33 protein-coding genes (1 of these 33 only partly in view) are annotated in these 57671 nt (G+C 48.8%); 13 read left to right on the top strand and 20 right to left on the bottom strand.

Features of this window, described 5'->3' with window-relative positions:
- Nucleotides 1–1216, top strand: the 3' portion of a protein-coding gene (locus tag Pan241w_RS03485; protein ID WP_145211022.1) for a hypothetical protein. The gene continues 281 nt to the left of window position 1, outside the view; 1216 of the gene's 1497 nt are visible here — the last part of the coding sequence; its start codon lies beyond the left edge, outside the window; its stop codon occupies nt 1214–1216.
- A gap of 424 nt (nt 1217–1640) precedes the next feature.
- Nucleotides 1641–2150: a hypothetical protein gene (locus Pan241w_RS03480; protein ID WP_145211019.1), complete on the top strand. Its 510-nt coding sequence runs from the start codon at nt 1641–1643 to the stop codon at nt 2148–2150.
- On the opposite strand, the gene Pan241w_RS03475 is transcribed toward Pan241w_RS03480, so the two are convergent.
- On the bottom strand, nt 2106–3644 hold the full coding sequence (locus Pan241w_RS03475; RefSeq protein WP_145211016.1) for a tripartite tricarboxylate transporter permease: 1539 nt from the start codon (nt 3642–3644) through the stop codon (nt 2106–2108). The two genes, Pan241w_RS03480 and Pan241w_RS03475, sit on opposite strands and share 45 nt — an antisense overlap.
- A 59-nt stretch (nt 3645–3703) precedes the next feature.
- Nucleotides 3704–5080: a tripartite tricarboxylate transporter substrate-binding protein gene (locus Pan241w_RS03470; protein ID WP_145211013.1), complete on the bottom strand. Its 1377-nt coding sequence runs from the start codon at nt 5078–5080 to the stop codon at nt 3704–3706.
- Nucleotides 5081–5503: 423 nt separating this feature from the next.
- Between Pan241w_RS03470 and Pan241w_RS03465 the strand changes: the two genes are divergently transcribed.
- The 3 genes from Pan241w_RS03465 (at nt 5504) to Pan241w_RS03455 (ending at nt 10077) form a co-directional block, all read left to right on the top strand.
- Nucleotides 5504–7882 carry a DUF1592 domain-containing protein gene (locus tag Pan241w_RS03465; RefSeq protein ID WP_145211010.1) on the top strand — a complete coding sequence of 793 codons (2379 nt, stop codon included), beginning with the start codon at nt 5504–5506 and terminating at the stop codon, nt 7880–7882.
- On the top strand, nt 7879–9225 hold the full coding sequence (locus Pan241w_RS03460; protein WP_145211007.1) for a DUF1552 domain-containing protein: 1347 nt from the start codon (nt 7879–7881) through the stop codon (nt 9223–9225). The genes Pan241w_RS03465 and Pan241w_RS03460 overlap by 4 nt, the downstream gene beginning before the upstream one ends.
- 174 nt (nt 9226–9399) lie before the next feature.
- Entirely contained in the window at nt 9400–10077 is a 678-nt protein-coding gene (locus tag Pan241w_RS03455; protein WP_198000305.1) for a hypothetical protein, read from the top strand.
- A 740-nt stretch (nt 10078–10817) separates the two neighbouring features.
- Here the strand turns inward: Pan241w_RS03455 and hisB are convergent.
- The 3 genes from hisB to ychF all read right to left on the bottom strand — a co-directional run bounded on the left by hisB (nt 10818) and on the right by ychF (nt 13933).
- Complete coding sequence (hisB, locus tag Pan241w_RS03450) at nt 10818–11405, bottom strand: imidazoleglycerol-phosphate dehydratase HisB (protein ID WP_145211004.1); 588 nt, start codon at nt 11403–11405, stop codon at nt 10818–10820.
- 194 nt (nt 11406–11599) lie between these two features.
- Complete coding sequence (hisC, locus tag Pan241w_RS03445; RefSeq protein ID WP_145211001.1) at nt 11600–12664, bottom strand: histidinol-phosphate transaminase; 1065 nt, start codon at nt 12662–12664, stop codon at nt 11600–11602.
- Nucleotides 12665–12841: 177 nt separating this feature from the next.
- Nucleotides 12842–13933, bottom strand: coding sequence for a redox-regulated ATPase YchF (ychF, locus tag Pan241w_RS03440; RefSeq protein WP_145210998.1), 1092 nt, complete (start codon nt 13931–13933; stop codon nt 12842–12844).
- Nucleotides 13934–14275: 342 nt separating this feature from the next.
- Here ychF and Pan241w_RS03435 point away from each other — a divergent pair, with 342 nt between their 5' ends.
- A complete protein-coding gene (locus tag Pan241w_RS03435; RefSeq protein ID WP_145210995.1) occupies nt 14276–16069 on the top strand; it encodes an arylsulfatase in 1794 nt (597 codons plus the stop codon).
- A 26-nt stretch (nt 16070–16095) separates the two neighbouring features.
- Here Pan241w_RS03435 and Pan241w_RS03430 read toward each other — a convergent pair whose 3' ends face one another.
- On the bottom strand, nt 16096–16917 hold the full coding sequence (locus Pan241w_RS03430; protein WP_145210992.1) for a glycosyltransferase family 2 protein: 822 nt from the start codon (nt 16915–16917) through the stop codon (nt 16096–16098).
- Nucleotides 16918–16924: 7 nt separating this feature from the next.
- Nucleotides 16925–17683 (bottom strand): glycosyltransferase family 2 protein, encoded by a 759-nt coding sequence (locus Pan241w_RS03425; protein ID WP_145210989.1) that lies wholly within the window; start codon nt 17681–17683, stop codon nt 16925–16927.
- A gap of 217 nt (nt 17684–17900) precedes the next feature.
- On the opposite strand from Pan241w_RS03425, the gene Pan241w_RS03420 reads away from it, so the two are divergent.
- The gene (locus Pan241w_RS03420; RefSeq protein ID WP_145210986.1) at nt 17901–18656 is read left to right on the top strand and encodes a BUD32 family EKC/KEOPS complex subunit; all 756 of its coding nucleotides are present in this window, start codon (nt 17901–17903) and stop codon (nt 18654–18656) included.
- A gap of 103 nt (nt 18657–18759) precedes the next feature.
- Nucleotides 18760–20022: a glycosyltransferase family 87 protein gene (locus Pan241w_RS03415; protein WP_145210983.1), complete on the top strand. Its 1263-nt coding sequence runs from the start codon at nt 18760–18762 to the stop codon at nt 20020–20022.
- Between the two features lie 7 nt (nt 20023–20029).
- Here the strand turns inward: Pan241w_RS03415 and waaF are convergent, their stop codons facing one another.
- The 3 genes from waaF to Pan241w_RS03400 form a co-directional block, all read right to left on the bottom strand.
- Complete coding sequence (gene waaF, locus Pan241w_RS03410) at nt 20030–21094, bottom strand: lipopolysaccharide heptosyltransferase II (protein ID WP_145210980.1); 1065 nt, start codon at nt 21092–21094, stop codon at nt 20030–20032.
- Nucleotides 21091–22635, bottom strand: coding sequence for a PfkB family carbohydrate kinase (locus tag Pan241w_RS03405; protein WP_145210977.1), 1545 nt, complete (start codon nt 22633–22635; stop codon nt 21091–21093). Before Pan241w_RS03405 ends, waaF begins: the two co-directional genes overlap by 4 nt.
- A 228-nt stretch (nt 22636–22863) precedes the next feature.
- The gene (locus Pan241w_RS03400) at nt 22864–24252 is read right to left on the bottom strand and encodes an alkaline phosphatase family protein (protein ID WP_145210974.1); all 1389 of its coding nucleotides are present in this window, start codon (nt 24250–24252) and stop codon (nt 22864–22866) included.
- 675 nt (nt 24253–24927) lie between these two features.
- On the opposite strand from Pan241w_RS03400, the gene Pan241w_RS03395 reads away from it, so the two are divergent.
- Nucleotides 24928–43902: a Calx-beta domain-containing protein gene (locus Pan241w_RS03395; protein WP_198000304.1), complete on the top strand. Its 18975-nt coding sequence runs from the start codon at nt 24928–24930 to the stop codon at nt 43900–43902.
- Between the two features lie 58 nt (nt 43903–43960).
- Here Pan241w_RS03395 and ald read toward each other — a convergent pair whose 3' ends face one another.
- Nucleotides 43961–45070: an alanine dehydrogenase gene (gene ald, locus Pan241w_RS03390; protein ID WP_145210968.1), complete on the bottom strand. Its 1110-nt coding sequence runs from the start codon at nt 45068–45070 to the stop codon at nt 43961–43963.
- Between the two features lie 168 nt (nt 45071–45238).
- Here ald and nadC point away from each other — a divergent pair, with 168 nt between their 5' ends.
- Nucleotides 45239–46129, top strand: coding sequence for a carboxylating nicotinate-nucleotide diphosphorylase (nadC, locus tag Pan241w_RS03385; protein WP_145210965.1), 891 nt, complete (start codon nt 45239–45241; stop codon nt 46127–46129).
- Nucleotides 46130–46181: 52 nt separating this feature from the next.
- Nucleotides 46182–48509, top strand: coding sequence for an ArnT family glycosyltransferase (locus Pan241w_RS03380; RefSeq protein WP_145210963.1), 2328 nt, complete (start codon nt 46182–46184; stop codon nt 48507–48509).
- A 13-nt stretch (nt 48510–48522) separates the two neighbouring features.
- On the opposite strand, the gene Pan241w_RS03375 is transcribed toward Pan241w_RS03380, so the two are convergent.
- Nucleotides 48523–48735, bottom strand: coding sequence for a hypothetical protein (locus Pan241w_RS03375; protein ID WP_145210960.1), 213 nt, complete (start codon nt 48733–48735; stop codon nt 48523–48525).
- Nucleotides 48736–49050: 315 nt separating this feature from the next.
- On the opposite strand from Pan241w_RS03375, the gene trpB reads away from it, so the two are divergent.
- Together trpB and trpA are read left to right on the top strand one after the other, a co-directional pair.
- The gene (gene trpB, locus Pan241w_RS03370) at nt 49051–50256 is read left to right on the top strand and encodes a tryptophan synthase subunit beta (protein WP_145210956.1); all 1206 of its coding nucleotides are present in this window, start codon (nt 49051–49053) and stop codon (nt 50254–50256) included.
- A gap of 69 nt (nt 50257–50325) precedes the next feature.
- Nucleotides 50326–51147, top strand: a complete 822-nt coding sequence (trpA, locus tag Pan241w_RS03365) for a tryptophan synthase subunit alpha (protein ID WP_145210953.1) — start codon at nt 50326–50328, stop codon at nt 51145–51147.
- 18 nt (nt 51148–51165) lie between these two features.
- On the opposite strand, the gene Pan241w_RS03360 is transcribed toward trpA, so the two are convergent.
- From Pan241w_RS03360 to Pan241w_RS03325, 8 genes are all read right to left on the bottom strand, one after another.
- Nucleotides 51166–51612 carry an ASCH domain-containing protein gene (locus tag Pan241w_RS03360; protein ID WP_198000303.1) on the bottom strand — a complete coding sequence of 149 codons (447 nt, stop codon included), beginning with the start codon at nt 51610–51612 and terminating at the stop codon, nt 51166–51168.
- A 7-nt stretch (nt 51613–51619) separates the two neighbouring features.
- Nucleotides 51620–53014 carry an MBL fold metallo-hydrolase RNA specificity domain-containing protein gene (locus Pan241w_RS03355; RefSeq protein WP_145210947.1) on the bottom strand — a complete coding sequence of 465 codons (1395 nt, stop codon included), beginning with the start codon at nt 53012–53014 and terminating at the stop codon, nt 51620–51622.
- Nucleotides 53015–53111: 97 nt separating this feature from the next.
- Nucleotides 53112–54077, bottom strand: coding sequence for a glycosyltransferase family 2 protein (locus Pan241w_RS03350; protein WP_198000537.1), 966 nt, complete (start codon nt 54075–54077; stop codon nt 53112–53114).
- A 164-nt stretch (nt 54078–54241) separates the two neighbouring features.
- Nucleotides 54242–54643, bottom strand: a complete 402-nt coding sequence (locus Pan241w_RS03345; RefSeq protein WP_145209663.1) for a transposase — start codon at nt 54641–54643, stop codon at nt 54242–54244.
- Nucleotides 54640–55086: a transposase gene (locus tag Pan241w_RS03340; protein ID WP_145209666.1), complete on the bottom strand. Its 447-nt coding sequence runs from the start codon at nt 55084–55086 to the stop codon at nt 54640–54642. The genes Pan241w_RS03345 and Pan241w_RS03340 overlap by 4 nt, the downstream gene beginning before the upstream one ends.
- A 14-nt stretch (nt 55087–55100) precedes the next feature.
- Nucleotides 55101–56126: a lysylphosphatidylglycerol synthase transmembrane domain-containing protein gene (locus Pan241w_RS03335; RefSeq protein WP_145210941.1), complete on the bottom strand. Its 1026-nt coding sequence runs from the start codon at nt 56124–56126 to the stop codon at nt 55101–55103.
- A 56-nt stretch (nt 56127–56182) separates the two neighbouring features.
- On the bottom strand, nt 56183–56596 hold the full coding sequence (locus Pan241w_RS03330; RefSeq protein ID WP_145210938.1) for a hypothetical protein: 414 nt from the start codon (nt 56594–56596) through the stop codon (nt 56183–56185).
- Nucleotides 56597–56661: 65 nt separating this feature from the next.
- Nucleotides 56662–57546 carry an alpha/beta fold hydrolase gene (locus tag Pan241w_RS03325; protein ID WP_232107344.1) on the bottom strand — a complete coding sequence of 295 codons (885 nt, stop codon included), beginning with the start codon at nt 57544–57546 and terminating at the stop codon, nt 56662–56664.
- Nucleotides 57547–57671 lie beyond the last annotated feature (125 nt).

Here is a 57671-nt window from a genome sequence, read left to right as displayed (position 1 = left end):
CTCGTTTTCGATGATTGTGTATTTCGTGGTGATGATCAATCTGATTCCGCAGCAACCGAAGCCGGCGAACAATGATCAGGCCGCGTTTCTGACGCAGGCCAAAACGGTTCAGGAATCCGGGGGCGCGACGGTTTTGATGCGTCAGCTGTTTGCGGGAGACTACAAGGAAGCCAACCAGCACCCGCTCTACGTCGCGTTGCTCTCATTCTTTCCTGACTATGAAGCGGGCAAACGCCTGTCGGCGATGTTCGGTTTATTGGCTCTGTTGATTTTCTCAATCGGAATCGCGCGGCAGTATGGAAATCTGACAGGAGGGCTGACGGGGTTTTTACTCAGTGTGAATGTCGCCTATTGCCAATTGACGGGGCGGGTCGTCTGTGAAGGGCTGCTGTTATTTTTTGTCGCCTGCCTGTGGCTGATTGTGTTACGACTGCCCGATCTCAGAGCGGCTCTCAAAATTCCTTATGTGCCTTTGATTGGGTTGGGGCTGATGCTGGGACTGGCGTGGCTCACGAAAGGAACGGCGCTATTGTTGCTGCTGGGGCTCTTACTCTGGCTCTGTTCGTATGCAGTGAACTGGAGTGGGCTCTGTTCGCGATTCAAAAAACAAAGTCACACGAATACTGAAAGTGCCGCCGCACCAACGCAGACTCAAACAACAACCGCTTCGTTGAAAACGATTCTGGTCAGCGTCTGCCTGCTGGTGGCGAGTTTCGCGGTAATCGCCTCGCCGTTGCTGGTGCGAAATGCGCGCGTGTATGGCAGCCCGACGTTTAATGCGAATTCGTATCTGATGTTTCAGGATGAATTCACGGAGCCGCATGCCCTGGCAAAGCAAGGTTCACTCAGTCAGGCCGCCCGGAACTATTTGCAGACTCACTCGGTAGCCACCATCGTCAAACGCGAAGTGAAAGGGCTCTTGTGGCAGGTCTTCATTTTCCTGCGCAGTCTGGGGCCGCTCCCGTTTGAAGAAGGGCGATTGTTCTTTGGCCTGTTGGCGGTGCCGTTTCTGCTGGTGGGACTGTTGTCGGAAACGGGGCCGGCACGACGCTTGTATTTGATCTGGATGCTGCTGTTCTGGCTGGCGTTTGCCTGGTATCTGCCGATCGCCGCCGGAGAACGGTTCCTGATGCCGTTGTTACTGCCAACGCTGGCGTTTGTCAGCCTGGGTCTTGTGCGGGCCGGCCAGGTGATTCTGCAACGGCGGGCTGCCTGACGGTTTGCACCCGTGAGTGCGTGATGTTCATCTCGGCGAATCCACGTCTCTCAGGTACGATTTTTTACTGTCATCCTGTGTGGGATTTCCCCGGGTCCGTTCCGCGCGTGAATAGGAATGGAATCCTGGAACCAGCACTGTCGGACAAGCCGACAGTGGCACACACTAGTGGCACACACCAGTGGAACAGGACATTGGACTTTTGGACTCGTCATGTTTTTTTCTACACCGAAAAGACACGAAAGGGTGGGTTCGGATGCAATCCGGCCTGAGCACAGCAAGCAGGAGATTCCAGAGATAACGAAGAAATACCGGGAAACTTGCCTCACCCAATCAAACTCATCGTGTGCCACTGACCGTCTTGTCCGGCAGTGCAAACCATTTACCAATTCTAAGTGATAGAAATGCAGGAGAGACTGACAGCATGATCAAAGAAGAGAAACAATGGGATGAAAACGTGATAAACATGTTTGTTTTCCTGCATTTCATTCTGTTTGTTGTTCGCATACCACAGATCATCGCGAACGGCGTGAGGCTGTCAATCCGCTTTGGTGCCGAATTGTGTCAGACTGTGGTTCATGCAGTGCGGAGCGGTGTTGGTTCTGTGCGGAATGTGGTCCGAAGTGTGTCGACCCGCATAAAAAAAGCAGGTGTTATGCGGTTAGTTCAGAGCGTTGTGCAGGTGTGTGAATTAAAAAACGCCCTGTTTTTGATGATGGAAAAGTCAGCAGTCGTCAACATTGGGAACTGCACGGTTCAGTTCTCTCGCGCGCGACGCGCAACTGCAGAGTTTCACGAAGGGCACCGCGGTGTCAAGCTGATTTCCATGCTGAAAATTGCGAAGTCAGATACGAAAAGTTCACTGAAAAAATGGAACTGTCAGAAATATTTAATTGGCGACCTGTTCTTTTTTCCTCAAGAGAGGCATCAATAATGGATAGAGCCAGAGTGCGATACAGAAAATGCCGAGGCCTGCGGAAATCGGACGATTGAAGAAGGAAAGGAAACTGTCATCCTTGGTCAGGTTCTGTACGAAGGATTGTTCTAACTGGCTGCCGAGGATGATGCCGAGTACCACGGGTCCGAGCGGGATCGCGAAGACTTCAAGAAAGAATCCTAAGATGCCCATGCCGAGCATGACCCAGACATCGAAGTAACTGCCGTTAATGGAATAGGAGCCCACGACACAGAACATCAGAATCAAAGGCATCAAAATACGGCGGGGAACGCGTACGAGTTGGGCGCCGCTGCGAATTGCCAGAAAGCCGAGCGGGATGAGCAACAGATTCGCGACAATAAAGGTGAGATAGATGCCATGCACGAGCACAAGTTGATCGGGGTTTTCAAAGATCGCGGGGCCGGGAGTAATATTTTTCATGAGCAGCACACCAATCACAATCGCCGTAACCGAGTCGCCGGGAATTCCCAGAACCAGAGCGGGAATCCAGGCACCCGCGAGTGCGGAATTATTCGCACTGGTGGCATCGCCGACGGCGTCGAGCGATCCTTTGCCGTATTCTTCGGGGGTCTTGGAGAATTTTTTGGAGACCGCGTATGAGATCCAGGCAGCAATGTCGGCACCGGCGCCGGGAATCATGCCGATGGTAGAGCCAATGCAGCTGGAACGAAACCAGCTGAATTTGCGTTTCCAGAGCTGGGGTAGAACGCCGCCGAAGACGGGCTTTAAATGTTTCCACAGAGAATGGTCGTCTTCCTTGATATGTGCTGATTCCAGTTTTTCGGCTACTTCGTCGGTTTTGGAGGTCAGGCAATTTCGAAAGACTTCTGAAAGGCCGAACAGACCAATCATGGCAGGAATGAAATTGATGCCGGTAAAGAGTTCATCAAAGCCAAATGTAAACCGGGGAACGCTGTGGACTTCACTCAGGCCGACGGTGGAAAACATCAGCCCGATCATCAGTGCCAGGGCACCTTTGAGTCGCGAGCCTGTGGAAACGATGGCCGCACAGCTCAAGCCCAGTACATACAACCAGAAGTATTCGTACGTCGTAAACTGAAACGCAATTTTTGCCAGGAGAGGCGCCGCGAGAATGAGAATCAGAGCACCGAACAGGCCGCCCGCCACGCTGAAGACCAGCGAGACTCCCAGAGAGGTTTCATGCAGACCTTGCCGGGTGAGGGAATACGCATCGTCGGTATATGCTGCCGACGACGGAGTCCCCGGTATGCGGACCAGCGTTGTCGGTATATCGCCGGCAAAAATACTGCAGGCTTCAAGAGTCACGATCGTAGCGATCGCGGTGAGATTGTCCAGATAAAATGTGAGCGGGATTAACAGAGCGACCGCCATGGTCGCCGTCAATCCGGGAATGGAACCAACAAACAAGCCGTAGACGGCTGAGAGGAAAATCACCAGCAGCACCTCGGGAGATGCCAGATTCTGTAACGCGGTAATGAATGATTCCATGTTGTTACTTCAATGCGTTTGACGACAGACGGAATAAGAAGGGAGACGTGTGTAGTGGCTTACCAGCCCAATAAACCTCGCGGCAGCGGGACACGCAGGAGCTGGGCGAACAGGGTATATATGCCGGGAACGAAACAGACGACGATCAACGCGCTCATCCACCAGCGAGTGCCAAATTTCCACAACAGCAGGAACAGAATGGCGCCGGCTGTCAGAATGAAACCCAGTTTTTCTGCAAACAATAAGTAGGCCACGATTCCAAGGAGGACGAGAATGGTATTTACAATTCCCTGAGAGGTGACGGTCTCACTGGAAACATCCGGCGCCAGGGCGTGGACTTTTTTCTGGACGGCCAGACAGACTAAAATGAAACAACTGGCAACAGCGAGCATCGCCGGAAAGACGAGCGGCCCGGTGCCTCGAGAAGACATCTGCCTGAAGGCGTCGCTTGTTAAAAGTTTTCCCAGTGTTTGATCATTCGATTTCAGAAAGCCGGCGAATTCATCATCAGCGCGGTAGCGGGTACTTAACCCGGCGGCCTGCATGAATTCGGGAAACGTTTTGTCTTGCACGACGGCTTCGCCGCTGGTGATTTTTTTCATCGCGCTGGATATTTTCTCAACAATGGGCTGAGGTGTATCCAACGGAAGTGCCAGGCCGTTCCAGCCTGAGATCGACCAGTCCATGCCTTGCGACTTAAAGGTGGGGACATCTTTGAATTCCGCCAATGGTTCTTCGGTCATCACGCCCAGGCAACGAACCTGCCCCGATTCAAACAGTGTTTTCGCTTCGGGCAGACTGCAGCAGACCAGATCGACTCCGCCACTGGCCAGTTCCTGTAAAGAGGGCCCTGCGCCGTTCATGGGAATCCATTTGATATCGTCGGCATTCAACCCGCTGAAATCGAGCCAGCCCGCCAGAGCCAGGTGCCAGATCCCGCCACTGGCGGTTCCGGTCGCGGTTAATTTTCCGGGGTTCTGTTTAACGTAGTCCTGAAGTTCCTGCATGCTGTGAAAAGGAGAATCGTCTTTGACAAAAACGGCCGCCGCTCCATCAACGAGCGAGATAATCGGAACCGCATCCTGATACGTCAGCGAGGTCAGGTCTTGCCAGTGCAGCATGTTTAATTCGCCGGTGATTACCGCCAGCGTGTAGCCGTCGGGACGGGCATTCAAGCCACGACTGTGACCGGTGACTCCTCGCCCGCCTGTTGCATTGATCACATTGACGGGAACCCCGAGTTCCTGTTCGAGAAAGACCGCGACCTGCCGGGAGGTACGATCCGTTGCTCCGCCAACCGACCAGGGACAGATGATGGTGATGGGACGATCGGGATAATCGTCTACCGATTCGGAGGCACAGCCGCTGAATAACATCAGACAGAGCAGGAGCGGCCAATATCGAACTGTCGTGTTAGTGAGCGCGTTTTGATTCATCAGTTCAGTACCGAAAATGCTTTCCTATATTTTTTCTGTAAAAAACCGGCTTTCAAAGCGGGCTTCTGTATAAAGGATGCAGAGAGAGAAACAGCCTGTCAACGACCAGCTAATACGGGTTAGAGGGAATCAGCAAGTTCCATTGAATTAGTTAACAACCAAAAAAATTGAAACTCTGCAGGAGTCTATCGGGTAGAATTCAGGAGAGCGGGCGTTTGCATCATAAATCTGCCTCTTCACAAGAGATCCGGTGATGTCTGATCTTGCAAAATGGTCAGACAGGAGGTTAGGCTATATGCAAAGAATCCTGCCAAATAACTACCTGCCTCAGTTTGATCGTGTGCAATCGTCGCGCTCACTGCTTTCGAATTTGAACCACACGAAAGCAATCAGCCTGAGAACCCACCCGAAGGTTTGACTAGAATGCGAATGATCGAGACCACTTTCCATTTCTTGCCACGAACACTTTCCCGGGGAATTTTCTATTCTCTGGGCTGTCTGCTGTTATTGACCAACCCCGCTTTGACGAACGCAGAGCTGTCGAGTGTTGAGAAATCGGAAAAACAGTTTCAATCAAATGTCAAACAATTTATCACGAAATACTGTCTCGACTGCCATACGGGTGATGAAGCAGAAGCCGGCCTGTCGCTGGAGAAATACAATACCCGATCCAGCATTCTGGAACAGCGGGAAGCCTGGGGAAAAATTGTCAAACGCATTCAGATTCAATCGATGCCCCCGAAAGACGCCGGAACTCTGCCGACCGATAAAGAACGGGAAGATGTTCTGGCCTGGTTTGACGATGCCTTATACGGAGTCGACTGTTCGGGCGATGTAAACCCTGGTCGGGTTACGATCCGGCGATTGAATCGTAATGAATACAACAACACAATCCGCGACCTGGTCGGCATTGATTTTCAGCCTGCGAAAAACTTTCCCTCCGATGATGTCGGTTACGGTTTTGACAACATTGGTGATGTCCTGTCATTGCCGCCACTGTTGATGGAAAAGTATCTGGATGCTGCGGAACAGATTTCAGAGAAGGCCATTTTTGCAAACACTCCTGAGAGTTATCCCTGGACGAAGATCCCGGAGAAAAGCTTTAAGAAAGAGGGGGCCGTCAATATCAGTAAACGCAGCGCCGGTTTTCACTCGCGCGGCACGATCCTGGGAACGATCAATCTGAAACAGGCGGGCCAATATGAATTTCGGATTGTTGCCGGCCAAACTCCGGCGGGTAAAGATCCAGCGAAGATGGAAGTCAAGCTGGATGGAAAACTACTGAAAACATTTGATGTCAAAGCAAACAGAAGCGTTCCCAAAACCTTTACTTTCCCCAAGGCGATTTCACTGCCGAAAGGGAAGCACGTCCTTTCGATCTCCTTTTTGAACGACTTTTACGATCCCAAAGGACCGCCGAAAAAACGAGACCGCAACCTGTATGTGTTCGACGTAGCATATAAAGGACCACTGGGCCAGCTTCCCTCTGATCTTCCGAAATCACACAATGAAATCATCACCTGTACTCCCGACAGTCGGCGATCAGTTCGTTATTGTGCAGAGAAGATTTTACGAGACTTTGGGACACGGGCTTTCCGTCGCCCCGTCAGCCGTGATGAAGTCAAACCTGTCGTCGAGCTGGTCGAAGCGACGGTGAAATCAGGCAGAACGTTCGAGCAGGGAATCCAGGTGGGAGTCCAGGCGATTCTGGTCTCGCCTCACTTCCTGTTCCGCATTGAAGGCATTCAGAATCCTGGCGGCAGCGGTGACGTGCAGAATGTCGCCCAGTACGAAATTGCATCGCGGCTGTCTTACTTTTTGTGGAGCAGCATGCCGGACGAAAGACTGTTCAGTCTGGCAGCACAAGGGCGGCTCACCGATCCACGCACCTTGCAGGTAGAAGTCAAACGCATGCTGGCAGATCCCAAGTCGGAAGCATTCGTCGAGAACTTTGCCGGTCAGTGGCTGAATCTGCGTAACCTGGAAGAGTTGACTCCCGATCCTCGCAAGTTCCGCGGCTTCAGTACGCAGTTGAAAGAAGACATGCGACATGAAACGGAAGAATTCTTTGCTCACATCATGAAAGAAGATCGGAGCGTGATCGAATTCATCAACGCCGATTACACTTTTATGAATGAACGGCTGGCAAAATTTTATGGTAACAAAGAAGTCAAAGGGGAAGAATTTCAGAAGGTCAAACTCGATAAGACGAGACGGGCAGGACTGATTACCCAGGCCAGTATCCTGACACTGACTTCGAACCCTGGACGGACTTCTCCGGTAAAACGGGGAAAATGGATTATGGAAAATATTCTGGGAACGCCCCCCCCTACACCTCCACCGAATGTGCCTGAGCTGGAAGAATCAGCCAGTGCGAAGCCCAATGCAACATTACGGGAGCAGCTGGCGTTACACCGAAAAATTCCTGGTTGTGCTGCTTGTCATGATCAAATGGACCCCCTGGGGCTGGGATTTGAAAATTTCGATGCCATCGGGCGCTGGAGAGATAAAGAAGGCCGGAATAAAATTGATTCATCGGGTCTGTTGCCCAGTGGTGAGTCTTTCAACGGACCGATCGAATTAATTACAATTCTGGAACAGCAGAAACAGGGATTCTGCCGATCTTTAACAGAGAAGATGCTGACTTATGCCATTGGTCGTGGAGTAGAGTTCTACGACAAATGTGCCATTGATGAAATCACCGCGAACTTTACCGCCAAGGGATATCGCTTTTCGGCGCTCGTCACCGAAATCGTACTCAGCGATCCTTTCCTGAAAACGTCAAAGAGGTCCTCAAAATGACACAGCTTCTGAAACGTCGTACCTTTCTCAAAGGAATCGGAACCACAATGGCGCTGCCATTGCTGGAGATCATGCAGCCCCATTCCAGTCTGGTCTCGGCTGCAGCCGCCACCGCCGGAAAAGCTCCTGTGAGAACCGCGTTCATCTTTTTCCCCAATGGAGTCATTGGCCCTTCGTGGATGCCAAAGACCACCGGAAGCGGCTATGAATTACCCAAATCCCTGAGGCCGCTTGAAAGTCTGAAATCGGACATCAACGTGATCTCGGGATTGGCTCAAATCAATGGACGTGCTCTAGGCGACGGTGCCGGCGATCATGCTCGCAGTGCTGGGGTGTATCTCACCAGCTCCCACCCGACCAAAACCAGTGGTGCCGACATCAAAGCCGGCATCTCGGTCGACCAGGTGGCTGCACAACAGGTCGGACACCAGACTCGACTTCCATCTCTGGAGCTGGGTCTGGTTCGCGGACGTAATGCAGGCCAATGTGACTCCGGTTACAGTTGTGCTTACTCATCCAATATTTCCTGGCGAACACCTTCGACTCCGACGGCAAAAGAAATTGTACCGAAACTGGCATTCGAACGTTTGTTCGGTGGTGGTGCGGAACGAGAAAAACAGCGTGCCCGTCATATGAAAGATCGCCAGAGTATTCTGGATCTGGTCAAGCATGACGCCGATCAGCTGAAAAAACAGCTTGGCAAAAGTGACAAACGCAAGATCGACGAATATTTTTCCAGTGTCCGTGAGATTGAACAGCGAATCGAACGCAGTACGCAACACGAAAAAATTAAGCCACCTGAAATGCAACTGCCCGCTGGTATTCCCAGTGATCTGGAGGAACATATCCATCTGATGTATGACCTGCTGGTTCTCGCATTCCAGACGGATACAACACGCATTGCAACCTTCATGGTTGGCAATGCCGGCAGTAACCGCACCTACCCGATGGTGGGCGTGAATTCGGGACATCACGAATTGTCTCACCACCGCAACGATGAAAAGAAAATGGCCGATATTCAGAAGATTGATGAATATCTGACGAGCCAGTTTGCTTACTTCCTGAATCGCCTGCAATCAACGCCGGAAGGGAACAGTAATCTACTGGACAATTCCATGATCTGTTACGGTAGTGCACTCGGCGATGGAAATCGTCATACACACCATGATCTGCCGATCATACTGGCGGGTAAAGGTGGCGGTACGATTAAGACCGGCTACCATCATCAATTACCAAGCGAAACGCCACTGAGCAATCTGTTTGTCTCAATGCTTGATCGTGCAGGTGCTCCCGTGCAATCGTTTGGTGACAGCACAGGTCGTCTGACAGTCATCGACTCGTAGTACGACTGACGCGATTCAATATATTTACTTTGTTCAGGCTGCTCACTCGATCCAGTGGGCAGCCTGTTTGCGTTTCAGATTCGTATAGACACATATTTCGCTCTGTCTTAACATGCGCCTCAATTCGCACAGCTTACACAGACAACCCCACATTCACCAGAACATGCACCTGGTATGGAAACCTCTCTGCATCGTCAATTGAAATCGTATTATGCACCGAATGCAGATTGCGAGGAAATCACCCTGGGTTCCTACCGCATTGATGCCGTCGACGGTGATCGCCTGATCGAAATTCAGCACGGCTCGCTGGGAGCAATCCGGGACAAAGTCAGATGTCTGTTGAAAGACCATGACGTGCACGTCGTCAAGCCAATTGCCATTCGCAAGTATCTGGTCAAGCGGAAGAAAAAAAACGGCGAACCGATCTCGGCTCGTTTCAGCCCCAGCCGGGGATCGGTGTTTGATCTGTTTGAAGATCTGGTTCACTTTACGAATGTGTTTCCGCATCCACGGCTGACGCTGGAAGTAGCGCTGACAATTCAGGAAGAGCATCGGATCGCCCGCAAGCCACGACGCTGGAGGGGAAAAGATTATCGGGTCGAGGATCGGGTATTGCGTTCGGTTGAAGAGCAAATTGAACTCACTACGGCGTCAGACCTCTTGAACCTGATTCCGGGAAAACTTCCTTCTCCCTTTCATACAAAGCATCTGGCAGAAGCAGCCGGCGTCCAGCGGTGGCTGGCACAGAAGATGGCGTACTGCCTGCGCAACACGGGTGCGATTACTTTGGTGGGAAAAGAAAAAAACGCGTTGCTGTATGAAATCGCGGCCGAAGAGCAGGCCGCTGCGTAATAGAAAAAAGGAAACTCCCGAAAAGATTAATTGTGAGCTTCAATCACAATAGATTTGACTACCAACCAACTTTCTCAAAATCCGTATAGAGCCATCAAGTCCTAGGCTGCCGCTGACACTTATAGGCCATTAAATTCGGCAGTCAAAACAACCCAAGTTGTCATCCGTATTGACACAAGCGGTTTTTTCCGGGAGTTCCCCTATCTGACTTTATCAATCCCGTCCGGAATGCAATCTGTCATCACCTAAGACTTAACTACTAGACCGTATTAACAGATAGAAACTGATCGCAAATATATGACTAAAAAGTCAAATACTGACGCGTCATTCAATCAAAATACGGTTCGTGGCTGAAACACCTCTGCCTGTTTTAAAGTTGTTCTCGAAAGATCAATTTCATCAGACTTCGATGCCTATTTAGGTTTTGACTGGAAACAGTCCGAGTCGGAATGGCAGTAAAATAAGTTTACTCAGGTGGCATGTTTTTTGAGATCGAAAGATGTTTTAAATGAAAACGGATTCGAGCTCTGTGACAAACCAAACCTAATTCTCAGGGTAACTTTTCTTCCCAAAGAGTCAACATAGATGAGAAGAAAAAGCGCACGAAAAAAAAATTCGTTTTTTTCGATCAGGATAGATTACCGAACGTTGACACTTGCGTTTCTGTTTACATTCTGAAAGTCACACGCATCAACGATCGTGTTTTCATTTTTGCAAACAGCAAATAAACGCGGTGTTGATTACAGGATACCCTTGGAAGAAGGGACTCCCTGTTGGCGAGAGTCAATCGAAACCGCCTGTCTCAGCGCACGCGCGGTACCTTTGAATAAACCTTCTGCAATATGATGGCTATTCGCGCCGTGATGCAGTACCTGATGCAGGTTTAATAATCCATTCGAAGAGAACGCCTGCCAGAATTCGCGCACCAGTTCAGTATCGAACTGTCCCACTTTTTCAGTCGGAAAATCGACCTTGAAAATGAACCAGGAGCGGCCGCTTAAATCGAGAGCCGTTGTGACGAGTGTTTCTTCCATGGGAATGGTCATCGAACCATAACGCGTGATTCCCTGTTTATCCCCCAACGCTTCGTTGAGCGTTTTTCCCAGACAGATTCCGACATCTTCTACCGTGTGATGATAGTCAACATCGAGATCGCCGTTCGCTTTGATGGTCAAATCAAACAAGGCATGTCGGGCCAGCAACGTGAGCATATGATCGAAGAAACCAACGCCCGTCTGGATATCTGATTTGCCACTGCCATCCAGCTCCAAGGTTAATTCGATCTGGGTTTCGGCGGTCTCACGTTTAATGGATGCTTTGCGACTCATCTTAAGGGGACTCATGTGTTAAAGGATCAAGGTTTCAGCTTTATAATCTTACAGCCCGGTGATTGATTCTCAAAAATGCATCAGCAATGCCGAAGGACTTGGTCCGAATTCCCATGCTGGTCGGCGGTGTGAATCGTATAACCGGTTTAACCCGACCTGAGCGAAAGGCAAGCTATACCCGATTTAACAATGATTCAGCCGATCTCGCGTAAGGCATCGACGACCTGCCCGACCTCTTCGTCGGTCCCGACCGTGATTCTGAGTCCGTCCAGAACGCCTTCTTCCAGAGAAAACTTCATATAACGCACCAGAATTTTGCGACGTTTCAATTCCTGATAACGACGTTCATGTTCGCGATCGGGGTGAGTACACCAGACAAAATTCGTCTGGCTGTCGACCGCTTCAAATCCCAGATCACTGAGTTGTGTAATCAGCTGATTGCGCGTCGTTCGAATTCGATTCGTATTGGCCTGCATCCAGTCCTGATCTTTGAGTGCCGCCGTCGCAGCTGCCAGGGAAAGCGTGTTGCAGTTATAACTGTCCTTGACCTTTCGCATGCCGCGAATCAGCTCCGGATGCGCGACGGCAAAGCCGAAGCGAATGCCCGCCAGACTGTACGACTTACTCAGAGTGCGAGTAACCACAATCTTTTCACCGAAGCCGGCCTTTAACACTTCACACCGGTGTGGTCTGTCACAAAAATCGCCGTAGGCTTCATCCAGCACGAGGACTCCCTCTGTGGGAATCAACGACAAAAGGTCTTCATCGGGCCAACGGTTTCCGGAAGGCGCATTCGGATTGGGCACAAACAGAATTTTACTTTTTGCTGCGACTTCCAGTGCATCGGCGACAGGCCAGTTCCAGTCGGGCTGGAGTTGAATTTTCTGAAACCGGGCTCCCTGAATTTCTGCCAATGTTTCATACAATGTGTAACTGGGATAAGGCGCAGAAACGATTTCATTCGGATCTACAAACGTCCGCATCAGAATCGTTAATATTTCATCACTGCCATTTCCGGGCAGGATCCAGTCAGGATCGACCTGAAACAATTCAGATGCAACTTTCCGAAATTCTGTCGCAAGCGGATCTGGGTAAATATTCAAACGCCCTTCGAGGGCCTTCTGTACAGCCTCTTTCACATCCGGCGAGGGAGGGTAGGGATTCTCATTGGTATTGAGTTTGACCCAGCCAGATTCCTGAGGTTGCTCACCGGGAGTGTAGCCTTCCATCTTTTGAACTTGAGTACGAAACAGACTCATATTGTTGATCTCTATAAAAGCGAAATAGTTGGCCCGTCTGAGTATTCATCGGATTTCCCGATAAGAACCTGAAATAAGACAAGTTAATCCAGACAAGAGTTCTCAAAAAAGTGAAGTTCGTTTCCAAAATTTCGAACTTCAGAAAAACCCCTGCAAACATAGCGACTAACCCTTGCCTTAGACATTAAACAGGAAGTGACAGATATCACCGTCCTGCATAATATATTCTTTCCCTTCGACGCGAAGTTTGCCGGCTTCTCGGATCGCTTTTTCGGACTTATATTCTTCCAGGTCAGCTACCGAATAAATTTCTGCACGAATAAAGCCGCGTTCAAAATCAGAGTGAATGACACCCGCGGCCTGGGGACCAGTCGCTCCGATAGGGATCGTCCAGGCACGAATTTCGATTTTCCCGGCAGTGAAATAACTCTGCAGTCCGAGGGTGTGGTAAGCAGCACGGGCGACGACAGCTAGTGCCGGTTCTTCCAATCCAACGCTCTCGAGCATTTCCTTACGATCGGCTTCATCCAGTTCGGCGATCTCAGCTTCCAATCGACCGCAGACGGGAACCACGTCGCCCCCTTCTTGAGCGGCACGTTCCCGAACCCGTTGTACAAGTTCCCCTTCTCCGAGAACATCATCTTCATCGACATTTGCCAGGTAGAGAACCGGCTTGGCTGTCAGGAACTGATATCCTTTGAAGATTTTCTGCTGATCCGGATTATCAAACGTCAACCCACGCAGTGGTTGTTCCTGAGACAATCTTTCCGCACACGCCTCCAGCACGACCAACCGCGACTTTGCTTCCGCATTCCCTGACCGGGCTGTTTTGGCCGCTTTGACTTTCGCAGATTCAACGGTCTGCATGTCAGCCAGCATTAACTCAATATCAATCGTTTCGATATCACTGATCGGATCGACTTTGCCTTCGACATGGATCACATCGCTGTCTTCAAAACAACGGACCACATGCAGGATGGCATCGACATTACGAATATGGGAGAGAAATTTGTTCCCCAGCCCTTCCCCTTCCGAAGCACCGCGTACAATACCAGCGATATCCACGAGCCTTAAAATGGCAGGGATGACTTTGTCCGTCGGAATATAATTGTGAATTATCTCCAGCCTCGGATCTGGCACGTTGACAATTCCCACATTGGGTTCAATCGTACAGAAGGGATAGTTTTCACTAGCAATTCCTGCCGCCGTTAAGGCATTAAATAACGTCGATTTACCTACATTTGGCAGGCCAACAATACCAGCTTCCATAGCTCTTTTCAGTAATTAAAAAATGGTGATATAATGAGAGCCCCGACTTACATGAACTTTCCGGGGGAGGCTCACCCCTGATTGAGGATCATCATAGCGTAGTCAGGAATCAAAAGGAATTGATCGAAACTCCTGTTCTCTCCTCTTTTTCTTTCCGATTATACGGAAAAGAAGGCATGTACAACGAACCCCGGTCCTGAAACAGGGGTATAAATCGAAGACATGTTAAAATATTGCTACCTTTCCCTGAGGTGGCCAGTTAAACTGGAATTTGGATATTTATGCAAAAATCGATTTATATCTGAATCACTCCAAAGACCTAAACACTACGACGAGCAGGCTATGCGATCCATTTTGCACCTTATGACTTTCATCTTGATTTTTCTGGTCACCTGGCCAGAATCATATGCAGACACACCGACTGATGCGAAACCGAATATTATTCTGGTGATTACTGATGACCAGGGGTATGGGGATATTGCCGCACATGGCAACAGACTCATCAAAACGCCGAATTTGGATCAGCTTTATCAGAAGAGTTTGCGATTAACGAATTTCCATGTGGACCCAACCTGTGCCCCGACACGGTCTGCATTGATGACAGGTCGGTACTCAACTCGGACGGGTGTCTGGCATACCATCATGGGACGTTCTCTGATGGATACCAATGAAGTCACATTGGCAGAAATTTTCAAAAGCAACGGCTACCGGACCGGGCTCTTTGGGAAATGGCATCTGGGCGATAATTACCCACTTCGCCCCCAAGACCAGGGCTTTGAGACCGTTGTGCAACATGGCGGCGGCGGAGTAGGACAAACTCCCGACGACTGGAAAAACGATTACTTTGACGATACCTATCTCCGTCTGGGAAAACCGGAAAAGTTCACTGGATATTGCACGGATATCTGGTTCGATGAAGCCTGGAAGTTTATCGAAGAAGATAAATCAAAACCCTTTTTTGCTTACATCTCAACCAATGCTCCGCACGGTCCTTATCTGGTAGATAAAAAATATAGTGATCCTTATGCTGCCCAAAACGTGACCGGCAATATGGCTCCCTTTTACGGGATGATTACTAACATCGACGAAAACATGGGGCGGTTATTGCAACATTTGAAGGAAACAGGTCTCGAAGAAAACACGATCCTGATTTTCATGACCGACAACGGCACTGCCGCCGGCGTGCAACGTCCTAAGAAAAAAGACCTCTCCAAAAAACAGCAACGCCGACTCGCTAAAGGGAAGCCGGTAATACTTGATATCTGGCCCGGATACAACGCCGGGATGCGAGGAACAAAGGGTTCCGAGTATGATGGAGGCCATCGAGTGCCCTGTTACATCCATTGGCCCGCAGGCAAGCTCACTGGGGGACGAGACATCAACCAGTTGACTGCTCACATTGATCTACTTCCGACACTGGCAGAGCTCTGCGACCTGACTGTGTCCAGTGAATTGAAACTGGACGGCACCAGCCTGGTTCCAATTCTAAATGGAAAAAAAGAAGAGCTGCGAAAGCGCACCTTGATTGTGCACTCACAACGAATCGAAACCCCCGAAAAGTGGCGAAAATCAGCCGTCATGACCGATCGCTGGCGACTGGTGAATGAAAAAGAACTGTATGATATTCAGGCGGACCCGGGGCAGATTAAAAATGTCGCAGCCGAATACCCGGGCGTTGTCAAATACCTCACTGCCGAATATGAAAAATGGTGGGACAGTCTCACCCCAAAGTTCAGTCGCTATGTCGCAATTGGTCTTGGCGCACAGGCTGAAAACCCTTCCCATCTGACCTGCCACGACTGGCACGCGCCAATCGAACAGGTCCCGTGGAATCACAAGTTGATCGCCAAAAACCCGATCGCCAATGGTTTCTGGATTGTTGATGTGACACAGCCGGGGACTTATGAAGTCACGCTTCGTTCTCGCCCGGAATCTGCTCACCATTCGCTGAAGAAAGGGATCGCCCGCATTCAAATCGGAGACCAGAAACTGGAACAAAAAGTGGCAGAGGGAGACCTGTCTACAACCTTCACGGTTGAGCTAACCAAAGGCCAGAAAAAACTGCAGACCTGGCTCGATGAAGGCAACGGTGTTTCACGCGGTGCATTCTTCGTTGAGATATTCCGTACAGAATAGTCTGGAGATTCCCTTTCAGGAATGCTTCACCCTGCTGAAGCCTGTTCAATGCCCACTCTGGCTTGAATGCGGTCGGTATCTATCAACTGCTGTAGCCGACGTTGATTTTCTTCCAGTTGGTCACGCGAATTTTCCGGGTGCCATAAGTGAAATACGGGGGCAGCAAACCGGGCATCCTGATGATAAACGCCGTTTCTGATCAACCGCAGTACCAAGTCAGAATCTTCCATGCCCCAACCGGTGTAATCTTCATCAAACCCATTGACGGCCAGAAGATCCTCTTTCCAGGCAGACAGGTTACAGGTTTTGGCGCCTTCCCATGCTTTCGCCAGACGTCGCCGATACCAGCGTCCCAAGGGAATTTTGAATAACGGCAGCAGCCGGTTTATCTGTTTGCGACGGCGGGCCTGAAACCACTGCAGCCGATTCCAGGTATGAATGGGGATCTTTTCCTCTAGCACTTCCTGCGAAAAATGTTGTGACAGCAAAACCCGATTCCCTGACAGGAACCAGCCTTGGTCGGCCAGTCGCTGATGCTGCTGGAGAAACCAGGGTGCGGGAATACAATCGCCGTCAGTGAAAACAATATAGTCTGCTTCTGAATTCTGGATTGCCCGATTCCGAATGGCACCTGCGCGAAATCCTTCGTCTGCATGCCAGACATGCTTAACGGGAAACGGTGCCTGATCCCGAAACGTATCAATGACGGTTCTTGTTTCCTGTGTTGATCCATCGTCGGCAACAATCAATTCATCGGGAGGCCGCTGTTGCGAGAGATAACCAGCCAGCACGGCTTCCAATGCAGCCGGCCAGTTGTAAGTCGTAATAATGACAGCTAGTCCAGGCATGGAACGATCAGACTTCTTTCTGATTCTCGCGATTGATCACCATCAGTTTCAGATACCGATAATACGTTCCCTCAGCATTCGAAATCGCCAGCATGAATCCTTCCTTGCCATCCAGAAAACCGGCACGGAAGAAATAGGTTCGGAGAAAGGTCCACAAACCATGCAGGATCGCTTTACACAAGCCTGCAGTTTGATGCTCCTCGGCCATCATTTTTGCACCAGCGGTGGAATACGAATTCATGGTGTTTAAGACCTGCTCGATGGTCAATAACGATTCGTGAATGATCGGCTCTTTTAATTTTCCGGTTTTGCCTTCCACGATGATTCGTTCGTGAACCAGGTCATCACTGAAATGCGCTTTCCCTCTTCGAAACAAACGCACGACGCGGTCTGGCCACCAACCGCTGTGTTTCATGTAGCGGCCACAGTAATTAGAACGCCGAGGCATGGAATAGGCATCATACCGCTTGGGCATCTGGATCACACGTTTGATTTCTGTTTGCAGATCGTATGAAATTCGCTCGTCTGCATCGATCGAAAGCACCCACTCTTTGGTCGCATATTCGAGAGCCCTGTTTTTCTGCGGGCCGAAACCAGGCCAGTCCGTTTCATAGACTTTGTCTGTGTATTCTTTACAAATTCCAACGGTCTGATCGGTGCTGCCGGAATCTAATACAATGATTTCATCCGCCCAGACGACCGACGCCAGGCAATCCCGGATCGATGATTCCTCGTTCTTGACAATGACTATAATCGATAACGACATAAAGTTGACTTTTTTACTACATTACGAATTCGCTACACCTAACAGGAAAGTTGGACAATATTCAAGATTGTCAACCGTGCGCGATCCTGTTAAAAGAGGGTACCTGATTGATGCATACTAGTATGATCAACTCCCCTTTTTCCATAAAGATTGCCAAGAGTTTGGCAGGATTCTGCCGTTCCGAAAAGGGCAATCGACAAAATCATGAAAAGCCCCGGTGAAATTGTCTGATTTCCATCGCGAAGAACATTTCCGCTTCAAATTGTTCGATGACAGTGCCACTTATACGACAATTCGCTGTCTTAAAGAAGAAGACTTACGTTCCGTATGGCTGATCGATATTCCTGAACGTGGCCTGACAACTCTGAAACGCTGGCCGATCTCCTGGAAACTCCGCTGGAAATCACTTTTCAAACAGTCACAACCTCAACGTCAGATTTCGGGTGCCTGGAAATTATTGACCGCTGGCATCAATACCCCTCAACCTGTGACTCCCGTTTATCGTGCCGGAGATTTTTTTCAATTGGAAATGCCATTTATCGAAGGGGCTACCGTATTTGACCTGTTAAATTCTGGCGAAAGTTACTCTCATGCCGAACAATGTTTGATCGCCAGAGAGCTGGGAGAGATTGTTCGAAAACTTGCGTCAACTCATTTACGACATCGCGATTTGAAATTGGAAAACGTGGTCGTCAAACCCGCGAATCAAGTTCAACAAAAACCAACCCTCTGGCTGATTGACCCTGTCGGAATCCGTAACTGCCTGTCCCCACTCACTGCCATCGTATATATGCTCGACCGGCTGGCCATTCAGCCCATTCACGAACGAATCCCGCTCCCGACTTCACTGCAAATCATTTGTATACGTTCTGCCGTTAATTCAATCCCGCGCAGGCAGCGTAAACTCCTTTTTCAGAAATTGCGAAAACAACTTCAAAGTTCGACCCGAGAAACAGGGCCACTGAATGATTGATCTTGCTCCGATTGACTAAAAGCAATAAAAGCACCTGTTGTAAGCTTACTTTTCCAAGGCTCTTTTGTCTTTCCATGTAAGACACTCTTTTCTCAGGTCTGACATGAGTTCATTCGAACAAAAATCATTGTTTTTCAAATCACCCCAGGTCGAAGAAGCATCCGGCAAAATCTGGCTCAAACGAGCTTTGATTCTCTGGGCGGTGCTCTGGATCGCGGTGAGCGTGAAATTTGTCGTCCAGCCAGAGAAAAAATCGGTATACCCCTGCTTTGCCGATTCTTCAATTAACTGGTGGGCTGACCACAGCTTGTACGATAATGAAACCCAGAAGACGGGTTTTCGATATAGCCCGACGTTTGCGTTGGCTTTTTCTCCCTTTGCAATTCTGCCTGCCACCCTGGGTGGCATTCTCTGGTCTGCGCTGAATATTGTTTTGCTGGTTTTTGCGCTACGCTTATTAGTCAAAGAAATCTTTCCGGGAGAGTGGACGAAATTTCAAGAAGCCTGTTTTCTAACACTCAGTCTGGCAGGCTGCACGCGTGCCATCTGGTCGGCTCAAAGTAACTCACTTGTTTTCGCGTTAGCAGTTTTCGCGGTGGTCTCTCTGAAAAAAGAGCGTTGGTGGGCAGCCGCTTTTCTGCTGGCCGCTGCCGTCCATATCAAACTTTGGCCTGCCGCCCTGGCGTTGTTGTTAATGGCTCGCTTCCCCAGACAGCTCTCAGTGCGATTTGCCGCCGCTGGCGCAATTCTGGTTGTGCCTCCCTTCTTAACGCGTCCCTTGCCTGTTGTGCTGCAACAATACCAGGACTGGTATGCTTTACTCACGGGACCTTACAGAACACTCAGGCAAGCAGGACTACGCGATGCTTACACCATTGCCGAGCACTTTGGAACGTATGTGGATGATCGAGTTTATACCATTCTGCAACTGGGATTAGCCGGACTTGCTTTATTCTGGTGTCTTAGATTGGCTACAATCGCGCGTACACCCGAGGCATATTTCACAGGCGTTCTCATGACCTGGGTTTGCTGGCAGTTGCTGGCTGGTCCCGGAACAGAAAGACTAACTTTCCTGCTCGCCGCCCCAATTGCGAGTTGGGCGCTCATAGTCAGCCTTAAGGAACACTGCTATCCATCATTAGCGGCAATCGCCTGGCTGATGCTGATCCCCCTGGGTACAGGAGGAGTCGAACGCCTGCTCCTGCCGGTGGCTTCCTGGTCGCCCGCCCTGCTACCACTGGGAATTATTCCTCTGATGGCCTGGCAGATAGTCTACTTAGAGAGCCGAGCCGGGCAGAGTCTGGCAATTCAAGAGATCGAACGTAGTGACCATTTGCAGAACCAGGATCCCTCATGGGCCGCCTGATTTCGCTTCAAGCCGCTTTTTTGTTCTGCTGATCCAAGAGGGAAACGACTGCTCGAAAGACCTGGTCTGCTCGGAGATCTTTCATACAACGATGGTGCCCTAAGGGACACACTCGCTGCTGGCAAGGTCCGCAGTCCAGATCCAGCTGTAAATGCAAACCACGGTCATAATAGGTTTCACTCCACAAAATATGAGTGGGACCAAACAGTGTCACAACGGGCACTTGAAAGGGAGCTGCAAAATGCCGTGGCCCAGAGTCGGTTGTGACCAGCAACTCGGCCTGTTGAATTGCCGCTTTTGTCAGTCCTAAATGAAGTGGTTCCGCCGCCAGAGATGTCACCAAATGATGGTTGGCCTGTTCTACAATCTGCAGCGCCTCTGTTTTTTCAGCTGGGCCGCAAACGACTAATACGGACCGATCCAATTCGTTTGCAATTCGCTCAGCCAGTTCCCCAAAATGCGCCGTGGGCCAATGCTTGGCAGCTCCGAATGCACCACCGGGATTCAAACAGATCAAAGGTCGACTCTTGAATTCAGCGGACTGTTGATCTAGAAATGCTTTCCAACGTTTCTGATCTGCCTCGGTCACTGCCAGTTCCATCGTTCGGGAGAGAGGCAGAGAGACCTCTGAATCAGTTTGAGCTTCTTCAACCAGGAAGGTGGCAATCCGCAGGTATTCGTCAATCGCGGGATGAGGCGTCTGTTTGTCTCTGGCTGGAATCGCATCTGTTAACAACCAACCACGTCCGTCACGATTAATGCCAACTCGCCGCGGAATCCCCGCTAAAAATGCGAGCCAGGCACTACGAAATGAATTGGGAAACAGAATTGATAAGTCAAATCGCTCGCGTCTGAGCTGCTGTAAAAGTTGCAAACGGGAGACAAGATTTTGACCACTTTTTAAGGAGATGGTACGATCAACCAAATCTAAACCGTCTAAGGCATCTGCGACATACGGTCTCTGAATCGTCACAATTTCAGCATCCGGATACTGATGTCGAATCGCCCGCAGTGCCGGTGTTGCCATCACAGCATCACCAATCCAATTTGGTAAAAATACTGCAATTTTCATCCGGCTTTTCGTTTCGGAGGTTCAATGGGGGAATTGGAAGAAGAGGCAGCAGATTCTGTTTCCTGATTGCTGCGAATGATTCCGAGAACTTGAGTTGTAGAAATTCCGGGAGTGACTCCAAGGGCTTTGACTTCGCCGCCATAAGCCTCAACGATCTCCCAACCAACGATTTCTTCTTTTTCATACGTTCCGCCTTTGACCAGTAAATCCGGCTTGAGTTGCTGAATTAACTCACAAGGCGTTGTTTCATCAAAAATGATAACGTAATCAATGCCCTCTAAGGCAGCCAGCATCGATGCCCGATGCGTCTGGCCAAAGATCGGGCGATCGGGGCCTTTATTTAAGGTTCGGACACTATCGTCACTGTTGACGGCAACGATCAGACAATCTCCCTCAGCGGCTGCCTGCTCCAGATAGGAAACATGCCCGACATGCATCACATCAAAACACCCATTTGTGAGCACGACCTTCTGTCCCAGTTTTTGACGGGCTTGTATATGCCGCTGCAACTCTTCCAGAGGAAGTACTTTTTCGCTGGTAACCCGCGATCCCATCAGGAGGTCAGCCAGCATCTCCTCACGACTGATTGTGACGACACCAATCTGTTCCACTTCCAGACCGCCGGCAACATTGGCCAGACGCGCCAGATCTGCAGGAGCGATTCCTGCAGCGCTCCCGACACCAATCGTAGCCAGGACCATGTCACCAGCACCAGTAATGTCATACACTTCGCGCTTACGTGTCGGCAATAGTTCGGTAGTACCATCTGACTGGGTTAATGCAATGCCGTCACTGTCAAGTGTAACAAACACATACTCCAGATTCAGGTCATGGCATAATTTTTTGCCAGCACGAAATGCATCGTCTTTTGATTTCACTTCAAAGCCAACGGCCCGCGATGTTTCCAGTCGATTAGGGGTGATCGCCGTCGCGCCAGAATAAATCTGGTATTCACGACCAGGGCAAGGATCAACGATCACAGGAACTCCGACTCGTCTCGCTTCTTCCAACACCGTGGCTAAGATTTTGGGAGTGCAGACTCCTTTCGCGTAATCACTAACCAGAATGGCCTGATGATCTGGAATCATTGGCAAAATGATATTGAGTAATGTATCTGTTGTTGTTTGATCAAGGGGTGTATTTACTTCGCGATCGACACGCAGGATCTGATGTGGGTGCCGCTGTTGAGCGCGCCCCATAAATCGTTGTTTGACAGTAGTTGGACGGCTGGCATCAGCAACGATTGCCGTGCAATCAATGCCTTTCTCGATGAGCTCATCCCTGACGACAGTTCCATCCATATCGGTGCCAGTCACCCCTGCCATTGTTACTTCCGATTCAAGACCGATCAGCATATTGGCAACATTCGCTGCCCCTCCCAGCCGAACTTCTTGAGTATCTTCCCGCAACAGAATTACAGGTGCTTCCTGGCTGATCCGTTCTGCATTTCCCCAGGTATATCGATCCAGAATCAAATCACCCAGTACCAGAATCTTGGGATGACCTAATTTTTGAATAGTATTGATTAAATGATAGGACATAAATCAGGCGTTTCAGATGTTGTTATAAATCCAGTTCAGTTAATGTGATCTGTAATCATCACAGGCTGCGGAATCATCATCAGAACCTGAGTTTGAGTCAATGCCGATCTTGTCAATCTGGGAAGCATAGCGTCATTGGGGGGCAAAGTTTTCAGGATTGGATTTTGATGCTTTGGATCTCGATCAAAGAGGTACCTGAAGCACATTTGAATCACCGAAAATGGGCTCTTATTTACCAAACTGCAATTCCAACAGCAGTTCTTTAACAACTGTCATTGGAATCTCATCCCGTTCAATCATTTTTGAAGAGCTGATGAATACCGGCGCTTCGGTCTCTTCTTTCCCCGGTGTAGGTAATCGACCATGACTGCCTTTTACTAGGTTTGCATCCAGGCTAGTCAAATCCATGTAATAGCGAAAACCTAATTTTTTCTGGGCTAATCGGCGTGCGATTCGCAATTTTGGAAACCGAATCTGTGGATCAATAAAGAGTTCAACCGGGTCGTATCCTGGCTTGCGATGAATGTCTACGGTACGTGCATAATCGGGGGCAACACGATCATCAAGCCAAAAATAATAGGTAAACCAAGCCCCCGGAGCTGCCACAACCACAAGTTCACCAGACCGTGCGTGGTCGATTCCAAATTCGACTTGTTGACTCTGATCAAGCACCATTTCGATGCCATCAACTTTTTCAAGCAAAGATTTGACGTCCGAAATTTGATGAGGGTTTTCGATATACACATGAGCCAGTTGATGATCAGCAACGCCAAAAGCGGCAGATGCGCCACAGTCAAGTGTCTCCCAGCCCAAGGCTTCCTTCCTGACCTGTAACCAGCCGTGTTCCCGCAAAATGCGATTAATATGAATCGGTTTTGAAACATCGGTAATCGCATACTCCGAAAGTACGACGACCTCAGCACCAGCATTTTGAGCTACTTGAATTAAGCGTCCGGCCTCGTGATCGATGTCTCTAATGTCCTGATTAATAGAAGAGTCATTCACTCCCAACCGCTGGAGGTTATAGTCGAGGTGTGGTAAATAAACTAATGTGAGGTCTGGTTTCTTATCCTGGAACACTTGAATCGAAGCATCGACAATCCAACGCGAACTGGAAATATCCGCACCAGGCCCCCAGAATTTCAATAGCGGGAAGACTCCCAGTTCTGACTGTAGTTCGTCTTTCAGACTTTCTGGCTGACTGTAAGAATCAAAGACTTTTCGTCCATCGGCTGGATAACTTGGCCTTGGAGTAACAGACCATTCGACGGGGGCATACATGTTATACCACCAGAACATTTTCGCTGTGGTATAATCAGGTTTTATGTGTTTTGCTGCCTCATAAACGCGCTCACCATGAACCAGCTTATTCGACTGCTTCCAGAACATCACTTCAGAAAGTTCGCGGAAATACCAACCATTGGCGACCACACCATGATCACGAGGCAAAAGCCCTGTCAGTAGCGTCGACTGAGCGGAACATGTGACTGCCGGCAAGACAGTGCCCATAGGCTTAGAAAACCCCTGATCTGCCAAACGCGCCAGATGTGGTGTTTGATCTCCCAACATCGCATGGGTAAGTCCCACAATATTGATCACAACTAACGGTTTGACCATATAGACTACATCCCCATAAGCATCTCATATTAAATAACTTACATCTATAATTCAGAAATAAGTTTACCCTACCTCAATCTAAATTGGAAGTTGGTCTAAAGGACAATTGATGAGTGATAATCATGCCTTTTTTAGGAAGGATCATCGAAATAGACAGTTAGATTTTGAAAAACGATACGTCTCACCCAGAGCTAAGAAGAATCTCTAAGGAGATGTATACATACATTACAAAGTCTGTTTGGAAGCATCTACCAAAGACAAAACTAATATGCTTTGATGAAAAGTAGACTCAGAGAATTTAACTCATCCTATTGCTAAATAGTATCTTATGGCCATGTAAGTGTACTTATGAACAAAATGTGTTTCCCAAAATCACCAACACACAACAACTGTTTTTAGAGAGATAACCCTTTATCTGAGTAGATTTATATTGACTACTCACATTCACTATTTTAGCTTATTTAACATTTATAAACTATTTGGGATAATCCATATTATCAAAAAGGTTTGATTCTGCATTTGTAATAATTTGTAAGAAAACCGATAATATTTTTGGCCAATCTAAACGTCTAGAATCCCGATCTACGATTCTCGTACCAATTTGCTAGAGAGACTGAAACCATGGTAGTGGGCCGTCAATCCTTCGTGTCGTCAATTCTTCAACAGATTTCTTTGTTGAACTGTCTCCGTCGAGGCCAGAAAAAACGTCAAGACCGACAGAAGTCGCGTCGTTTGGCCAGCACCTATTCCACGGTCGAGCAGCTTGAAGATCGAACACTTCTGGCCGGTGCTTCTTTGGTAAATATCGAACCGAATATCGATCTTTCCCTGACTGATGGGGAAGTTTATAACGAAGCGCCCAACGAATTCACATTTAAATTTTCGCCTGGGCAGCAAATCGATGCAGCCTCACTTGGTGGGATTCAATTCGTACGCAGTGGTCTGGATGGGACCTTTGATGATGGTAATGAAGTCGTCATCCAACCTGGCTACATTGGTATTGGCGATGAGGCAAACGAAGTCATCGTGCGGTTTGCCGAATCGCTGCCTGATGACAACTATCAGATTACAATCTTCGGCACTGGTGTGACTCCATTACTTAATCAGAATGGCGAAGCATTCCAGGATGGCGTTGATCAAGTCATCAACTTTGAACTCGACCTGGGTGCGAAAGTTGTCGCCGTCGTTTCTCAACCGATATTGCGTGGCCAGAACCTGACGGTAGATGATGTTGCTGACATCAACGATGGTGACTTAATCACCATTAGTGTTGGTGGAGCTCAAACAACCTTCGAAATGGATCTGAACGGAGATGGCCTGAATGACCCTTCGAATATTCAGGTTATCTACACCCCCACTGATTCCCCTACTGATGTTGCAACAGCAATCAACGATGCCATTAATTTATCTAACCTGGTGATGGATGGCTACATCACCACTTTTCAGAATGGCGCAGAAATCCAGATCTCAGGCAATTCATTCACACCTGCCATTGGATTTTCATTAGTTGATTCCAACAACGCGGCATTTTCGCGTGCTCAAGGCGACTTCGTCGCTAAAAATGATCAGATTCTTATTTACTTCAACGATGACGACCTGAATCCAGATCTCGCAAACGATTCCAGATTCTATCAGGTAATTGATACGTCAACAGATACCCCCATTGATCCCCTGACCTATACCGCCACTTATGATCCCCTTTCCGATGTCACCGTTCTCGAATTTGCTAACCCTTTAACTCCAGGGCAGCAGTACCGTTTGCGTGTCGGAGTCTCAAATACTCCCGATGAAATCACAACGGAAAACTACACCACCGCTGATAGCGAAACCATCACAATCCTCGCAGGTGCTGGCGGAATGGTAACCCCTGCAAACGGAATGTTAATTACTGACCTGATTTTGAATGACCCATCCAATCTGGTGATCGATGGTGCCGGCAACTACTACTTTGTCCACACCGACTCCTCTGATGGCACCATTCGTATCCTACGCGTTGATCATCAGACAAATGAAATCACGATCATCGCAGGAACCGATGGAACAGAGACTCCCGCTGACAATGTCCTGGCAAGCGAGTTACAGTTAATGGGTCCGCAAGACCTGGCTTTGGATGTCGACGGGAACCTGTATCTCACTGTTGGGGGCTACGTTGATGGCGGCTACGTTTTAAAAATTGATAGTGTCACACAGCTGGTCACCGTTCTCGCGGGAGGGGGAATTGATGCCACTCCCGATCTTGGCGACGTACCCACAGACCTGCAGTTAGATACCCCTGCGCAATTGACGGTTGACGGTGATGGAAATGTTTATTTCCATGATTCCGGTTTAAATTCGCTCATATTGATTGATGCAAATTCTGGTTTAATTTTAGGAGCTGCTAGTACGGTTCTCGCAACATCACCTTTTTTAATTACCGCTGATATCATTGATTTAGAAGTCGATGCTTTAGGAAACTTATATGCAGCGGTGGCAATACCTTTTCTGAATACACAAATCGTTCAAATAGATACAACGACCGGTGGATTTATCACGATTGCAGGCGACGGAGCTGTAACTGACCCCACGATTGTGAATACACTTTCAACTGACCTGGACCTGTCAAACCTTACGGATATGGCTTTTGATGCGGATGGGTTTCTGAATTATTCAGACTCGAATGGCTACATCGTCAGATTTAATCCCTATGCAAATCCTGCTGAGCGATTTGTAGAAGTCATAACAGGCGACGGTGGTGGTGGATCGGTTTCAGATGGTGAGCCAGCTGCGACCGCTGACCTGAATTCTCCCACTAGTCTGGCCATTGGAACGGGAAATACACCTTACTTCTTTGACAATGGTCACAATCTGCTCTTGCGAGTCGAAAACCTGCCCGACCAGAATTCAGCGTTTGATAACGCGACTGATCTGACTGCTAGCGGCAGTGTCACATGGGACGCAGGCACTGAAGAATTTGTCATCACCTCAGAAATTCAACCACAGGGAATCGGCTTACCTCCTCTGCCTGGTGGAACGGACGAACCGGGTCACCGTCAACTGCCTGCGACTCTCGATTCTCATGTAGGCAGCAGTGGAACCAATCCCGTTGTCGGTGGGTCGATTTCGGTCATTGGCTATAACTTCCAAGACAGTTATGGCTCCGGCTTTGACGTTCAGGGGAACCCTGTTCACAACGCCATTACAGAAGAACAAAAACAACGGACGCGTGAAATTTTTGAAATTTATGCGTACTACCTGGGCGTTGAATTTATTGAATCCGCTGACCAGGGAATCACCATCGTTACGGGTGACCTGCGTGTTGCCAATCCAGGGCTTCCCGTTGGTCCCGGTGGCGTAGCCGGTGTCTCGACAGGCCCCTTGGTAATCATGGATTCGACCGACTTTACAACCCCTGAAGACGACGTCTATGGCGGTTCCTGGATGAATGTTGCCTTCCATGAAATCGGACACTCACTTGGTTTAGGGCATTCCTATGATATTCCTTCGATCATGGGAGATCCCTTGCCTCAAGACAGTGACCAGACCGTTTTTCCTGGTGACCATGATCTTGCTCACCTGCAAAGACTCTACCGCGCTGATGCCAACGATATCGACCTGTATCAATTCCATCTCGATGAATCAGGAACGTTTCGTGCCGAAGTATTCGCTGAACGCCTTGATAACGTAAGTCTGCTGAACAGCGCACTCACACTGTTCGATGAAAATCACAATGTCATTGCCCGCAATGATGATTACTTCAGTAACGACTCTTTCCTGGAACTGACATTGGCCGAAGGAACGTATTTCATCGGCATCACCAGCACTGGAAACCTGGACTATAATCCTGAGGTCGAAAATTCGGGCGATAATGGAACCACCGATGGTCACTACGAACTACGTTTGAATTTCTCGCCGGACCCGGTAGACGATGATATTGATCCTGCCAACATTGAAGTCCTTCTGGATGAGTCAGGGACGCAGTTTGACGGCGACTCTGATGGCACTCCCGGGGGAGCCTACGACTTCTGGTTCGTTGCCAGCGATCCATCAAATACGATCTACGTGGATAAAACCAATGCTCCTGGGGGCGACGGAACATTGGGTAATGCTTATTCCAACATTGCTGAAGCACTTAATAATGTCACCGGCACCACAGAGGTCATTCGCATTCTGGGGAATGGTGGTGAAGACGGCGACCTGCGAACAACGGATGACAGCTATAACTACCTGATCGGATACGATGATAACTTCACCCCTCTGGAAGATGGAGAATCAATCGTTGTACCACAGGGCGTTACGATGATTATCGACCAGGGTGCCGTGATTAAGCTGCAGAACACGGTGATTGATGTCGGTAGCTCCTCAGTTCTGGAAGATCGTGGAAATGCGGCTTTGCAAGTTTTAGGCACCCCCGATGCCCAGGTTGTTTTGACCTCGTATGGAAATGACGCTATTGGCGGAGACGATGATGGCCCTTCTGATGGTGCTAACGCTGGTGACTGGGGCGGAATTATCTTCCGTGCAGATTCAGATTACGAAGAAAATAAAGTCTTCCTGAACTATGTTGCCAATGCGGATATTAGTTATGGGGGGGGGCAGGTTTATGTCGACTCAGTGCTCCAGACATTTGCACCAATTCATGTCGATGGTACGCGACCGACCCTGGCTTATAACACCATCTCCTACAGTGCAAATGCCGCTATTTCAGCTGACCCAGACAGCTTTGATGAAACTATCATCGATGGCGCTGGGAATTATAATCATGATCAGACGTTAAAGCGAATTGGCCTCGATATCTATGGAAACACCATCGTCAATAATTCGCTCAACGGGTTGTTCATTCGAACGGAAACTCTGTTTGGTCAGGAAATTGACAAGGTTGAAGTGACTGCACGGTTTGACGACTATGATATCGTGCACATCATTACGGAAAACCTCTTTATCGATGCCGGGAGCGGTGGCCCCGTTGATATGGGATCGGGACTGGAAGCGCGCTACAGTGGTAGCGTCCGCTTCGACCCCGGCTTGATTGTCAAACTGGGTGGATCGCGAATCCAGACAGGACGCGGAAATGCAGGCTTCATTGCGGAAGGTACTGAAGAATCACCGATCATCTTTACTTCGATTTTCGATGATCGCTATGGCGCTGGTGGCACATTCGACACCACGAATAACGACATTGAAGGAGACGCTGAACGAGAAGCCATGTACGGTGATTGGGGCGGAATTATTCTCAATCAGACGTCACACGGTTCCATTGATCACGCCGTGATCGCTTATGCCGGCGGCGTTGTCCCCATCGAAGGTTTTTCCGATTCATTCAACGCAATCGAGGTACATCAAGCCGATCTGCGGATCACGAATACGCTGTTTGAAAATAATGATAGCGGTGCATCAACAACCAACCGTAATAATCTCGGACGGAATGAGGCCACTACCATTTTTGTACGCGGTGCGCAGCCCATTATTGTGAACAATTCGTTCGTCAATAACAACGGCAGCGTGATCGACATCAACGCCAATTCCCTCAAATCGAATATTGTTACTGATTATGGTCGCTCAACAGGAGTTGTTGATTCGTTTGACGAACTAGCAGGAAATTCAGGCCCTCTGGTTCGACTGAATCGTTTTGAGGAAAACCGCCCCGATAATGAGAGGGACAGCATCCTCGGAATGGTCGTTCGCGGAGAAGTCCTGACCGTTGAATCGGTCTGGGATGATATCGATATCGACCATGTTGTTTTTGATACGATTACCGTCGACAATTTCCACACCTATGGTGGTTTAAGATTGCAGAGCTCGACTGAAGCCAGTCTCGTTGTCAAATTTGGTGCTAATGCGGGCTTCACTGCGACAGGTCATGGCTTAGACATCAACGATCGCATCGGCGGTATTGTTCAGATCATTGGGGACCCTCAAAACCCGGTTGTATTAACTTCCATCAATGATGATACCATTGGTTCGGGAATCGGCGTTGATGGGTTTACCGTCACCGATACCGTAACCGGATCTTTGACGGCACCGGCAGCGGGCGACTGGACCGGGCTCCAATTTCTGGAATTCAGCCACGATCGGAACGTTGCCCTCTACGACGAAAATGAACTGACAGTACTTGATTCAGAAGGCAATGTGAATGGAATTATTCGTCAGGCACAGTTCCTGGGAGAATTAGCACCAGATGAGCAGAGCGGCGATGAAAACCGCCGCCTTGGCTTTGAAGTGCATGGTTCGATTGCAGCCAATGATTCCACGGATACTGATATTTACAGTTTCAATGCCGAGGCAGGTACGGAAGTTTGGATCGACATCGATCGTACAGGGCTTGCCCTCGACACCGTCATCGAACTTCTGGACCCACTGGGACGTGTTTTGGCCATCGCTACAAACAACACCGATGCAGTCTACCCCACAGGTTCAACCGGTCTGCTGACAAACCCGCTTCCTTTGATTGAGAACCCGAACTTCGGGGGAGATTTCTACTCCAGCAACCCGAATGACGCGGGTATGCGTGTCGTACTTCCCGGCTTTAACGGTATCCTGACAACCTACTTTGTCAGAGTACGAAGTGCTTCAAGTGATTTATCAAACGTGGATGCTGGTGAATCCAATGGAGAATATCAACTTCAAATTCGTCTCAGACAAGTCGATGAAGAACCAGGCTCCACGGTCCGCCATGCGGATATACGCTATGCCACAGATGCGATTTATCTTGCTGGTCTCCCCGCACACTCCCCTCTGATCAATGAAACCGTTGAATCAAATGATAACAATGACACGCGCGGTAATGCACAAGTCCTGGGTAATCTATTAACCAGTGAGCGTAACACAATCGGTGTCAGTGGAGATCTGACGGATGGCGATATCGATTTTTATCAGTTTGAATTGACCATTGAAGATATTCAATCGATCGGTGGAGTGAATGCGGGCGGCAAAACCTGGGCGACCATCTTCGACATCGACTATGCTGATGGATTAGGTCGTGCCGATACGACTCTGTCCGTCTTTGACTCCCAAGGACGACTCATTTTTGTCAGCCGTGAATCAAATGTCGAAGATGACCAGCCGGGTGCAGGGGAAGGCGCCGACGCAGATGATCTCACCCGTGGTTCCTTCGGCACACTCGATCCCTACATCGGCTCTGTGCATATGGCCGAGGCGGCTACCTATTATGTTGCTGTGACCGCACACACACATCTTGCCAGTGCCTTGCAGTCAACCTATGATGGCTCTACCGCTAATGCCCTGGTACGCCTTGAACCAATCAACTCACTACAACGAGTCATTGAAGATCACATCGGATCACAAGGCTACTCATCCAACGGCGTCGATATCGAACCCGATGGCGCTCTGTTTGACATCACAGATCCAACTGCACCAGAAACTGGTATCGACACCCACGTTACTGATTTCAATCTGTCGGACGTCGTTCTCTTCACCACTAACGGGCTCAACCTTTCCACCATTGATCCACAATTCGGTGACTACGAAACCGATGTAGGAGACATCAACGGTATCAACACAAACAACCGAGTAACAGATATCGTCATGCGATCTGATGGTCGATTGTTTGGTATTGCTGAAAACCAGTTTATCGAGATCGACACTGCCGGAATTGCCGGAAACGATCCGACAACTAACATGACAGTTCAAGGAACAACTAATATTCCGATCATTGCCGGGAATCAAACCATTCCCGCAGGATTTACAAATGCTTTAAACAACCTGGGCACGTCATTAAATAATTTGCGCACACATCTGAATCTGTTTAATGACAGAGCGACAGACAACACCACTGCAAGCATTCAGGCGATGACATTTGCCCGTGTTGGTTTTGATACGGATAATAACGTTCCGATATACGAACTGTATTATGTAGTTTCCGAAACGGGACGCGACAACAATGGAAATACAGTCAATTTCCAAAAACTGTATGAAGCCGACCCGGATAATGGCGCGATCATCGGTAATTTTGAAGTCAATAATAATGGCATCGTCCAAAATGGATTCCGAGGCTACCTTGCAGATAACAATGCGACTACAGCAGCTGATTATCTACAACAAAGTGATACTGCCGGAACACCCCGAACTGGTGGTCTCTATATCCAGTCTGTTGTTCCAGGTACTGCGGGAAATGGAATTACTGTTACTTTCGCAGAACATGCCGCCGCAGATCGCATTGATGTTGCCGGTGGAACCATCACAATCAGTCTGGACAATCGTAATTCGGGAGCAAATGCCTGGAATTTGGGCGAAATCGTTGATGCCATCAATGATCATGCTACCGCTAGCCAGCTTGTTAAAGCAGGTATGATTGGAACTGCTGCTACCAATGGTTACCAGGCTTTTAATGGCGACACCCTTGTGACTGGTGGTGCTACTGGAACTCCCGATTTTAATGCCTTGGGAACCATTCAGGGGATCGCCTTTAATGACTTTAACGTTGATACAAACCCTGTTGGTGGAACTACACCACTGGTTGGCGTAACCAGTACAGGAAATATCGTCAATATTGATGTATCGATTAATGATGGCTCGGCTCTGACCATACAGAACACGCATGCTGGGATGAATTTCACTGGAGCCGCCTTAGGTCCACAAAACCTTTATGAATCTGCTTATAGCAATTATGTCTTTGCCACAACGTCCACCGGAGAGTTGGTAGCCTTTGACAGTACGGGAACTCTCCAGGGAGTATTCGGCACAGGAGTCGCCGATGATGGTAGCGGCGGTGGAGACGATTCCGTTGATGCCAATATCGCGAGCACTGGTATTGCCTTCTCCCCCCTGGACTTCAACCTCTGGCATACAACACAACGGCAGGGAACGACCGCTGGTCATGGTATCAATGCTGCCCCCGATAACAGCCGTGTGCCGAGTGAAGTTGATCTCACTCTGGACAAATCCAATTCCAACAGCGACTTCGATCAAGCCGATGGTGCCATCAGTTTCTACTTTGGTCTGGAACAGTTCCATCAGCCGGGAACATCCACTCAAAACAGTTATTTAACTTACACTCCTGGTGCCGATAATTCACAGTACGGAATTTTCAACAACGATTTTCTGCGCGACCTGACGAACAATTCCTCGATTGGCAATAATGTCAACTTGCCTGGTGGTGCGTTGGGAAGTTTGACGACCAATTCCTTCAGTCTGGATGGCTACCAGGAAAAAGACGCCCCGACACTGTATTTCAGCTATTTCCTGGAAACAGAAAATACGGATTCCGCAAACAATGTTGAAATGCGAGACAGCGCGCGTGCCTTCATTTCAACCGACGGCGGCACAACATGGATTCTGGTGGCGACTAATAACTCGACCAAATCAAATTCTGCGAATGACTGGGAGTTGCCGACTTATATCACGCATACTGCGGCTGAAAACACAAATAGTGATGACAATGGTCGCGAGTTTGTACAGGAGCTATTCGATAATACGGGCGTCTGGAGGCAGGCTCGCATCGACCTATCAGAATTTGCTGGTGAAAACGATCTCATGCTCCGCTTTGACTACAGCACTGCAGGTACGGTTGATACTCACGGCGGTAATGCCGTTGAAAGTGATGTTTTTGGAAATGTAGACAGCGCCTTCGATACAAATCGTCGAGGTCAAAATAATACCGGTGAAGGGTTCTATATCGACGATATCATCATTGGTTCTGCCGAACGTGGTGAGATGGTGACTAACGCCGATGCGGGTGTGGATACTTTCATTGATGTCTACGAAGAAATCCCTGGCAATAGTGAGCCGGATGGTGTCGCTGGCACGATTGTGACGGGCAGTTACAACCTGGAAATCCGCCGCGCTTCAGAGTATGCCGTTCTGATCAGTCCTACTGACCCTCTTATTGCAATCGCACAAGTGTTCGATACCAATGACCGTCTTGTTGAAGAAGATGGTCTACTCGGCGATGACAACTTCCGCCGTGAACAGGGAATCATTCTGGTCGAAAGCAATCAAATTCATGATTCAACCTACGGCATTAGAGTTCAAACGGTTCGCGGTGATGCTGCTGATGGAGAGTTCCCACACCAGGGAGGAACGAAAGTTCTCCCGACTCTCAATACACAACAGATTGCCCCCGGTGCCGTCATTCAGAATAACCTGATTGTCAGTACGACATTCTCGGGAGTTGCGATCCAAGGTGATATCATTTCACCGGAAAGTGTTTCCCCTCTGGTCAAAGTCGTTAACAACACTATTTACGATGCATTAGAGGGAATCACGGTCACCGGTCGCGTCAGCCCGACGATTGTGAACAATATTATTTCCAATACTGTTGGCGGGATCGTCGTTGACCCCATCTTTACGAATACGGTCGTCGTTGCGAACTTGTTCCACGAAAACACAAGCAATGGTACCGAAGGGACAAGAATGATTCAGGTCGAAAGTTTCGAAGCCCTGTTTGTTGATGCGGCGGCGGGGAACTTCTACCTCGCAGATAATTCGAAAGCGATCGACAGTTCACTGAACCGGTTGGCGGATCGTCCACTCTATGCCGCAGTGAAAAATGCCATCGGAATCCCTCCTTCTGACATCTTTGCTCCCAGCTATGATGCCTTTGGTCAGTTGCGTGTCGATGACCCAACACAATCTCCGCCTCCCGGTCTGGGATCAAACGTCTTTAAAGATCGTGGTGCCATTGAACGAGCAGATTTTGTCGGCCCCGTTGCTACAATCACTTTGCCTCCAGACAATGATGTAAATGGTGTCGACCTCGACCCTGATGCCACTGAAGTATATGTTTCCAACCCGGAAGTTTTCTCAACGATGATTGTGGAACTCAAAGACTCCGGCATTGGTGTCGATGATAATATCGTCAGCGCCCAATTCGTATTAACGGCAGAAACCAGTTCCGTTCCGCAACGGACTCTGGTTGAAGGCGTCGATTACTTCTTCAGCTACAACGCCAATACAAATGAAGCGATCTTCACCGCAGCTCAGGGACTATTCGGCCTGGATACCCTTTATACCATTACCTTAGATAATTCTGCTGCAACTGGCATCAAAGACCTTGCCGGTAATTCTCTCAATCATAACCAGCCCGATCTGTCGACCAGATTTACGATTCTTGTTACCGATGGAGAGAATGATCCCCCAGTCAACAATTACGGCGGTATTCCGATAGCCAATCCCGATCCCGGACCTGAGATCGATTTAGGTCTCGTCACCGATCCCGGACTCGAAATTGAATTTTCGTCGACTTCTTCGACGGGTAACGTACTATCCGTGACGGATACAGACGCGTTCCTGGGTACAGGAATCATCGAGGTCACTTTGACGACCGTGGTAGGTGAGGGAATCCTCACAGCCGGGATGAATCCCACAAATGCAACGGTCACTTCAGTAGATGATTACACGATCATCATTACCGGTCTGCTCGCAGATGTGAATGCGGCCTTGGACGGCATCATCTTTACACCAGAGGGGAATTTCCATCTAGATACAACCACTCTGACGATGACAACCAGCGACCTGGGCAACTTCGATAGTGTTGCTCCCGAGATCGATACTGACATCATTCTGATTGAAGTCACCGATTTTGCTGAAGTCTCTTTCAGTGAGACGAGCTACACTGTCAACGAAGAAGACGGTACTGTCGTGGTCCAGTTGGAACGAGATAAAATCGGACTGGAATCCACGGTCTACGTGAATTTAACCAACGTAGATACTACCACGGCAGATTTTGACCCTCTATTTACAACTCCCATTGAAGTTACCTTTTTAGAAAACGAGTTCTTCGCCTATGCAACGATCGAACTTTTCAATGATGAGATCGTAGAGCACAATGAAGTCTTCACGCTTGAACTTGATAATACAGGCACCGCCATTGATGCTAATATTGGCTCACCATCCTCAGCAGATGTTACTATCATTGACACAGACACCGCTGAAATCACGTTTGTGGATGACGACCTCTCTATCAATGAAGAGGACGGGACGGTGACATTCACAGTGCAGATCTCTAACGCGGTCGACGAGAATGTCAGCTTTGATCTCAGCACACAAGATGGCACTTCTGTAACCATGCGAAACGCCACCGATGAAAACCTTGATGACGACTATACGTCGCAATCAACGAACATCATGTTCGCTGCATCAAGCATTCCCGCTGCGAATCAGGATTTCGTCGTGACCATTACCAATGACGACAAGTTGGAACTGGACGAACTCTTCAATGTCGCTATGAGCAATCTGTTTGCGAATGGGCTCGAAGCGAGAATCACCTTGGATACTCCCGCGCAGGCCACGATTCTCGATGATTCAGACACCGCAACCATCGACTTTGTGAATGATACCCTCACCGTCAACGAAGAAGACGGCACGGTGACCTTCACTGTGCAGATCTCGAACGCCATCGCGGAAGATGTCAGCCTTGACCTCAACACGCAGGATGGTAGTTCGATGACCATGCGGAATGCCACCGATGAAAACACAGACGACGACTATACGTCGCAAACACAATCCTTCACCTTCCTGGGCACTCAAAACAGCGATCCGGATGTCGTTCCGGGAACACAGGATTTTGTGGTCACCATCGTCAATGACGATAAGCTGGAGCTGGATGAAGTCTTCAATGTCTTCATGAGCAATCTCAATGCAAATGGACTCAATGACAGAACGACAAGAATCACATTAGACACGCCTGCTCAAGCCACGATCATCGATGATACGGACATCGCGACCATCGACTTTGTCGACGACGATCTTTTCGTCAACGAAGAAGACGGAACGGTCACCTTCACCGTGCAGATCTCGAACGCCATCGCCGAAGATGTCAGCTTTGACCTTACCACGCAAGATGGCACTTCTGTGACCATGCGAAATGCCACCGATGAAAACATGGACGATGACTATACATCAAAAACACAGTCCTACACGCTCCTGGGTACACAAGACACCGACGTAGTACCCGCTACAAGGGACTTGGTCGTGACCATCACCAATGACGAAAAGCTGGAACTCGATGAAGTCTTCAATGTTTTCCTGAGTGCTCTCAATGCGAATGGACTCAATGACAGAACCACGAGAATCACGTTAGACACGCCCGCTCAAGCAACCATTCTCGATGATTCGGATACCGCGACCATCGACTTTGTCGACGACGATCTTTTCGTCAACGAAGAAGACGGGACGGTCACCTTCACCGTACAGATCTCGAACGCCATCGCTGAAGATGTCAGTTTTGACCTTACTACGCAGGATGGCACTTCGATGACCATGCGAAATGCCACCGATGAAAACACGGACGACGACTATACGTCGCGAACACAATCCTTCACCTTCCTGGGCACTCAAAACAGCGATCCGGATGTCGTTCCGGGAACACAGGATTTTGTGGTCACCATCGTCAATGACGATAAGCTGGAACTGGACGAAGTCTTCAATGTCTTCATGAGCAACCTCAATGCAAATGGACTCAATGACAGAACGACAAGAATCACATTAGACACGCCTGCTCAAGCAACCATTCTCGATGATTCGGATACCGCGACCATCGACTTTGTCGACGACGATCTTTTCGTCAATGAAGAAGACGGAACGGTCACCTTCACCGTGCAGATCTCGAACGCCATCGCCGAAGACGTCGGCTTTGACATCACGACGCAGGATGGTACTTCGATGACTATGCGAAACGCTACTGATGAAAACATCGATGACGACTATACGTCGCGAACACAATCCTACACGCTCCTGGGTACACAAGACACCGATGTAATCCCCGGCTCACAGGACTTTGTGGTTACCATCACGAATGACGACAAGCTGGAACTCGATGAAGTCTTCAATGTCTTTATGAGCAACCTCAATGCAAATGGTCTCAATGACAGGACCACGAGAATCACGTTAGACACGCCCGCTCAGGCGACCATTCTCGATGATTCGGACACCGCGACCATCGACTTTGTGAATGATGATCTCTTCGTCAACGAAGAAGACGGGACGGTCACCTTTACCGTACAGATCTCCAATGCCATCGCCGAAGATGTCAGCTTTGACATCTCTACGCAGGATGGCACTTTGGTGACCATTGAAAACAATGCTACCGATGAAAACTCAGATGATGATTATACATCAACAACAGAGACCAAGACCTTCCTCGGTACACAAGATACCGACATAGTCCCCACTACAAGGGACTTGGTCGTAACCATCACCAATGACGACAAGCTGGAACTGGACGAAGTCTTCAATGTCTTCCTGAGCAATCTCAATGTGAGTGGACTCAATGACAGAACCACGAGAATCACGTTAGACACGCCCGCTCAAGCCACGATCCTCGATGACTCGGACACCGCGACCATCGAATTCGTTGATGACGACATTATCGTAAATGAAGAAGACGGCTCAGTCACGTTTGCAGTCCAGATTTCCAATGCCATCTCAGTCGATGTCAGCCTTGTGCTTACCACGGAAGATGGCACTTCGGTAACCATGCGAAATGCCACCGATGAAAACTCTGACAATGACTATACCTCAAAGTCAGAAACCGTCACATTCAGTGGTACCGTGAATAGTGATCCGGACTTAGTTCCGGCAGCAGAAGAATTCATCGTTACCATTACCAACGACTCCAAGCTGGAACTGGATGAAGTCTTTGATGTCTTCATGAGCAGTCTCAATGCAAATGGACTCAACGACAGAACTACGAGAATCACTTTAGATACCGTCACACCGGCTCAGGCAACCATTCTCGATGATTCGGATACCGCGACCATCGACTTTGTCGACGACGATCTCTTCGTCAACGAAGAAGACGGCACGGTCACTTTCACCGTGCAAATTTCGAATGCCATCGCTGAAGATGTCAGCTTTGACCTCACGACGCAGGATGGCACTTCGATGACCATGCGAAATGCCACCGATCAAAATACTGATAATGACTATACCTCAGGTACGCAGTCCTTTACCTTCCTGGGCACACAAAACAGCGATCCGGATGTCGTTCCGGGAACACAGGACTTTGTGGTCACAATCGTCAATGACGACAAGTTGGAGCTGGACGAAGTCTTCAATGTCTTCATGAGCAATCTCAATGTGAATGGGCTCAATGACAGAACGACGAGAATCACATTAGACACGCCCGCTCAGGCAACGATCATCGATGACTCGGATGTCGCTGACATCAGCTTCATCGATGATGACATCACCGTGAACGAAGAAGGCACGGTGGCCTTTTTCACCGTGTGGATATCCAATGCCATCGCGGAAGATGTCAGTTTCGATCTCTTCACACAAGACGGCACTTCGATGACCATGCGAAACGCCACCGATGAAAATATCGATGATGATTACACAACCAAGCGTGAAACAATTACATTCCTGGGAACTCCTGACACTGATTTCGTACCCGGAATCCAAACCTTTGTCATCAATATCACAAATGATGACAAACTGGAACTCGATGAAGTCTTTAACGTGCTGATGGACAATCTCGTTGCCAATGGACTCGAAAGCAGAATCACGCTGGATGATCCAGCGCAAGTTACAATTGTGGACGACTCTGACACTGCCACCATCTCATTCGTTCAAGAGGACGTACTCGTAGACGAAGAAGATGGCTCAATCACATTCAACGTGCAGATTTCCAATGCCATCGCAGAGGACGTCAGCTTTGATCTCACAACCAGGGATGGAGCAGCTCCTCCAGTCGGTTCAGGAATTGCAACCAATGAAATGCTGGATAACGATTATCTTTTCAAAACACAGAATTTCCTCTTCGTAGGAACCCCCAACACTGATAACGTTCCCGGAATCCAAAGCTTTACTGTCACTATCATTGATGACGACAAAGTGGAACTCGATGAACTCTTTAATGTGTTTATGGATAACTTAAGTGCCAATGGCCTTGATTCAAGAATTACCTTGGGGCCCGATGCAACAGGAGTAATCCGTAATACTGATTCCGCGGTCATCACTATCGATCCAGTCGATGTTTCAGGCAAAGATGAAGGCACTGGAAGCGGGACAACCGAATTTGTATTCAATGTCAATTTATCCAATGCTGTTGACACTGATGTCAGCTTCAATGTTTCAACGCAGGATAATACAGCGACTGTAGCTGACAATGATTACATTCCTGTCATCGATCAGTTTTTCACTTTCCTGGGTTCATCAAATTCTGATGTGGTTCCTGGTCAACAGACATTTACCGTTCAAATCCCACAAGACAACAAAGTCGAGCTGGATGAAATCTTTGATGTCATTCTCACAAATCTGAATAGCATGGGACGCAACGTTACATTTGGCCCAGTTGCTCACGGCACAATTATAAATGATGATTCGGCAACAATTTCGATCAACAACGTTTCTCAGCTGGAAGCTGACGGTGAATTTTTCTTTACTGCAACGATTTCAAATCCGGTCGACACCAACATTTCAGTTGAAGTCTACACCGAACATAGTTCACTCCTCATAACTGACAATGACTATAATGTAGTTGCGCCCACGAGCCCCATTATTTTGAATTTCACCCCAACGGGAGCACTGACTCAGAACTTCACGATTACTGTAAACGATGACAATATCGTCGAAGGTGATGAGTTTTTCTCTACAATTCTGGCAAACCTGGACAATGCTCTTCGTGATGTATCTATTCTCAACGGCACTAACCAGGGACACATCCAAGATGATGACTCTGCAACACTTTCAATTACTCCTGTGACAGATACAGAAAACAACAGTCCATTCCAGTTTCTTGTTGAGCTCTCCAATCCCGTGGATGTTGCCATTACAGTCGATGCCTCGACCATAGATGGATCGGCTTTCGCCCCATCCGACTATCAGGCGATTGTCAATCAGCTTCTCACATTCAATCCGGGTATCACCCAGTTGCCGGTCAACGTTACCGTAACAAATGATGCGACAACTGAAGGACCGGAAACATTTGAAGTCATTCTGGAAAACCTGAATCCAAACGGCCGTGCGGTCTTTCTGACCAGCATTGCTGCCCGGAGTAACTCTGCGACTTCCGATGCTGCCGTTGCCGTTGATGTCGTAGGTGATTTCGCATACATTGCTGACCGTGATGGTGGCTTGCAGATATTCAACATCGCCGATCCTTCGAATCCGTTCCATGTAGGAGAGTACGATTTCAACCTGCAAGGCATCGCCCAGGGAATTGATGTTGTCGGGAACCTGGCCTACATGGCCGTTGGTGAAGCAGGTCTGCAAATCCTGGATATTTCTGACCCAACCAATCCTACATTTGTTGGTAGTATCGCGACACCAGCTCGTGCTAGAGGCGTCGAGGTTATCGGCAATCTAGCCTACGTCGCTGATGACAGTGGCAACGGCGGTGGTCTCCAAATCATCGACGTCACTGATCCAACCAATCCAACTAGCGTAGGAAGCTTTGGCGTCTCTACTCCCGGTGGTCTGGCGGGTGGTGTGAAAGTCATCGGAAACATTGCGTATGTCACAGACGGAAACAATGGTCTGCAAATCGTTGATGTTTCCGTTCCTGCTACTCCTGTTCAAATCCTGAATGTAGCAACCCCCGGCGGGGCTGCCATTGGACTTGATGTCGTAGGCAACTTTGCTTATGTCGCGAATCGTGAAGGTGGATTGCAGGTCATTGATATCAGTGATCCATTTACCGCTTCCATCGTCGGCACTCTGAATACTCCAGGTATCGCAACCGGTGTGCGTGTCGTGGGGAACTTTGCCTACGTGGCAGATGGGACTGTTGGCTTACAAGTCGTCGATATTACTAATCCCACGACCCCTACCATTGCCAGAACGCATAATACTCCGGGGGGTGCCCGAAGCTTGTTTGTCCAAGGCACACTGGCCTATGTCGCTGATACATTCAATGGTTTAGAAATTCTTGAATTCTTCCCCTCGACATCAGCTACAGGAACTATTCTTGATCCATCTGGTCCGCCATTAACAGGTACTGCTTCTGCTAATACTAAGATCAATACTTCACTCGTATTGAATGCTACAACAACAGACGCCAACGGAGAAACAGCGGCTGTACCAGAAAGTGAGCAATGGATTGATGAATGGGACAGCTTCTGGGTTGAAGTCTGGGGTAACACGAGTGTGGGATCAGGAATCAGTGGCGGTACTTTTGATCTGGAATACAATACCGACTACTTTACTGCTACCGCAGTCGAGTATGGGACTGCCTTTGGTAATTCCACCTCTTCAACAATTGACGATCAGACTGGTACTGTCTCAGGAATCAGCGGACAGAATAATCTGGGTACGCTTGGCTCTGGGAATCAGGTTCTGTTGGCACGAATTAAATTTGAATCGACAGAAGAAGATGGAGTCGCCATTGATCAACAAACTGGTTTCTTAGGTCCACACAGCCTGGGAATCAAAGTGAGCAATGCACAGCTTGATGTTACAGATTATGGTGGTGTCACCGCCTCAATAGCAGATTCACCGGAAACGGATTTATGGGCTGTGCCATTCGACCTGGATGATAACGGAGCTGTTAACTTCAGAGATTTGGTCTCGTTCGTATCATTCTATGGGACTTCTGTATTTGACTCTTCATCTGGACTGGCCTGGTCTTTAGACTTTGATAAGAATGGCCAAATCAACTTCAGAGATCTGACATACCTGATCAATAACTACGGTCTTACAAAAGCAAGTGGTCAACAGGTCGCCTTCCCACCGAACTTCCCGCAAGAATGGTATGGATCTTCGATCACAGCCGAAGGCGAAGATTCCCTGGATGTTCTGATTGAAGCCGCCGTTGATGAATGGAAAACAGCTACTGGCAATGAGGAATTAGCGGTTCAGGTTGTGGTAACCGATCTTGGTGGCCAACAACTTGGTGAAGGTCATATTCTGGAACTTGATGAAAATGGAATTCCGATTAAAGGCCGAGTTTACATTGATGATGATGCGGCTGGCCTGGGTTGGTACTCTTCTGTTGAAGGTCTCTCCTTCGACAGTAATGGCCAGGCAATCGCAGATTCCGCTGCTGTAGGACATTACGATCTTTACACGGTACTGTTGCATGAAATTGGTCATGCGGCCGGGTTCACTACAAGTTACTCAGCCTTCACCGACCATGTCGTTAATAACGGTCCGGGACAGGTCCAGTTTGTTGGCTGGGATTTTGTTGCTCCGCTCACTGATGATGGATTACACATTGATGAGAGCTATTCTCCAAACGATGTCTTGGGGGCCACCCTGGATCCATCCACGCGTAAAATGATCTCGTCGCTGGACGTTCGAATTCTGCAAGCTGCCTATGAAAACGCGACAGGGGCAAGCATCACACCTCTGACAGCTCCTCTAATGGCTGCTGACGAGACCTCGACCAATAACTCATCGACAACTTCATCTGCTGAAGCAGCATTTGCTTCAACTGCAATTTCACAAACAGGATCAGCTCCTGTTGACAAACAGGAATATCCTGCGAAATCGGTACTGCAACCCGAATGGAGTTACGCTCAACCGCAACTGGTTCAAAATTCCATCATGAGCATTGAACAATCAACGAATCTGGACCAATTGGCAGGTTCTTTGATCGATGTCTCTTATGAAACGGAACAGTACCTGACCGACGAGTTTGGAAAAATCAAAACGGAAGAGAGTGCATTCCAGTTTGACTTTGCCCATGAATTCGAAATGGAAGATATTGTCGAAAATGATGTGGTTGATGAAGAACTTGACAGCCTGTTTACTGAGTGGGCAGGGCCTTTAGTTTAAACAACCAGAGTCAGCTTTGATTGAGAGAGGTGAGAAGTTCGTTCTCACCTCTCTTTTTTTATGACGCGAGAAATTCGTTCCATTCCAGACCAAAGGTCTCTGCGACAGCATGGTTGGTGATCTGCCCCTGATGGATATTGACGGCAGTGAGTAATCCATGATCCTGGGCACAAGCTGCTTCCAGCCCCAGATTGGCCAGTTTTAATGCATACGGCAGCGTGACATTGCAGAGGGCATAAGTACTGGTACGTCCCACAGCACCAGGCATATTGGCAACACAGTAATGCACAACCCCGTCTACAACAAAAGTCGGATCGGAGTGTGTCGTTGGATGCGAGGTTTCTATGCAACCTCCCTGATCGACGGCTACATCAATCAGCACTGCCCCCGGTTTCATCATTTTCAGAGACGACTCAGGCACTAATACAGGAGCACGTGCGCCGGGAATGAGCACCGCACCAATCACCAGATCAGCCAACTCTAATTCGGCTCGTATATTATGCCGGTCACTATATAACGTATTCACGTTCGCCGGCATGATGTCTTCCAGATAACGCAAACGATCCACGTTGATATCCAGAATCACGACATCCGCCTGAAAACCAGCCGCTATCTGAGCCGCATTTTTTCCAACGACTCCCCCTCCCAGAATCACAATATGAGCTGGCGCCACACCGGGGACGCCCCCCAGTAAGATCCCACGCCCCAATTGAGGTCGCTCCAAGTACTTGGCGCCTTCTTGAATGCTCATTCGGCCGGCGACTTCGCTCATGGGCGTCAATAATGGTAATTGACCATTCCGACCCTCCAGAGTTTCGTAAGCAACGGCTGTCGCTCCCGTTTCCAGGAAACCGCGTGTTAATGCTTCATCGGCTGCGAAGTGAAAGTAGGTAAACAGTAGTTGTCCTGGCTTTAATAATGCCCACTCTACAGGTTGGGGCTCTTTAACTTTGATCACCATATCAGAGCGGGCAAACACTTCCTCAGCAGAGCCTACAATCTCTGCCCCGTTCTCTTCATAAAGCTCATCAGGGATCCCGCTTCCCAGGCCGGCTCCCTTTTCCACCAGCACGGTATGCCCTGCAACAGTCAGCTCCTCTGCGCCTACCGGTATCAAAGCAACACGATATTCATCCTGCTTGATTTCACGAGGTACCCCAATAATCATGATCTTCTCCCGATTACATGTAATATCGCCGACAGCTATGATACGATAATGCTATTATACGTTATCCTTACAATAGTATTCGTCTGTTTTCACCAGCAGGCTTGAATCATAACCTGTAGGACCAATTGTCGGCAAACCGACTCCAGAAATAACGATTGAGACAATACAGTGACCATACAATTTTCCGAAGCTCAGAAAACCGCAGCACAACATTTGATCAAATTGAGTCTGGAAGAAGATCTACAACAAACGGGCGATCTGACCTGTCAGGCACTGATTGAAAAAACAGATCAGGCAGAAATTCAGATTGTCTCCAGACAAACGGGAGTCCTGGCAGGATCTTCTTTGACGTCTCTCATCTTTTCTGAACTGGATCTGGAAGTGGTTTGCACAGATCACCTGTCTGACGGAGATCCTCTGGAGCCGGGTTCAATCATCACCACCTGTGCCGGCCCCCTTGCCTCAATTCTGATTGGCGAACGGACCGTACTTAACTTTCTGACGCACCTGTGTGGCGTCGCCTCTCTCACTTCGAAATACGTGAAGGCCGTCGAAGGCACTAAAGCGGTAATCCTGGATACGCGAAAAACGCTTCCCGGCTGGCGGATCCTCGAAAAGTATGCGGTGGCAGCCGGCGGAGGAACCAATCATCGGATGGGCCTTTACGACGGCATTTTAATCAAAGACAATCATCTGGCAGCCTGGGCCTCGCGCAACACACACCCCTCGATCGCAGCCGCCATCAGGCAGGCTCGAGAATCAGTTAACGGAGCAAAGGGCATTGAAGTCGAAGTCGACACGCTTGACCAGTTGGCTGACGCGTTGCAAGCAGAACCTGAAATTGTCCTCTTGGATAATATGTCCCTGGAAACAATGACACAGGCAATTCAAATGCGAAATGAACAATCGCCGAACACACTGCTTGAAGCCTCAGGCGGCATCAATCTGGAAGCCGTGCGTGGTGTCGCAGAAACGGGTGTGGAACGAATCAGCGTGGGAGCACTCACTCATTCTGCGATTGCCCTCGATTTAGGATTCGACTGGAAACGTCGCACCTGATGCTGCTGCTTCTATTAAAAAACATCCTTTTCACAATTTTAGATTTCAGCACATGAAAAAACCGGCCGCACAGGACCTTGACAATTCTCTTTTCGAGGATCGCCCGATCTTCCTGCGCGGCGCACTCATCTGGTTGGTGCTATTTTTCATCGCTTTTATCAGTTTCACACTTCCTAACAATCCTTCTATCAGCCGTTGGGATATTGTAACACAACTCCCCTTTCTCCTCTTAGATCTGGTCGATCCCCTGCCAGCTGAAAACCCGCACCCATCAGGCTGGGCTTATTTCCCGCAACGTTTTCCTTTGATCGGAATTGCTCTGGTCATCCTCGCCGGTGCTTGGGGTATAGGTCAGATCATCACACGACTGATCAAAATCCCGTTAGCTCCTTATACAGCAGAACGAACCGTTTTTGCGTTTGGAGTAGGCCTCTCTGCAGTCTCGCTGCTCACATTGGGAGGGGGGCTGCTTGGAATCTTATCCCAATGGCTCTGCTATCTGGTTTTGTTTTTATTCGCGTTCTGCGGAGTCCTTTCCGCATGCTATGAGTCGAAATCAAAAACCGGAACTGCCCTGCCCTTAAGAATCACGCTGCCTGACACCATCACCCCAGAATTGCTGTTCCGTGTCGGATGTTGTCTGTTGATTGCTCCGTTTGTGCTCAGCATGTTTTTGGGATCCATGTTACCCTCCATTGATTACGATGTGTTGGAATACCACTTTGGTGGCCCGAAAGAATACTACCAGCAAGGCCACATCGGCTTTCTGCAACACAATGTTTATACCAGTTTCCCTTTCCTGACAGAGATGTTGATCCTCCTGGGAATGACGCTCAAAGCCGACTGGTACTTGGGCGCTCAAGCAGGAAAGCTCGTCCTGATGAGCTTTTCGCTATTCACGGCGCTGGGAGTATTTGCCACAGCACGGCGCTGGTTTGGTTCGAATGCGGGCTGGTTGGCTGCAACGATCTTCCTGACAACTCCCTGGATCTATCGTATTTCGATTATCGCCTATACTGAAGGAGGACTCTCCTTTTATCTGATGGCGAGTCTGTTGAGTCTGTTCCTGACCATACAAGTACTCAGAATCTGGTCCCCCCCAGCTGATGAAACGCCAGTGGGAGAAGCACCGCGTTCATCCTTATGGAGCTATGCCTGCCTGACTGGTCTGTTATCCGGGTCAGCGATGGCCTGTAAATACCCGGGAGTCCTGTCGGTCGTCATTCCGCTCGGCCTCACATTACTTGGTTTCAGTTGGTTTCTATTAAAACAGAACAAGCAAATTCGAGCGTCAGTAACTCTAAAACTGGCGGTCATCTTCTCGATCGGCACACTACTCGCCATTGGTCCGTGGCTGTTGAAAAATCTCGTAGAGACCGGCAATCCCGTTTATCCCCTGCTCTATTCTGTGTTTGGCGGCGTTGATTTGAACGAACAACTCAACATCAAATGGAAAGGCGGTCATGGAATGAAGCCGCTTGGTCTGACAGAACTGGCAAATAATGTAATTGACGTCACCATGAAAAGCGATTGGTTAAGCCCTCTGCTGTTCAGCCTGGCACCACTCGCATTTCTGAATCGGCAGCATCGCAAATTGGTAAATTGGTTGTGGATTTATATCGGCTTTCTTTTCTTCTCATGGTGGGTTTTGACCCATCGAATTGATCGTTTCTGGGTTCCCATGATTCCCGTCGTTTCTGTATTGGCAGGCATCGGCGCCACCTGGAGTTCGAAACGTCTTTGGAAAATAGGTCTGACCATCGCCCTGTTATTCGCCTGCTTGTTTAATCTCTGCGTCGCCACCAGTGGTCTTGGCGGAAATAACGCCTACCTGGATGATTTGAATTATGCGCGAAAATTTACGACGTCCATCACCGGCCCAGAAATCTTGCAGTTAAATCAAATGCAGCTAGGGCCGAATCAAGTGGTGCTCTCTGTAGGTGATGCAGAACTGTTTAATGCCGAGTTCCCGGTGATCTACAATACCGTTTTCGACCATGATATTTTCCAGCAATGGACATCGAAACCAGAGCCGGACACGCCAGACATGCAACTCACAATGAGACCTGCGCAAGAGATCAAGCAAAAATTCGAGGAACAACATATCGCTTACGTCTATGTGAACTGGGCAGAAATCCTTCGCTATCGCTTACCAGGCTCCTATGGCTACACTGATTACGTGACCCCGGCACGCTTTGAACAACTTGTCAAAGAAGGGGTTCTGGAACCCGCATTATCTAATCAGTACAGCTATCGGAAGTTCGATTCATTTCGAGAAGACGAACAAAAAGAAATACTGACATGGGCGCCGGAACTGATTGTAGAGCGAGAAGGCGAGCGCTACTTTATCACAGCGCAAATATTTCCGGTTGCACCCTGAGCCGATGATTCACCTAAGCAAATTCACCTACGGGGGATTCGAAATCATAGAGTTCCCGCCGGGCAGAGCGGAGAGCACTACCGAAATCAGGGATGATAATGTCGCTATCGTCCAGATTCTGATAACCGCGGGGTTTACTCTCCAAGAGACAAAACCGCTCCAATTCATCGATATGGATGGTTTCCCGATTGATGGCTTCTGCCAATTTTGGATCTGACGTGTTCATAATCTACTCCCCCCTCTAATTCCTCTTGTGAAACTGATTGCCTCACAATTCGCATCCCGCATTTTATCGATCTTTTCCACAAAATCCTACAAAATTCTGACCGGCCACCTCATTTTTTGTGGCTAAAACGCCTCAAAAGCATGATATCAAAGAACATATGACAACGTATTTAGCTGGCCGAATACCCAAATTTGAATCGAACCTTTCCTGTTTCGAAACGGTCCAAGGGGCGGGCATTGACCATCGGCACCGGGAATTCAATAATGGTCAAAGCAAACCCTATTTTGATTTACAGTTACTATATTTGAGCCAATTATGACTACCAGCTTATCGAACGTGCCTGACTCTGCAGGTCGCTTTGGAGAATTTGGACGCCGCTTTGTCCCTGAAACATTGATGCATGCCCTGGAAGAACTGACTCAGGAATATGAGAAAGCCAAGCAGGACCCCAGTTTCCAGGCCGAACTGGACGACCTGTTAAAAAACTACGTCGGTCGACCGAACCCGTTGTATTTTGCCGAACGCCTGACCGAGCACTGCGGTGGTGCCAAAATTTATCTGAAACGGGAAGACCTCAATCATACGGGTGCCCACAAGATTAATAACACCATCGGACAAGCTCTACTGACGATGAGGATGGGCAAAAAACGGGTGATTGCAGAAACGGGTGCTGGCCAGCACGGCGTCGCCTCCGCGGTTGCCTGTGCCCGCTTTGGTCTTGAATGCATTGTCTATATGGGCGAAGAAGACATTCGCCGTCAAAAACTCAATGTGTTTAATATGAAAATGATGGGTGCGGAGGTCCGTGGCGTGACCAGTGGATCGCAGACACTACGCGACGCGGTCAACGAAGCCATGCGCGATTGGATGTCGAGCGTCGAAACCACACACTACATTATCGGTTCCGTCATCGGGCCTCACCCCTTCCCGATGATGGTCCGCGATTTCCAATCGGTTATCGGGAAAGAGACCCGTGCCCAATGTCTCGAACAAACCGGTAAACTCCCAGATCAGGTCATCGCCTGCGTGGGAGGTGGCTCTAACTCTGCAGGAATGTTCTATCCATTTATCGATGATGAATCTGTGAAGCTGACCGGAGTGGAAGCTGGCGGAAGAGGCCCCGAGCCGGGTGAGCATGCCAGCACACTCAGCTACGGCGCCAAAGGAGTTCTGCACGGGAGCTTTGGATATGTCCTGCAGGATGATGATGGGCAAACGTTAGACGTGCACTCGATTTCCGCAGGTCTGGACTATCCGGGCGTTGGCCCCGAACACAGTTACTGGAAAGATTCGGGCCGCGTCAATTACACGGCGATCACCGATGACGAAGCACTGGCAGGCTTCCAGACAATGGCAAAACTGGAAGGCATCATCCCTGCGATTGAGTCGTCCCACGCCATCGCCCAGGCATTGAAAGTCGCCGGTGATGCCAGCCCCGATGAAATCATTGTCGTCTGTTTATCAGGTCGAGGCGATAAAGATGTGAATGAAGTCGCACGCCTCATTGGACGGGATATTTAATTTCAGACCACCCCGATCATCGTTTTCAGAACCACCTCTTCTCTTCTCATAACAGTATTGCAGTAAATCGTGACCACATTAATTTCTGATAAATTTGCGCAGTTAAAATCGGAAAACCGCATGGCCTTCATGCCTTTCATCACAGCCGGTGATCCCGATCTTGAAACCACAGTCGCCGTGCTGAAAGAACTGGCCCAGCGAGGTGTGGATCTGATTGAGGTAGGTTTCCCCTATAGTGATCCCATCGCAGATGGTCCGGTGATTCAAGAATCGTACACCCGTGCTTTAAATAACGGGTTCCATGTACATGACCTGTTCGAAGCGCTGAAAGCACTGTCGGCAGATTCTTCTGTCACTCTGCCCCCTTTGGTAGGCATGGTATCTTATGCGATTATCTTCCGGTACGGTGCTGAGAAATTTTTACAGGAAGCAGAAGCCGCCGGCTTTTCCGGATTGATTGTCCCTGACCTGCCTGGCGATGAAGCACCGGAATTTGCTGAGAAAACCAAAACGGCCAATCTCGATCTGGTCCAACTCGTTTCACCATTAACGCCGGAAGATCGTACGAAACGCATTGTGCAAGCCGCCAGTGGATTTATCTACTGTATCTCGGTTGCCGGAACGACCGGAGTCCGCGATGAACTCCCTGAGGAATTGACCGCGCATCTGAAATCATTACGCAATCTGACAGATCTGCCACTGGCCGTTGGCTTTGGTATCAGCCAACCCAAGCACGTCGACACCTTGCGCGGCAAAGCAGATGGCTTCATCATCGGTTCCGCCATCGTAAAACAATTCGCTGCGTTTTCTGACCCCAGTCAAACTGCTAAAGATGTGATCACAGCAATCGGCGATTACGCGGGTGAAATGGTGGCTGCGACAAAGAGTTAACATCCTGCTCTGAAGTGTTCAGGATTTCTTTCGCGTGCCTGTCTGTTTGCGTACAAAAGGATAAAACCAGACCCCATACGGCAGATAATCAGGCACGATGAGTTTCTGCAAACGTTTCGGTTTTGCGAGTTCCCAACCATATTTGCCTTTTAGTAAGTTGGCAGGCACTCCTGCGGCGGCAGCATGTTGTTTGCTAACGGGAAATGAGTCCACAATCTCCACCGTACCGATCAACACGCCGGTAGGAAGTTCTTCTACATCAATCTCAGCCTGCTCTGCCGCAACCTCAGCATGGGGCGTTTTGGCCAGCTTTTTCGATGCATAAACATAAATCGGGCCACGAATATTCGTCTGGCTGGAACGGATTTCGATTGTTTTGATACCACGTAACATCAGTTCTGCCCAGGGTTGCCGGATTCCCAGTGCAGGCAGACTTTTATCAGGATGTTTGATTGGTTTTGTCATCGCTGGCTCAAACTTCAAAAGATTGTTGATAGTGGGGGATAATGGGTTCCAAATCACACTCATCACGAATTAAAGCCGCCAATGCTGCTGCCGATTCCGGCTCGCCGTGTACCAAAAAGACCTGACCAATGGTGCCGTGTTTGGCTGACTGTGCATACCACCATTTGAAATCTTCCACATCAGCGTGACCGGATAACCCGCTAAGCTGAACCACCTTGGCTTTAACCTTGTAATACCGGTCAAAGATTTTCACTTTCGGATCCCGTTGCTGTAAACGTCTGCCTAATGTATTCGCAGCCTGATATCCCATTAGCACAATTGTGTTTTCCACATGTTCGATCCCGTTTTTCAGATGATGTCGCACACGACCGTTTTCGCACATTCCGCTTCCCGCTATCACGACAAAGGCCCCTTCCCGCTTATTGAGGGCGATACTTTGTTCGCGCGTGGAAACATAGTCGAGCAAGGCAAATCCGAAGGGATCTTTGTCGGCTTCCATCAACGCCTGAACTTCGTCATCCATTTCATTAAGATGATGTCGAAAGACGGAAACCAGCCTTGTAGAAAGAGGACTGTCAACAAAAATGGGAATGTGGGGCAGGCGTTTTTCGTTATACAGTTCATTCAGATAATAAATAATCTGCTGTGTCCGCCCCAAACTGAAGGCAGGTATAATCACCCGCCCTTCAACACGGTAGGCCTCATCAAGTATCTGATAGAGTTCCTCTTTGATATCCGATGCCTTTTCATGCACTCGGTTTCCGTAGGTGCTTTCTGAAATTAAGATTTCACACCCTGCAATCGTCTCCGGATCTCTGAGCAATGGTAAATTCCGTCGCCCCAGGTCACCTGTAAAAACAAGATGTCGCCATTCTCGCTGATCTTTGATTTTCATCTCAATGATGGCGGAACCCAGAATGTGCCCGGCATCCAGGAAACGAACTTTGACATCGTCTCCTAATTCATGCCATTCATGATAGTCCAGACGCTCAAACAGTTTCGCTACCCCATCTACATCATCTTCCGAATAGAGCGGTTCTATCGGCGGGTGTTTCTCTTTTAATTTTCTCGCGAGATACTTGGCGTCTTCTGCCTGTATCCGGGCACTATCCTTCAGCATGATTTCAGCGATATCCGCCGTCGCAGACGTACAAAAGATCGGTCCGCGAAAGCCTTTGCTAAAAAGTCGTGGCAGGTTGCCACAATGATCCATGTGCCCATGCGATAAAAAGACCGCATCGATCGAATCCGGCGGATAAGCAAACCAGCTGTTTTTTAAATACGATTCTTGGCGATGCCCCTGAAATAATCCACAGTCCAGCAAAATCCGTCGCGAATCAGTCTCAATCAAATGCTGGCTACCGGTTACTTCGCCAGCGGCTCCGAGAAAAGATATTTTCATCTAAAGTTTCATTTCCAGACATAAAAAGAAACAGGAGAACTCTTATAGAAATGGTAATCGCGCACTGCCTGAGCAGGCATCAGTTTGAAGAAGTTGATTAAACGATGATTTCCTGCTCATTCTGGGAGGTGGTGCCCGTCCGTTCGGAGATGCTGTAGGAATCCTGATGTCGGCCGGTATAGGCAACGATGAGCTCAGCCAGTAAACCGAGACTGATTGCTTGCCCCCCCAGAATCGTCGCTGCCACAGAATAGGCCAGCAAGGGACGATTTCCAATCGGCCCCAGTTCCAAACCAAAAGCATTGGTCAAAATCCAGAGGAATCCGAGATAGCCTAAACCTAAGAAGCCTAATAAGAGACAGGACAGTCCAATCGCTCCCAGCATATGTTGAGGACGCTGTCCATAACCGGTTAAAAAACGAACCGTTAACAGGTCGAGAAATCCTCTCAAAAACCGACGGACGCCATATTTGGAATAACCGTGCTGGCGTTCCCGGTGATGAATGGGAATTTCTGTCACTTTGAAGCCACGCGCGTCTGCGAGCACCGGTATAAAACGATGTAATTCGCCATAAATGCGAATCTCAGCGGCAACATCTTTACGGAATAATTTCAAGCCGCAGTTATGATCGTGCAGTTTCAGCCCGGTCAGTTTGGCGATCATCCAGTTGAATACCTTACTCGGATAAACCTTGTGCCAGGGATCAAGCCGGCGTTCTTTCCAACCGTTGACAACGTCATATCCTTCGTTCAGTTTTTCCAGAAAGCGGGGAATTTCTTTGGGGTCATCCTGCAGGTCTGCATCCATCATCATAATCACAGATCCCCGTGCCGCCCGCATGCCGGCCGTCAGTGCAGCTGCTTTGGCAAAATTTCGGCGAAAACGAATTCCCGAAACCCGCTCATCCTTTGCAGCCAGTCCAGAAATAATCTCCCAGGAAGTGTCGGTCGAACCATCGTCGATAAAGATCACTTCCAGATCGATATTATGAGCCTGACTTGTATCACAGATTTCCTGATACAGTTGTGGCAAACTTTCGGATTCATTTAAAACAGGAATCATGATAGAAAGCACGGCGAAGACCTTTCTCGCAGCGGAAAAAACAATAGCTAATTCAATTTGTATCAGAAGGCGTTGTTTCTTGAGTCGAAGTGGAATCCACGTTCGTCCGGCTCCTGATACCATAGTATAAAACAAAGGCCGCCAGAATTTCACTAGAGGGCATCTCAAAACCTTTTTAATAGTGTAAATAAACACCCAAGAATTACAAAGCTTTCGTAGAGGTAATCGTGATATTCCCAGCGCGTGACAATGCGACGATAGTTGTGGAGCCAGGCAATACTGCGTTCCACAATCCAACGTCGTTTGAAGCGTGGAAGCTTTCGACCATCTTGCGTCGGCGGTTTGACTCTCGATTTTCGATGCGGGCAGATCAGATCGATATTCTTTTCCATCAGCCGTTTGCGCAACGAGTCCGAATCGGCGGCTTTGTCATAAACAAGTCGCTCGGGTTGTCGATTTTGCAATGTGATTTTTTCAAGCAGCGGTTCGATCAGCTTGACTTCGCTACGACGGGCCGATTCTGTGTCGATCGCCACAGGTGTCCCGTGACGATCGACAAAAATCATGACCTTTGTGCCTTTGCCACGACGAGTCGGGCCAACTCTTCTACCCCTTTTTTTGCCGAGGCAAAAGTGCCATCAGCAAAGGTTTCCGAGAAATCAATCTGGCCAGCATCATCCATTCGTTCCAAGATGATTTGCCAGGCAGATAAGAGCCGCCCTTCGATCGTCCATTGCTGGAAACGTCGATGGCACGTCGCTTTTGAGGGATACTCTCTTGGTAAATCTTTCCATCGTGCTCCTGTCACCAAAATCCAGAGAATGCCTTCCAGGCAATCTCGTGGATGGGCTTTTGGACGTCCTCCCTTTTTGGAAGGGGGAGTCCAGGGAAACAGTTTTGCGACTAAAGACCATTGTTTATCGGTCAAAACGACCGGGCGTTCCGTCCTGGACGCTGTTTTTGTGGAAACCCGTTTTCGTTTGGGCCACCAGACCAGCGTCATATACATAAGAAATTCTCCTTTCAGGAGAACACTTCATGCAAAAGACGCGCCAAACCGTTCACTTTTTTTGACGTTATGAGACAACCTCTAGCAAACGAAACGATTCGGATCAATAACGCAGCAACAAAGGCATTCACCGGCCCAATTGCGGGTGAGCCGGCAAGAATTGCCGCAATCAACCCTTCTCGCACCCCCAGTCCAGCGGGTGCAAACAACGCGGCAAAACCTAACGAGAAGGCGGCCGAAATCGCAGCCGTCCAGAGAGGCCACTCCTGCCAGTTCAGTCTGGAATCTCCCAGAGAAGCAAGCACAAGCCCTAAACTTAAACCGTGCAAAATCCAGCTGATCAAAAACACAAACACGCCCACGTAAAGTAAACGAATCGAAATCGCAGGCCGTGGTTCTGCAGCAGACGCTTCGACTTCGGACTTCGTAATTTTATTCGAAACCAGATTCAGTAACCGCGACACCAACGGTAAAGAGACAAACAAGGCAAACACAAACAATATCGGAACCAGCAGTGGCCGGGCTTGAATCGACTGAATCCAGGCCGGCCACTCGGCGATTTGTTCGGCATTGAAAACATAAGGCACTAACGCCAGAAACACGACTAACCCCACACCCATGACCGCCAATGTCTCGTAGGCGGCTGTCAACGCTGATACGGAAACGCGCACGCCAAACTCTTTTAACAGGGTTGCCCGAATCAAAAGCACGGACACTTTACCGGGAATGTACTTTCCCAGGTGCCCGCCATAATAGGCGCGGGCGGTAGGCCAGAAACCGGCTTGTTCGCCGGAGGTAATCATCAATCGTTGCCAGAACCAAACCGACGGCATCCAGGCAATGAAATTGCAGCCCCCCGCCAGAACCAGCCAGACTGGCTTGATTTGAATTTCAGCCAGTGAATCACTCTGCTCCTGGTAGAGCTGATAGCCCTGCCGGCCAACAAAATAGAGGACCAAAGCCAGCAACCCCCATTTGATCAATTTCCAGACTCGAGCCGAGGCAGATTTCGAAGCGGGGATGGCTTGTGTGTCAGACATAAACAGAATTTGTTTCGTAAGGAAAAATGCGACTGAAATACGATTAAGTAAAGTAGCTAGCTGACACTACTTTTCTCTGCTTCCTCTTGAACTTTGGAAAATAATTCTCTGACCGATTTGCGTCGCAAAACCAGAATCGTCGCAATACCCAGGAATGTTCCGAAGGGAATAATCAGACATTCCAGTGTCGCTACAATGAGGCAATACTGATAATTTTCATATCGCGCCAGAGACTGTCCTGTCAAAATAATACAGAACAAAATCACGACGCCAATCAAGCACAGGACCACACCGAAGCCTATTAATAAAGCCACTTGAACTTCAGGGTTTGATTCCTCAAGCTTTTTTCGATAGTCAGCAACTAATTCTGTTATGACTTCATAAAAATAGACGGAAACAAACAGATTGAAAATTCCATAAATAATTTGCAGCTTTGAAAGTATCTGCAAGTGTCGTTTGTCGCGTTCCATACCCATAACCTATTCGCTGCATTCTGCTAATTGATTTGAAACTCAATAATTTAGTTCGTTCGAGTTCAGGGAACGGTTTCAGTTTCAACAACGGGAATCGGCTGTACTTCACCCGTTTCGCGGAATGCACCCGTCTCCAAAAATCGCATCGTACATACAATCGTCTCAGAATCACTCATCATAAAAGAATGTAACACCGGCAATAAAATATAGTCAGCTGCCCCCGGTAGACGCGTACTGTTCACGCCTACAGTTCCATCATTATCACCACGAATCAGCGGATTATATCCCTTTAAGGCATTCCGCCCACCCGCCACAATTCCGAAAGGAAAGGGAGGCGTTGGCAGCTTGGCAATAAAATCACTATTGGCTTCGGTCACCAGTTGCTGACCGGCAGGGCCGAAGATGACTTTAAACAACAGATTCGAGCGGAACCGGTCTGCCATGTCTGCACCTCGGTTCGGCACTCCCAGCATGACCATTCGCTTGACTCGCGAATCAACAGCTGTTTGCTGTGACAGCCAGGAACGAACCACCAGACCTCCCATACTGTGTACCACCAGATCGATCTCTTCGACGCCTTCCAGGGAATCGATCACCTGTGCCAGATATTTGGCGTTCTCAGGAATTGTGAGCTGCGTACTGGGATAATCAAAGGGAACCACCATCCGCCCTGATTGGCTGCAGGCTGCTTTCAACTTCTCAAATGATTTGGACGAACGAATGATGCCGTGAATTAATATGACGGCTCTTCCCTGCATCGGCTTGAGTTGATTGGCTTCTTTAATTTCTTCCAATCGTGCCTGACATTCTTCGAGCGTTCCACTCGCATGACGCTGGTCTTCTGTATCCAGCAGGCGATAATGCTTGCTGATCACATTCTGTTGAATTTTCCAGCCTTGAAAAAACTGCACATCACCCCAAAACTGACGACCGCCCAATGTTTTCATAGTAAGTATTTTCCTTTGAACTTCCTCGATTTTCCTCTTAGCAGCCGATTCTACCGCCTCTTCTGCCTCACATGGCACAGAGAACAAGCTCGACAAAATGATTCCCGTCCAGATTGTCAGAACAC

The sequence above is a fragment of the Gimesia alba genome, from assembly GCF_007744675.1.
Taxonomy (GTDB): Bacteria; Planctomycetota; Planctomycetia; order Planctomycetales; family Planctomycetaceae; genus Gimesia; species Gimesia alba.
Note: the sequence above shows the minus strand (reverse complement) of the source record. Positions and strands in the feature narration are given on the sequence as shown.

Excerpts from the sequence above, each read along its gene's own strand:
- hisB (WP_145211004.1), bottom strand. The coding sequence starts at position 11,405 with ATGAGTCGCAAAGCATCCATTAAACGTGAGACCGCCGAAACCCAGATC.
- Pan241w_RS03350 (WP_198000537.1), bottom strand. The coding sequence starts at position 54,077 with ATGATTCCTGTTTTAAATGAATCCGAAAGTTTGCCACAACTGTATCAG.
- ychF (WP_145210998.1), bottom strand. The coding sequence starts at position 13,933 with ATGGAAGCTGGTATTGTTGGCCTGCCAAATGTAGGTAAATCGACGTTA.
- Pan241w_RS03325 (WP_232107344.1), bottom strand. The coding sequence starts at position 57,546 with ATGAAAACATTGGGCGGTCGTCAGTTTTGGGGTGATGTGCAGTTTTTT.
- Pan241w_RS03335 (WP_145210941.1), bottom strand. The coding sequence starts at position 56,126 with ATGTCTGACACACAAGCCATCCCCGCTTCGAAATCTGCCTCGGCTCGA.
- trpB (WP_145210956.1), top strand. The coding sequence starts at position 49,051 with ATGACTACCAGCTTATCGAACGTGCCTGACTCTGCAGGTCGCTTTGGA.
- Pan241w_RS03405 (WP_145210977.1), bottom strand. The coding sequence starts at position 22,635 with ATGTCCTATCATTTAATCAATACTATTCAAAAATTAGGTCATCCCAAG.
- Pan241w_RS03480 (WP_145211019.1), top strand. The coding sequence starts at position 1,641 with ATGATCAAAGAAGAGAAACAATGGGATGAAAACGTGATAAACATGTTT.
- Pan241w_RS03470 (WP_145211013.1), bottom strand. The coding sequence starts at position 5,080 with ATGAATCAAAACGCGCTCACTAACACGACAGTTCGATATTGGCCGCTC.
- ald (WP_145210968.1), bottom strand. The coding sequence starts at position 45,070 with ATGATTATTGGGGTACCTCGTGAAATCAAGCAGGATGAATATCGTGTT.
- hisC (WP_145211001.1), bottom strand. The coding sequence starts at position 12,664 with ATGAGTCTGTTTCGTACTCAAGTTCAAAAGATGGAAGGCTACACTCCC.
- waaF (WP_145210980.1), bottom strand. The coding sequence starts at position 21,094 with ATGAAAATTGCAGTATTTTTACCAAATTGGATTGGTGATGCTGTGATG.
- Pan241w_RS03360 (WP_198000303.1), bottom strand. The coding sequence starts at position 51,612 with ATGACAAAACCAATCAAACATCCTGATAAAAGTCTGCCTGCACTGGGA.
- Pan241w_RS03330 (WP_145210938.1), bottom strand. The coding sequence starts at position 56,596 with ATGGAACGCGACAAACGACACTTGCAGATACTTTCAAAGCTGCAAATT.
- Pan241w_RS03435 (WP_145210995.1), top strand. The coding sequence starts at position 14,276 with ATGCGATCCATTTTGCACCTTATGACTTTCATCTTGATTTTTCTGGTC.
- Pan241w_RS03340 (WP_145209666.1), bottom strand. The coding sequence starts at position 55,086 with ATGTATATGACGCTGGTCTGGTGGCCCAAACGAAAACGGGTTTCCACA.
- Pan241w_RS03375 (WP_145210960.1), bottom strand. The coding sequence starts at position 48,735 with ATGAACACGTCAGATCCAAAATTGGCAGAAGCCATCAATCGGGAAACC.
- Pan241w_RS03380 (WP_145210963.1), top strand. The coding sequence starts at position 46,182 with ATGAAAAAACCGGCCGCACAGGACCTTGACAATTCTCTTTTCGAGGAT.
- Pan241w_RS03475 (WP_145211016.1), bottom strand. The coding sequence starts at position 3,644 with ATGGAATCATTCATTACCGCGTTACAGAATCTGGCATCTCCCGAGGTG.
- Pan241w_RS03415 (WP_145210983.1), top strand. The coding sequence starts at position 18,760 with ATGAGTTCATTCGAACAAAAATCATTGTTTTTCAAATCACCCCAGGTC.
- Pan241w_RS03425 (WP_145210989.1), bottom strand. The coding sequence starts at position 17,683 with ATGTCGTTATCGATTATAGTCATTGTCAAGAACGAGGAATCATCGATC.
- Pan241w_RS03345 (WP_145209663.1), bottom strand. The coding sequence starts at position 54,643 with ATGATTTTTGTCGATCGTCACGGGACACCTGTGGCGATCGACACAGAA.
- Pan241w_RS03400 (WP_145210974.1), bottom strand. The coding sequence starts at position 24,252 with ATGGTCAAACCGTTAGTTGTGATCAATATTGTGGGACTTACCCATGCG.
- Pan241w_RS03460 (WP_145211007.1), top strand. The coding sequence starts at position 7,879 with ATGACACAGCTTCTGAAACGTCGTACCTTTCTCAAAGGAATCGGAACC.
- Pan241w_RS03455 (WP_198000305.1), top strand. The coding sequence starts at position 9,400 with ATGGAAACCTCTCTGCATCGTCAATTGAAATCGTATTATGCACCGAAT.
- Pan241w_RS03430 (WP_145210992.1), bottom strand. The coding sequence starts at position 16,917 with ATGCCTGGACTAGCTGTCATTATTACGACTTACAACTGGCCGGCTGCA.
- Pan241w_RS03355 (WP_145210947.1), bottom strand. The coding sequence starts at position 53,014 with ATGAAAATATCTTTTCTCGGAGCCGCTGGCGAAGTAACCGGTAGCCAG.
- Pan241w_RS03465 (WP_145211010.1), top strand. The coding sequence starts at position 5,504 with ATGCGAATGATCGAGACCACTTTCCATTTCTTGCCACGAACACTTTCC.